The 57,671-nt window shown below is 35.8% G+C and carries 48 protein-coding genes, 2 tRNA genes, 1 pseudogene and 2 other annotated features (1 of these 53 only partly in view); of the genes and pseudogenes, 42 read left to right on the top strand and 9 right to left on the bottom strand.

What is annotated here, in order from left to right; translation table 11 throughout:
* Together NKG37_RS24650 and tnpB are read right to left on the bottom strand one after the other, a co-directional pair.
* Positions 1-795: the 5' portion of an IS66 family transposase gene (locus NKG37_RS24650; RefSeq protein ID WP_254415490.1), read on the bottom strand. It extends 312 nt beyond the left edge of the window; the window shows 795 of its 1,107 coding nt (coding positions 1-795); its start codon is at positions 793-795; its stop codon lies off the left edge, out of view.
* An 81-nt stretch (positions 796-876) separates the two neighbouring features.
* Entirely contained in the window at positions 877-1,230 is a 354-nt protein-coding gene (gene tnpB / locus NKG37_RS24645) for an IS66 family insertion sequence element accessory protein TnpB (protein ID WP_139367959.1), read from the bottom strand.
* Between the two features lie 81 nt (positions 1,231-1,311).
* Between tnpB and NKG37_RS24640 the strand changes: the two genes are divergently transcribed.
* Positions 1,312-1,512, top strand: coding sequence for a hypothetical protein (locus NKG37_RS24640; protein WP_254415489.1), 201 nt, complete (start codon positions 1,312-1,314; stop codon positions 1,510-1,512).
* On the opposite strand, the gene NKG37_RS24635 is transcribed toward NKG37_RS24640, so the two are convergent.
* Positions 1,502-1,855 (bottom strand): hypothetical protein, encoded by a 354-nt coding sequence (locus tag NKG37_RS24635; protein WP_254415488.1) that lies wholly within the window; start codon positions 1,853-1,855, stop codon positions 1,502-1,504. The two genes, NKG37_RS24640 and NKG37_RS24635, sit on opposite strands and share 11 nt — an antisense overlap.
* A gap of 148 nt (positions 1,856-2,003) precedes the next feature.
* On the opposite strand from NKG37_RS24635, the gene NKG37_RS24630 reads away from it, so the two are divergent.
* The 11 genes and pseudogenes from NKG37_RS24630 to NKG37_RS24585 all read left to right on the top strand — a co-directional run bounded on the left by NKG37_RS24630 (position 2,004) and on the right by NKG37_RS24585 (position 9,169).
* On the top strand, positions 2,004-2,312 hold the full coding sequence (locus NKG37_RS24630; RefSeq protein WP_101730697.1) for a hypothetical protein: 309 nt from the start codon (positions 2,004-2,006) through the stop codon (positions 2,310-2,312).
* Positions 2,313-2,342: 30 nt separating this feature from the next.
* The gene (locus tag NKG37_RS26435) at positions 2,343-2,954 is read left to right on the top strand and encodes a recombinase family protein (protein WP_367976246.1); all 612 of its coding nucleotides are present in this window, start codon (positions 2,343-2,345) and stop codon (positions 2,952-2,954) included.
* The gene (locus NKG37_RS26430) at positions 2,924-3,823 is read left to right on the top strand and encodes a recombinase family protein (protein ID WP_318010491.1); all 900 of its coding nucleotides are present in this window, start codon (positions 2,924-2,926) and stop codon (positions 3,821-3,823) included. Before NKG37_RS26435 ends, NKG37_RS26430 begins: the two co-directional genes overlap by 31 nt.
* A gap of 27 nt (positions 3,824-3,850) precedes the next feature.
* Positions 3,851-3,937 (top strand): annotated as a pseudogene (gene gerE, locus NKG37_RS24620) (spore germination transcription factor GerE); the annotation flags it as partial.
* Positions 3,938-4,220: 283 nt separating this feature from the next.
* The gene (locus tag NKG37_RS24615) at positions 4,221-4,679 is read left to right on the top strand and encodes a MarR family winged helix-turn-helix transcriptional regulator (RefSeq protein WP_016201767.1); all 459 of its coding nucleotides are present in this window, start codon (positions 4,221-4,223) and stop codon (positions 4,677-4,679) included.
* A gap of 9 nt (positions 4,680-4,688) precedes the next feature.
* Positions 4,689-5,486 (top strand): glutamate racemase, encoded by a 798-nt coding sequence (gene racE / locus NKG37_RS24610; RefSeq protein WP_101730699.1) that lies wholly within the window; start codon positions 4,689-4,691, stop codon positions 5,484-5,486.
* A 392-nt stretch (positions 5,487-5,878) separates the two neighbouring features.
* Positions 5,879-6,946, top strand: a complete 1,068-nt coding sequence (locus NKG37_RS24605) for a GerMN domain-containing protein (RefSeq protein ID WP_101730700.1) — start codon at positions 5,879-5,881, stop codon at positions 6,944-6,946.
* Positions 6,947-7,602: 656 nt separating this feature from the next.
* The gene (locus tag NKG37_RS24600; RefSeq protein WP_016201764.1) at positions 7,603-8,208 is read left to right on the top strand and encodes an XTP/dITP diphosphatase; all 606 of its coding nucleotides are present in this window, start codon (positions 7,603-7,605) and stop codon (positions 8,206-8,208) included.
* Between the two features lie 6 nt (positions 8,209-8,214).
* Complete coding sequence (locus NKG37_RS24595) at positions 8,215-8,724, top strand: metallophosphoesterase family protein (protein WP_169188934.1); 510 nt, start codon at positions 8,215-8,217, stop codon at positions 8,722-8,724.
* A 131-nt stretch (positions 8,725-8,855) separates the two neighbouring features.
* Positions 8,856-8,929 (top strand) — tRNA-Arg (locus tag NKG37_RS24590).
* Between the two features lie 166 nt (positions 8,930-9,095).
* Positions 9,096-9,169, top strand: a tRNA-Arg gene (locus NKG37_RS24585).
* A gap of 41 nt (positions 9,170-9,210) precedes the next feature.
* Here the strand turns inward: NKG37_RS24585 and NKG37_RS24580 are convergent.
* On the bottom strand, positions 9,211-9,609 hold the full coding sequence (locus NKG37_RS24580; protein ID WP_224427553.1) for a general stress protein: 399 nt from the start codon (positions 9,607-9,609) through the stop codon (positions 9,211-9,213).
* A 504-nt stretch (positions 9,610-10,113) separates the two neighbouring features.
* Between NKG37_RS24580 and NKG37_RS24575 the strand changes: the two genes are divergently transcribed.
* The 14 genes from NKG37_RS24575 to yihA all read left to right on the top strand — a co-directional run bounded on the left by NKG37_RS24575 (position 10,114) and on the right by yihA (position 29,719).
* The gene (locus tag NKG37_RS24575) at positions 10,114-10,305 is read left to right on the top strand and encodes a YolD-like family protein (RefSeq protein WP_016201761.1); all 192 of its coding nucleotides are present in this window, start codon (positions 10,114-10,116) and stop codon (positions 10,303-10,305) included.
* Positions 10,306-10,861: 556 nt separating this feature from the next.
* Positions 10,862-11,113: a binding site (T-box leader), on the top strand.
* A 116-nt stretch (positions 11,114-11,229) separates the two neighbouring features.
* Complete coding sequence (gene ilvB, locus NKG37_RS24570) at positions 11,230-12,945, top strand: acetolactate synthase large subunit (protein WP_016201760.1); 1,716 nt, start codon at positions 11,230-11,232, stop codon at positions 12,943-12,945.
* Complete coding sequence (ilvN, locus tag NKG37_RS24565; RefSeq protein ID WP_016201759.1) at positions 12,942-13,460, top strand: acetolactate synthase small subunit; 519 nt, start codon at positions 12,942-12,944, stop codon at positions 13,458-13,460. The genes ilvB and ilvN overlap by 4 nt, the downstream gene beginning before the upstream one ends.
* Before the next feature lie 230 nt (positions 13,461-13,690).
* The gene (ilvC, locus tag NKG37_RS24560; RefSeq protein WP_016201758.1) at positions 13,691-14,713 is read left to right on the top strand and encodes a ketol-acid reductoisomerase; all 1,023 of its coding nucleotides are present in this window, start codon (positions 13,691-13,693) and stop codon (positions 14,711-14,713) included.
* A complete protein-coding gene (locus tag NKG37_RS24555; protein WP_254415487.1) occupies positions 14,700-16,235 on the top strand; it encodes a 2-isopropylmalate synthase in 1,536 nt (511 codons plus the stop codon). Before ilvC ends, NKG37_RS24555 begins: the two co-directional genes overlap by 14 nt.
* A 44-nt stretch (positions 16,236-16,279) precedes the next feature.
* Positions 16,280-17,377, top strand: coding sequence for a 3-isopropylmalate dehydrogenase (gene leuB, locus NKG37_RS24550; protein ID WP_016201756.1), 1,098 nt, complete (start codon positions 16,280-16,282; stop codon positions 17,375-17,377).
* A gap of 389 nt (positions 17,378-17,766) precedes the next feature.
* Positions 17,767-19,179 carry a 3-isopropylmalate dehydratase large subunit gene (gene leuC / locus NKG37_RS24545; protein WP_254415486.1) on the top strand — a complete coding sequence of 471 codons (1,413 nt, stop codon included), beginning with the start codon at positions 17,767-17,769 and terminating at the stop codon, positions 19,177-19,179.
* Between the two features lie 14 nt (positions 19,180-19,193).
* On the top strand, positions 19,194-19,784 hold the full coding sequence (gene leuD, locus NKG37_RS24540) for a 3-isopropylmalate dehydratase small subunit (RefSeq protein ID WP_016201754.1): 591 nt from the start codon (positions 19,194-19,196) through the stop codon (positions 19,782-19,784).
* Positions 19,785-19,942: 158 nt separating this feature from the next.
* A complete protein-coding gene (locus NKG37_RS24535; protein ID WP_254415485.1) occupies positions 19,943-20,965 on the top strand; it encodes a tetratricopeptide repeat protein in 1,023 nt (340 codons plus the stop codon).
* 215 nt (positions 20,966-21,180) lie between these two features.
* A complete protein-coding gene (gene tig / locus NKG37_RS24530) occupies positions 21,181-22,467 on the top strand; it encodes a trigger factor (protein ID WP_254415484.1) in 1,287 nt (428 codons plus the stop codon).
* Positions 22,468-22,833: 366 nt separating this feature from the next.
* A complete protein-coding gene (gene clpX, locus NKG37_RS24525) occupies positions 22,834-24,099 on the top strand; it encodes an ATP-dependent protease ATP-binding subunit ClpX (protein WP_016201751.1) in 1,266 nt (421 codons plus the stop codon).
* 455 nt (positions 24,100-24,554) lie between these two features.
* Entirely contained in the window at positions 24,555-26,228 is a 1,674-nt protein-coding gene (lonB, locus tag NKG37_RS24520) for an ATP-dependent protease LonB (RefSeq protein ID WP_212119175.1), read from the top strand.
* 579 nt (positions 26,229-26,807) lie between these two features.
* Positions 26,808-29,135 carry an endopeptidase La gene (gene lon / locus NKG37_RS24515; protein WP_254415483.1) on the top strand — a complete coding sequence of 776 codons (2,328 nt, stop codon included), beginning with the start codon at positions 26,808-26,810 and terminating at the stop codon, positions 29,133-29,135.
* Positions 29,132-29,719, top strand: coding sequence for a ribosome biogenesis GTP-binding protein YihA/YsxC (gene yihA / locus NKG37_RS24510; RefSeq protein ID WP_016201748.1), 588 nt, complete (start codon positions 29,132-29,134; stop codon positions 29,717-29,719). The genes lon and yihA overlap by 4 nt, the downstream gene beginning before the upstream one ends.
* 142 nt (positions 29,720-29,861) lie before the next feature.
* Here the strand turns inward: yihA and NKG37_RS24505 are convergent, their stop codons facing one another.
* Positions 29,862-30,350, bottom strand: a complete 489-nt coding sequence (locus NKG37_RS24505) for a LiaI-LiaF-like domain-containing protein (protein ID WP_016201747.1) — start codon at positions 30,348-30,350, stop codon at positions 29,862-29,864.
* A 366-nt stretch (positions 30,351-30,716) separates the two neighbouring features.
* Between NKG37_RS24505 and hemA the strand changes: the two genes are divergently transcribed.
* The 8 genes from hemA (at position 30,717) to NKG37_RS24465 (ending at position 38,842) form a co-directional block, all read left to right on the top strand.
* Positions 30,717-32,066: a glutamyl-tRNA reductase gene (gene hemA / locus NKG37_RS24500; RefSeq protein WP_254415482.1), complete on the top strand. Its 1,350-nt coding sequence runs from the start codon at positions 30,717-30,719 to the stop codon at positions 32,064-32,066.
* 207 nt (positions 32,067-32,273) lie between these two features.
* Positions 32,274-33,098, top strand: a complete 825-nt coding sequence (locus NKG37_RS24495; protein WP_101730710.1) for a cytochrome C assembly family protein — start codon at positions 32,274-32,276, stop codon at positions 33,096-33,098.
* Positions 33,099-33,135: 37 nt separating this feature from the next.
* Complete coding sequence (gene hemC / locus NKG37_RS24490; RefSeq protein WP_254415481.1) at positions 33,136-34,071, top strand: hydroxymethylbilane synthase; 936 nt, start codon at positions 33,136-33,138, stop codon at positions 34,069-34,071.
* Positions 34,064-34,837 (top strand): uroporphyrinogen-III synthase, encoded by a 774-nt coding sequence (locus NKG37_RS24485; protein ID WP_016201742.1) that lies wholly within the window; start codon positions 34,064-34,066, stop codon positions 34,835-34,837. Before hemC ends, NKG37_RS24485 begins: the two co-directional genes overlap by 8 nt.
* Positions 34,838-35,008: 171 nt before the next feature.
* Positions 35,009-35,983, top strand: coding sequence for a porphobilinogen synthase (gene hemB, locus NKG37_RS24480; protein WP_016201741.1), 975 nt, complete (start codon positions 35,009-35,011; stop codon positions 35,981-35,983).
* 14 nt (positions 35,984-35,997) lie between these two features.
* Positions 35,998-37,287: a glutamate-1-semialdehyde 2,1-aminomutase gene (gene hemL / locus NKG37_RS24475; RefSeq protein ID WP_169188927.1), complete on the top strand. Its 1,290-nt coding sequence runs from the start codon at positions 35,998-36,000 to the stop codon at positions 37,285-37,287.
* Positions 37,288-37,559: 272 nt separating this feature from the next.
* Positions 37,560-38,297, top strand: a complete 738-nt coding sequence (locus tag NKG37_RS24470) for an ATP-binding cassette domain-containing protein (RefSeq protein ID WP_254415480.1) — start codon at positions 37,560-37,562, stop codon at positions 38,295-38,297.
* Complete coding sequence (locus NKG37_RS24465) at positions 38,294-38,842, top strand: ABC transporter permease (protein WP_367976236.1); 549 nt, start codon at positions 38,294-38,296, stop codon at positions 38,840-38,842. Before NKG37_RS24470 ends, NKG37_RS24465 begins: the two co-directional genes overlap by 4 nt.
* Positions 38,843-39,666: 824 nt before the next feature.
* On the opposite strand, the gene NKG37_RS24460 is transcribed toward NKG37_RS24465, so the two are convergent.
* The gene (locus tag NKG37_RS24460) at positions 39,667-40,458 is read right to left on the bottom strand and encodes an ABC transporter substrate-binding protein (protein WP_254416438.1); all 792 of its coding nucleotides are present in this window, start codon (positions 40,456-40,458) and stop codon (positions 39,667-39,669) included.
* Positions 40,459-40,802: 344 nt separating this feature from the next.
* Positions 40,803-42,116, bottom strand: a complete 1,314-nt coding sequence (locus NKG37_RS24455) for an IS1380 family transposase (protein WP_254415479.1) — start codon at positions 42,114-42,116, stop codon at positions 40,803-40,805.
* Positions 42,117-42,603: 487 nt separating this feature from the next.
* Here NKG37_RS24455 and NKG37_RS24450 point away from each other — a divergent pair, with 487 nt between their 5' ends.
* On the top strand, positions 42,604-43,845 hold the full coding sequence (locus NKG37_RS24450; RefSeq protein ID WP_016205480.1) for an IS110 family RNA-guided transposase: 1,242 nt from the start codon (positions 42,604-42,606) through the stop codon (positions 43,843-43,845).
* Between the two features lie 101 nt (positions 43,846-43,946).
* Here the strand turns inward: NKG37_RS24450 and NKG37_RS24445 are convergent, their stop codons facing one another.
* Positions 43,947-44,696, bottom strand: coding sequence for a polysaccharide deacetylase family protein (locus NKG37_RS24445; protein ID WP_169188923.1), 750 nt, complete (start codon positions 44,694-44,696; stop codon positions 43,947-43,949).
* A gap of 417 nt (positions 44,697-45,113) precedes the next feature.
* On the opposite strand from NKG37_RS24445, the gene NKG37_RS24440 reads away from it, so the two are divergent.
* The 7 genes from NKG37_RS24440 (at position 45,114) to NKG37_RS24410 (ending at position 56,324) form a co-directional block, all read left to right on the top strand.
* Positions 45,114-46,952, top strand: coding sequence for a LysM peptidoglycan-binding domain-containing protein (locus NKG37_RS24440; protein WP_254415478.1), 1,839 nt, complete (start codon positions 45,114-45,116; stop codon positions 46,950-46,952).
* 203 nt (positions 46,953-47,155) lie between these two features.
* Positions 47,156-48,244 (top strand): spore coat protein YsxE, encoded by a 1,089-nt coding sequence (ysxE, locus tag NKG37_RS24435; RefSeq protein ID WP_224427548.1) that lies wholly within the window; start codon positions 47,156-47,158, stop codon positions 48,242-48,244.
* Between the two features lie 165 nt (positions 48,245-48,409).
* Positions 48,410-48,641, top strand: a binding site (T-box leader).
* Positions 48,642-48,705: 64 nt separating this feature from the next.
* A complete protein-coding gene (locus NKG37_RS24430) occupies positions 48,706-51,351 on the top strand; it encodes a valine--tRNA ligase (RefSeq protein WP_254415477.1) in 2,646 nt (881 codons plus the stop codon).
* A gap of 584 nt (positions 51,352-51,935) precedes the next feature.
* Positions 51,936-53,237, top strand: coding sequence for a bifunctional folylpolyglutamate synthase/dihydrofolate synthase (locus tag NKG37_RS24425; protein WP_169188919.1), 1,302 nt, complete (start codon positions 51,936-51,938; stop codon positions 53,235-53,237).
* A 193-nt stretch (positions 53,238-53,430) separates the two neighbouring features.
* Complete coding sequence (locus NKG37_RS24420) at positions 53,431-55,146, top strand: sensor domain-containing diguanylate cyclase (RefSeq protein WP_101730720.1); 1,716 nt, start codon at positions 53,431-53,433, stop codon at positions 55,144-55,146.
* Positions 55,147-55,596: 450 nt separating this feature from the next.
* Positions 55,597-56,016, top strand: coding sequence for a hypothetical protein (locus tag NKG37_RS24415; protein ID WP_224427545.1), 420 nt, complete (start codon positions 55,597-55,599; stop codon positions 56,014-56,016).
* Between the two features lie 2 nt (positions 56,017-56,018).
* Complete coding sequence (locus NKG37_RS24410; RefSeq protein ID WP_254415476.1) at positions 56,019-56,324, top strand: ATP-binding protein; 306 nt, start codon at positions 56,019-56,021, stop codon at positions 56,322-56,324.
* Positions 56,325-56,453: 129 nt separating this feature from the next.
* Here the strand turns inward: NKG37_RS24410 and NKG37_RS24405 are convergent, their stop codons facing one another.
* The gene (locus NKG37_RS24405; protein ID WP_100346321.1) at positions 56,454-57,578 is read right to left on the bottom strand and encodes an IS4 family transposase; all 1,125 of its coding nucleotides are present in this window, start codon (positions 57,576-57,578) and stop codon (positions 56,454-56,456) included.
* Between the last annotated feature and the right edge of the window lie 93 nt (positions 57,579-57,671).

Here is a 57,671-nt window from a genome sequence, read left to right as displayed (position 1 = left end):
AAACATCATCAACTCTTTCATTCGTTCATAAATAGGTAGTAGCCAATCATGTGCTGCATGTATGACCCAATTAGAAAGATTTTTATCATTCGTATCTAGACCATAACGTGACCATTCCTTGACCTGGCGGTAAAGGGGTAAGTATTGCGCAAATTTATCATAGATGACTTTCGCAAGCACGCTAGGGCTTGCGATGCTACGTTGAATCGGTGGCTGTGGTGCTTTTCCACGCTTAATTTGTGCGGATTGTGATGCATCACTTTTGCAGTTCCTACATTCGTAGGCATGTTCAATATGCTGTACTTTCATCATTTTTGCGGGAATAAATGTAGCTTCTTCACGGACAACCGTTCCGCCGATTTCAACCATTTGATGTTGACAACAGTCACAGATGGTATTGTCTGGATGATGATGGATCGCTTCTATTTCTACATCATCTCGCAATGAATCATTTCTCTTTTTCTTCTGGATGTTTCGAACAACAGTATAAGAAATCGTCTGTTGGCTTTGTTCTTCTGTGTGCTCAGAATCAGTAAAAGACGGGTCATCCTCAAATAAGGACACTTGCCCGTCGGGCGTATTGTATTTGGATTTTTCTGTTTTAGAGCCATATAAGAGTTTTGTTAAATGTTGAAGTTGTTGCGTCAACGATTCAATCTGTTTCAATGATTGATCCAACTTTTTCGATAACTTTTTATTTTGTTGATTCGAATGAGCTAATTGTTCTTCAAGCAGTCGAATTAATTTCTCATCTTTACTTTTGTTATTAGAAGAAGCGTTCGACACAACATTCACTACTTTCCGTTCAGTTTCGTTCCTCCTATTATAATCAGTTTGAATAGTGAAATAAAGATAAAAGTACCAACTTGAACGATTTTAGAACGCGCCTTTTAGTGATGGTTGAATGGCTTTTGGTTGCTGAATGGATAACCCTTCAAGTAACCATCGGAGCTCCTGTTGTGAAAGATTACGTACTTCATTTTCATCTTTTGGCCATTGAAGTTTTCCACTATCTAAACGCTTATAAAGCATGGCGAAGCCATCGCCATCAAAATACAGACATTTGTAGCGATCTTTACTCCATCCTGAAAATAAGAAAATGGAATCGCCATATGGATCAAGTTCGAAAGAATCTTGAATCAGTGTGGCAAGCCCGTCTATGCCTTTTCGCATATCGGTCTTTCCGCAAATGATGTAGATATTTTTCACACTTGTATAATCGTATTTCACAGATGTTTCAACTCCCTCATAACGGTTTGGATAACGTGCTCACCTACGCCGCCATAGAAGGATATTTCCGCGTTTGCCGTTTTGATCGTGCAAATGCTTATTGAAGGATCTTTTGAAGAAGTGGATGATAAAGAATGTTTAGTATCTGGGTGTAGTGTGACGGGGACAATCGTTAATTTTTGTTGTGGCATAAGACATGCACCTCCTTTGATTCATACATGTATCGTACCAGAAGGTGCTGCGTGTTTATATGCGTTGTTTGAATGGGGGCTTACAAAGTAACTACATAATTGGGTTTAAAAGTTGAATCATAATTTGATAAATTAATAAGATCGTTATCCTCAACTTCTTCTAAAGTGTAAGAAGCATTGGAGTCATTACTATACTTAATTAAATTATCTAGATATCCGTTTAGTGATAGGCTTGTGATTTCTTCCCCAATAATCAATTTCGAGGTTTCTTCATCGATTGATGCAATTTTAATTTGCAATTGAGTAGTATTTACAGATATGTTTTCTTGGATGAGGGACTTTTCTTCTGCAAAAGTATTGATTGGAAGTAAACTAAAACATAATAAAATTGTAGATATTATTACTAAAAAGATTTGCTGAATTTTTTTATTCATAATAACCTCCATTAATGTTAATATTATACAGAGAGCTCTCTAGATAATATTAACATTAAATTAGTAGATTAGTAAATGATATTTCTATAAATTTACAATTAATGATAAAATATAGTGAATTAAGTGATTTCTAGTTAGGAGGAATATTATGAGAGTTGGTTATAGTATTTTAAGAGAGATAAATAGAGGGGAATTTTTACCTACAGAAAAAGATTATGGTTTAAGAACCAGAGAATTTGAGAATTTTATAAAATTTTTAGAAAATGAAGGATATTTAGAAAGAGTATTAAGGTTGGACGATTATTTTTCAATTAAGCCAGCACGGTTAACAAATAAAGGACATGAATTACTAAATAATAATAAAAAATACGAAGAATCTTACCCAGAAAGAAAGGATTTAATCAAATGGGTACAAGTAGAGAAAGATTTATATTCTAATGGTGCAGTTGATGAATAATTTTATATTCAATAAAGGATGGTACAACTTATGCAACCCAAATCTAAATACGCAGTCTACGTCCGTGTATCCACCGACCGAGACGAACAAGTCTCATCGGTCGAAAACCAAATCGATATATGCCGTAACTGGCTAGAAAGAAATGGCTACGAATGGAACGAAGAATCTGTTTTTAAAGACGAAGGAATATCTGGAACAGTCTTCTTAGATCGCCCAGCAATCCAATTATTATTAGATAAAACGAAAAAAGGCGAAATAGAAATGATTATCTTTAAATCCATTTCACGTTTAGCCATGGATCTAAAAGATAGCTTAGAAATTAGAGAAACACTGCTAGCACATAATGTTCGTGTAATATCCATTGAAGAAGGTTTTGACAGTTTTAAAGTTGGTAAGAACGACATGGTTTTTGAATTATGGAGCTTGTTTGCTGCTCAATACTCTAGAACTCTATCAAGCTCGATTTCTGCTGCTCTTGCAGCTAAAGTGCGACGTGGCGAACATATCGGTAAGATTCCTTTTGGATATGATCGTCCAAACCAAAAACTTGTTATCAATGAAGAAGAAGCTAAAGTAGTAAGACAAATATTCCATTGGTATAACTTCGATAAATGGGTTTTAAGCGCATTACAAAAGAGTTAAATGATTTAGGCTTAAAACCGAAACAAAAGGATAAATGGCAGGTTACATCCGTTCAGAGAATACTTCAAAATCCTATCTATCATGGAAACTTCATACTTAATCAGTACACAACTGTAAAAGTTGGTGGAAGAAAGAAGCAAATCCGTAATCCTCAAGAAAAATGGTTGATCTTTAAAGATCATCATCCAGCAATCATAACTTCTACTCAATTTGAAAAAGCTAATAACAGAGACTATAAAAGTAAAAAAACAAAAATTACTCCATGGAATGAATTCAGAGATATATTAAAATGCGCTCATTGTGGCTCTAATATGGTGATTATGCAAAGTTATAAACGAAAAAAAGATGGTTCCAGAATTGAATGGAAATACTTAAAATGCAGCAAGTACAGAAGATATGGTGAACATGGCTGCTTAAATCATGAACCGATTCGTTACGAACAATTTAGGGAGTTTATGTTAAGACTTTTAACAGAAAAGGGAGAAAGCATTCGGTTAAACTTTGATACAGAATATAAAAAGAAGCAGCTGGAGGACAGCCGCGGCATTAGAAATAAAATAGACCGGTTAGAAGAACAGAAAAAAGATGTTCTGGATCTTTATTTAAATGATCGACTGATATCTAAAGCGGAATTTAAAGTGAAAAGAGATGAACTGGAAAAGCAGATTGGTAAATTAAATGATAAGCTTTTTCTATTGTCGCAAGAAGATAATACAAGTATTAATATAGAGACCATTAAACAGGCTTTTAAGCAGCTGGAAAATGAAGAAAGTGACTTACATTATGCTTTCCAGCAGTTATTAGATTCAATGGAAGTTAGCCAAGATGGAACACTAGATATTAAATACACTTTTGAACAAATACAGTAGTGTGTTTTTAGCATGCAAAAGGTATGCATTTCAAATGCTATGCAGAAGCTGGGCGTGAAGGGGCGTTCACAGGCTGTTGTAGAACTCCTTAGAATGGGAGAACTAGAGCTATAATAAAGAAGATGATCTCGTATAAGCGGGGAGGAAATTCCACTCCTTTGCCGCTTATATGGGTCATCTTCTTTTAATGAGGATACATGGCTAAATGAGGGATGTGTAAATAATATTGTCAAAACTGCTCTTGTTCATAAATTTTACATCTAAATTAATACTCCATTAACTTTTCGCCTTATACATTTACGAGGGAAGAATTGTAGATTATAATTAAAGGTACTGATTCGTAGAAAATTGTCGGAAATTAATTATATTTGTATATTTATATATGGGAGTTGTAATCATGATGACTGAAGAGAAAAATGCAAAGGAATATTTGGAGAATATAGCTACGATAGAAAAGGATATGCGATACATATCGGGGATCATTAAACAAAAAGGGAGAGAGATATTAAGCGATTATACAATGACTCCTCCTCAATTCGTTGCCTTGCAATGGCTATTTGAAGAGGGCGATATGACAATAGGGGAATTATCAAATAAAATGTTCCTTGCCTTTAGTACAACGACCGACTTAGTTGATCGGATGGAAAAGAATCATTTAGTTCAAAGAGTGAAGGATCCGAATGATCGACGTGTGGTTCGTATTCATATGCTAGAAGAAGGAAAAAGATTAATTGACGAAGTAATTAAAAAACGTCAAAACTATCTTCAAGAAGTATTAAATGAGTATACAACCGGAGATATCGAGGAATTAAAGAAAAATTTCATGCGTTTACATCAAGTAATGCGAGAAAAATGAGGCGGTTTTTTGGAAAGAGCAATAGGGGTTATAGATTCTGGAGTTGGTGGATTAACGGTTGCGAAGGAGATTATGCGCCAGCTTCCTTTTGAAAATATCGTATACTTAGGGGATACGGCAAGATGTCCATATGGACCAAGAACGGGAGAAGAAGTGAAGAAATTCACTTGGGAAATGACTAGATTCTTGTTGAAGAAAAATATTAAAATGCTTGTGATTGCCTGTAATACTGCTACTGCAGTGGCATTAGAGGAAATTCGCGGGCAGCTATCTATTCCTGTAATTGGAGTAATTATTCCGGGGGCACGAACAGCAATTAAGGTAACAAAAAATAATTATATAGGCATGATTGGAACAATTGGTACTGTTCGAAGTCGAGCGTATGAAAAAGCATTAAAAAAGATTAATAATCGAGTAAGAACAGTTAGTTTAGCATGCCCGAAATTTGTTCCTTTAGTGGAGAGCGGCGAATATGATGGACCAGTCGCAAGGAAAATTGTGAAAGAAACGCTTTGGCCATTAAAGAATAAAGAGATAGATACTCTAATACTTGGTTGTACCCATTACCCTTTGTTGGCAAAAGTAATACAAGAAGAGATAGGGGAAAAGGTAAAAGTGATTAGTTCTGGTGCAGAAACGGCAAGAGAAGTTAGTACCATTCTAAACCATCATGACCAACTTGCTTCAGAAGAGAATCAAGTAGAACATCATTTTTATACAACTGGATCGAAAGAAATTTTTGCTAGAATAGCATCAAACTGGCTAAATCAAGAAATACATTCTGTTGAAACAATTAAATTGTCATAAGTAATAAGACTGTCTTATGTTCCATTAACAAAAATATCTAGATCAGTTCTAATCGAGACATTTTTGTGGATGAAATAGTGAGACAGTCTTTTTTGTGGGTTGTTTTCTAAAGGATTGTTGTTTTTCTATCGAAAAAAAGAATTAGTTGGAAAAATGGAGCAGCCGGAATACACGTAGACTCCTGTGGGATTAGCGAGACAGTCTGAGACCCCGGAGGCGAGGTGAGGAGGCTCAGCGCGAGCCCCACGGAAAGCGAAGTGAATTCCGGCTGCGGGTAATCGCAAAAAACTTTACGAAAACAGCCTTTTTGAAAAAAAATCTTCTAAAGACGGTCTAAAAAAAAGATAGGCTCGTATATATATTAGTACAAACTGTCTTAGGAGTGATGAAGAATGTCTAAGAATAACAAATTGACCATAGTTTCTGCGGTTTTAATATCATCTGTGTTGATCTCTGGTTGTAGCTTATTGGGAGATAAAGAAAAAGTAGATCCACCCCAAACTACATCCTATGAAGATGATGCAGTGAAAGAAAATGCGGACAAAGAAACAGCGGGAGAAGTTGCTACAGAGGATGCAATGCCTATTGAATTATATTTAATGGATAAATATGGGTATGTCGTTCCTCAAACATTAAATCTGCCAAAAACAAATTCGATTGCAAAAGAAAGCTTAGAATATTTAGTTAAAGGTGGAAAAGTTTCTGAAATGCTGCCAAATGATTTTCAGGCAGTAATTCCGCAAGATACGAAAATTAGTATTAATGTAGATGAGGATAAAGTGGCTACAGTCGATTTTTCAAATGAATTCAAAGAGTACGAGGCTAAAGATGAAGAGAAAATTTTACAATCTATTACGTGGACATTGACACAATTTGATTCAATTGATGCTGTTAAGCTCTCTTTAAATGGTCATGAGCTGACAGAAATGCCAGTTAATAAAACCCCGATCCAAGGTGCTTTAACAAGAGCAGATGGCATTAACGTTAATACGGATGATGTTACAGATATTACAAACACTAAACCGTTAACCGTTTATTATATTGGCGGAGATTTAGATTCATACTATTATGTACCAGTAACAAAGCGTGTTAGCAATGCAGAAGAAAATAATGTGGCAGCCGCAGTAGGTGAATTAATAGAAGGCCCAGGTATGGGAGGCGCAACAGCATTAACAAGTTTATTACCTAACGATGTGAAGCTGTTAGATAAACCAGTAGTAGAAGATGGTAAAGTTACGTTAAACTTTAACGAAAACATATATTCTAGTGGGCTAAACGGAGAAGAAAAAGTACTAGCCGATGAAGTATTAAATTCATTAGTACTGTCATTGACAGAGCAAGAAGGCATTGAAAGTGTTTCTGTTACTGTTAATGGAGAAGCTGATTTAGTGAATGCAGAAGGAGAAAGTTTAACTAAACCAGTTACTCGTCCGGAAAATGTGAATACAGGTAGTTTCTAATAAGTTAATTGATAAAGAGGATGGGACATAACTAAATAGATACTCTGTAAAGACGAACAATTTCTAATATAGCTAGTAAATAGCGGCTGCTTTCGCATACTTTTTACAAGAGGAAATATAATTAGTTGGAAAAACAGAGCAGCCGGAATACACGAAGACTCCTATGGGATTAGCGAGACAGTCTGAGACCCTGCAGGCCACAGGCCGAAGCGGCTCAGCGCGAGCCCCATGGAAAGCGAAGTGTATTCCGGCTGCGGGGAATAGCACCAAACTTCATGGAAACATCCTTTGAAAAACAAATAAAAGCCCGAACAATTATACGGAACATTCATTAGCATCTTCGTATAATTGTTCGGAATTATCCTTGGCTGGAATACTTATGTCCCAGCCTCTTTATTTTTTTAGTCCAGAGTGTTGATGGTAATAATTTATCCATACCGATATTTATAGTGAATTATATAAGGATTTCCATAAAAACAGAAGAAACCGATGAAATGACGTTATAAACTTCACAAAACTGTCTTTGGAAATAAGGAAGAAAGGGTATATACTTTTATTAGACGCATTTTTTCAATCGTAGTAAACTAAAAGAAAGAATAGCAACTACATATGTTTCAGCGTAAAAAAATATTTTTAGCTAATTAAGGAGATTTATGATGAAAGAGATTATTATTGCAACAAAGAATACAGGCAAGACAAAAGAATTTGTACAAATGTTTTCACCACTTGGCTATGAAGTAAAAACACTATTAGATTTTCCAGATGTACCAGATGTAGAGGAGACAGGGACAACATTTGAAGAAAATGCTCTCCTAAAAGCAGAAACGATTTCTAAGCTACTAAATCGTGTTGTTATCTCAGATGATTCTGGTCTTGTTATAGATGCATTGAACGGTAGACCTGGAGTGTATTCTGCACGTTATGCAGGTGAACAAAAGAATGATCAAGATAATATGGACAAGGTTTTGGATGAATTAAAGGGAGTTCCAACAGAAAAAAGAACAGCTCGCTTTTGTTGTACATTAGCAGTTGCAATTCCTAATGAATCCTCCTTAACATTTACCGGTACTTGTGAAGGGATTATTTTAACGGAAAGAAGAGGAGATTACGGCTTTGGTTATGATCCGATTTTTTATGTAGAGGTAGAACAAAAGGCAATGGCTGAATTGCCGCCAGAGAAGAAAAATAAAATTAGTCACCGTGCAAATGCATTAAAAAAACTAAAAGAACAGTTACCAACTGTTTTTAAGGAAAGGAACTAGACCTGGATGAAAATTTTGATTGTAAGTGACAGTCATGGATTGGTATCCGAGTTAGGTGTTTTAAAAAAAAGGCATGAAGAGGATGTAGATTTGTTTCTGCATTGTGGAGATTCAGAGCTTTCAGCAAGTGAAGAAGTGATGGCGGGATATATTACGGTTCAAGGGAACTGTGATTATGAGGACAGATATCCAACGGAAACAATTCAAGAAATTGCGGGAAAAAAGATTTTTTTAACACATGGGCATTTATATGGGGTGAAATCCTCTCTTAATAATTTATTGTACAAAGCAAAGGAGATAGGGGCTAATATTGCCTGTTTCGGGCATTCTCATTTCTTAGGGATGGAAGTGGTTGATGATGTTCTTTTCATTAATCCGGGTAGTTTACGATTGCCTAGAGGTAGAAAAGAACAAACATATGTCATTTTAACCATTGAAAGTAATCGATTTGTAACAGAAGTTTATGATTTTCATAATGGGTTACTTCCAGAATTAAAAAGTGAATTTCCCTTCTAGTAGGCTTTTTCCTAATGAGGAAGAAAAAAATTCCTCATTAGGAAAAAAAACTTCAATAAACTATTGACTTTATGTCCCTATAATCATATAATAACTATTGTCCTCATAAAGAGTAAAGAAATACATAACATGTCCCAGTAGCTCAGCTGGATAGAGCAACGGCCTTCTAAGCCGTCGGTCGGGAGTTCGAATCTCTCCTGGGACGTATTTTATTTGTTTTTATGATTACTTAGTATTTTTTCAGGTTATATGAATTGCCTATATTATTATAATAAAATAGTCTATTAGTTGGAATAGAAAAACTATGCATATCCTATAGGGTATGATATAATATTTTTTGGTAAACATTTCTGAAATAATTAATACATTATGTCCCAGTAGCTCAGCTGGATAGAGCAACGGCCTTCTAAGCCGTCGGTCGGGAGTTCGAATCTCTCCTGGGACGTCTACAAAAAAGCTTAAACCACAATGGTTTAAGCTTTTTTCTTACTCTACTTTTTTTCGTTCTACTGTTGTATTCATCGTTTGGGATGGTATGACATCTACTTCACTATTATCAAAACTTAATTTGTTCAACTTTTCTTCTTCCGTTTCCGCATCATTATCTAAAAGAACAATGTATTTTCCTGCTTGCAGTTCTTCCTCATATGGTTCTAAGTCCGTACCAGCGAAGAAATTCTTTAATCGATCTAAAAATGATACTGGCTCAACCTCGTTAATTGCTGAGGTTGTATTCACTTCTGTTTCTTGTTCGATTAAAGCAACTTGTTCATTTCTAGTGATGACGGAAATATGATCTGGAGAATACCCTTTAGAGAGTAATTCCTCAATAGCATCTACTGTTGCTTCAGGAGAATCATATATACCTACTACACTGTTTGTCATATACCTATTCCTCCTTTAAACAATTGATTGTTGCATATTGTATATATTCCCATTATTGAAAGGGAATAAACAGGGCAATTTCCTTTTTAGCTATTTGGAATTTTATTCTAATAGCAAGAGGTAATAGTGGCTTCTTATATTGAAATAACGATGGGTAGAAAAGTTTAATGAAATGCACGGTTTGGCACAGGCTTAAAGCGAAAGTAGTTATTTTTTGTTACAAAGAATGTAAGACTAAGAAAAAAATAAAATAGTGTACTGCTACCTTGTCATGAGAGAAACCTATAATTAAAAGTTTCTCTCATATATTTTCCTATAAAGGTATAATAAGGTACGATTTAGGTAATAATTTCATTAAGAAAAAATAATGTTCAGAAAATCACTTACATTACTTGAAAACGCTTACTGTTATTGTGTATAATAGATTTAAGTAAAAAACAAACAAGAAATGAAGTAATGTGAATAGATGAACATAACAAAAATATGTAGAAGGAGATATGCACCATGATTCTCAAAGAATTAGGAAGAAGTAGGCTTATTGTTATTAATTATTATAAGAATGGTTTGTTAGAAACAATTAAGGGGCAGGTTCAGAAGCTCAATCTGATCGATCAAACGATTGATCTAAAAGATGACAACGAAAATACGTATCAAATTCGTTTGTCATGGATACAAGATATATGTGCTGTACATTAATTTAATTTCTAAAAAATGCAATCGCTTTCTTTTGTAGTGATTGTATTTTTTTATAAAATAAAAAAACAATGTTAGATTTTTTGACATTTTAGTTTAATAGAAAGAATTATTTTATTATAATGAAGTCTATAAGAAGATCCACCATGTATTTTTATCACAATCATAACGGGCAGTAAGACCCTCACCTCAAGCTGAGAAAAATCGAGGAAGCTAGAGCTAGGTGTTGGAACTCTCCCGTAAAGGTCCGATAAGCGCAACCTATCAGAAATGGGGATGAGAAAATCTTCACTCCTAGAAGTTTTCTTTATAGATTATTTTCAGTAAAAAAAGAATTTTTTAAATTTTTTGAAGGTTTAAAAAGTACATGCATTCTTTATATGACAATAATGTAAGCGTTTCCTAAAGTTGTCCTCGTTGTTTAAATAATCAAATAATTCTCAAAAATACTGTTGACTCTTGTTTAAATTCAGCGTAAGATAACCTCAACAAATGAAAAACACAACATGTTACTTGCTAAAACTAGTAACATAACAACATGACAAACTGAATAAATATAAGTAATTCGATGATGAGGATAAGTAGTTTTCTATTTGGATTCCAAAGAGAGCTGGTGGTTGGTGTGAACCAGTGAACCAATAGTTAATGAACTCACCTCAGAGTGTTAGCTTGAAAGGTAAGCAAGTAGAGCTAACCGAGTGTTTCCACTCGTTATCAAAAGAGAACGAACCGTTCATAAAGCGCATACACTTATTTACAGTGTATGAATGAGGGTGGTACCGTGGAAAGGAAATGCCTTTTCACCCCTTTGTTTACTAAAAAACATTAGTAACCATTGGAGGTGGAAAGGCTTTTTTTATGGATATAGCCTTTCTTGGTAACATCCAGTGAATAAGTAAAAGGAAAGAATTTAGGGAGGTTATACAAATGTTACAGGAGACTGCCTTTGAAAATACAAAGGCCCAAGTAAAACCGTTAACTGGTGCTGATCTCTTACTGCAAGCTTTGGAAAAAGAAAATGTTGAATTTATTTTCGGATATCCAGGTGGAGCTGTGTTACCAATTTATGATAAGATTTACGATTCGAAAATTTTTCATGTATTGCCAAGACATGAACAAGGCGGTATTCATGCAGCAGAAGGATATGCGAGAATCTCTGGAAAACCAGGTGTAGTTATTGCAACATCAGGTCCCGGTGCTACAAATATTGTAACAGGGCTTGCTGATGCTATGATGGATTCTCTGCCACTAGTTGTTTTTACAGGTCAAGTAGCAACAGGTGTGATTGGAACAGATGCTTTTCAAGAAGCAGACATTTTAGGGATTACTACACCGATAACAAAATATAATTGTCAGGTTCGAAGCCTTGAAGATATTCCTAGAATCATTAAAGAGGCGTTCTATATTGCTACAAGTGGAAGACCAGGACCAGTATTAATTGATTTTCCAAAAGATATTGCTGCAACTATTTCAGATGTTCCAGCTGAGAAGGAAGTAGACCTTCCAGGTTATCAACCGACAACACAACCGAATTATTTGCAGATTCGCAAATTGACAGAAGCTGTAAGTGCTGCAAAAAAACCAGTAATTTTAGCAGGAGCAGGTGTCAATTTTGCAAAAGCGAGTACTGAGTTACTTCAATATGTAGAACAGCAACAAATCCCAGTCGTACATACACTTCTTGGTTTAGGAGGTTTTCCAGCTGATAACAAGTTGTTTGTTGGTATGGGAGGAATGCACGGTTGTTATGCCGCTAATATGGCTTTATATGAAGCAGACTTATTAATTAATGTTGGGGCAAGATTTGATGATCGTTTAACAGGAAACTTAGCCCATTTTGCACCAAATGCCATTAAAGCACATATTGATATCGATCCTGCAGAAATTGGTAAGATTATTCCAACGAAAATACCGATTGTTGCAGATGCTAAAGAAGCACTTACAATGTTGATAAAGCAAAAAGGCTTACAGTCAGACCATAATGCATGGTTAGAAAAGATTGAAAATTGGAAAAATGAATATCCGTATTATTATGAAGAATCCAATCTTCTGAAACCACAGCAAGTATTGGAGATGTTATACGAAAAGACGCAAGGTGAAGCAATTGTAACTACAGATGTTGGACAGCACCAAATGTGGACTGCCCAATACTATCAATTTAAAGAGTCCAATCGCTGGGTAACATCTGGAGGACTAGGTACAATGGGATTTGGACTTCCATCAAGTATTGGAGCTCAATTAGCTGATCCAAAAGCAACGGTACTTGCTATTAGCGGTGATGGGGGCTTTCAAATGTGCAGCCAGGAGCTTGCGCTAATAAGAGAATTGAATTTACCGATTAAGATTATTATTTTTAATAATCAAGCATTAGGGATGGTAAGACAATGGCAAGAGTTTTTCTATGAATCTCGCTTTTCTCATAGTAAGGAATCTTACCAACCATCGTTTGTTGCATTAGCAGAAGCGTATGGAATAAAAGGCTATCAAATATCTTCCGCAGTAGAAGCTGCAAGCATTCTGGACGAAGTGTTAGCGGTAAGAGAACCTGTATTATTGGATTTCCGCATTGATCCTGGTGAGAATGTGTATCCAATGATTGCTCCAGGTAAAGGATTGCATGAAATGGTAGGGATGAAGCCATGAAGAAAATAATTAGCTTAACTGTTATGAATAAATCTGGTGTATTAAATCGGATCACTAATCTCTTTTCAAAACGAAACTACAACATTGAAAGCATATCAGTGGGACATACGGAGCATGAAGGAGTCTCTCGAATTACATGTGTTGTGCATGTAGAAAGTGATGGCGTCATAGAACAAATCACGAAACAGTTAAATAAGCAAATTGATATTTTGAAAGTAGTAGACATCACTGATCAGGCTATAGTTGCAAGAGAGCTTGCCTTAATAAAAGTACTTGCTACACCGCAGACTAGGCACGAGCTATACTCAGTTATTGAACCATTTAGAGCTTCTGTAATCGATGTAAGTAAAGAAAGTCTCGTTATCCAAATTACAGGAGAATCAACAAAAATTGAAGCTTTTATAGAACTGCTAAGACCTTATGGAATTAAAGAATTGGCTAGAACTGGTACAACAGCATTCCCTCGTGGATCTCAAAAAACAGCAGCTCATAAAAGTAACTATTCTATCGTCTAAACATCAATATTAAATAGGCTATTTTCATAGATTTATTGAGCAGTCTGAATACGTGAAGACGTCTATTGGATAAGCGAGAAAGGTGAGACCCCCACAAGGTATTACTAAGAAGAATCCACCGCTCGCCCTATAGAAAGTGAAATGTATTTAGGTTGCGGTTGACTAATAGCAAACCTTATGAAAATAGCCATTAAATAAATCTAATTTTACAAACGAAAGGGAGAAGAATAATGGCAAAAATGTATTATAACGGAGACGCAAATTTAGGATATTTTGAAGGGAAAACAGTTGCAGTAATTGGTTATGGATCTCAAGGACATGCACATGCTTTAAACATGAAAGATAGTGGTGTTCATGTCATTATTGGATTAAGAAAAGGTAATTCATGGAATAAAGCAGTGGAAGATGGATTTAATGTTTATTCAGTTGGCGAAGCAACAGCTCAAGCGGATATTGTAATGATTTTACTTCCAGATGAATTACAAACAAAAGTATATAATGAAGAAATTAAACCAAATTTAACAAATCAAGCATTAATGTTTGCTCATGGATTCAATATTCATTTTAATCAAATTGTCCCTCCAAGTGAGAGTGATGTACTATTAGTTGCTCCAAAAGGACCAGGTCATCTTGTAAGAAGAACATTTGAACAAGAAGCAGGTGTTCCAGCATTGTTTGCAATTTATCAAGATGTAACTGGTGAAGCGAGAGAGCTTGCACTTGCTTATGCAAAAGCGATTGGGGCTTTACGTGCAGGAGCTTTAGAGACAACATTTAAAGAAGAAACAGAAACAGATCTTTTCGGTGAACAAGCGGTTCTGTGTGGTGGTCTAACTGCACTTGTAAAAGCGGGCTTTGAAACATTGGTTGAAGCAGGATATCAACCGGAATTAGCATATTTTGAGTGTTTACATGAGCTGAAATTGATTGTTGACTTGATGTATGAAGATGGAATGGCAGGAATGAGATATTCTATTTCAGATACAGCACAGTGGGGAGATTTTGTAACAGGACCACGTATTGTCACAGATGATGTGAAGAAAGAAATGAAAGCTGTACTTACAGATATTCAAGAAGGAAAATTTGCTAAAGGATGGATTTTAGAAAATCAGGCAAATAGACCAGTGTTTAACGCGATTAATGCGAGAGAAAGCGAACATTTAATTGAAAAGGTTGGAAAAGAATTACGTGCAATGATGCCATTTGTTAAAAGCTCGAGAAAGAAAGAAGTGGTTGGTAGTGGCAAAAATTAAGATATTTGATACAACATTGAGAGATGGGGAGCAATCTCCTGGCGTAAATTTAAATTTGGCAGAGAAGTTGGTCATTGCTGAACAGTTAGAAAAATTGAATGTAGATATTTTAGAGGCAGGCTTTCCTGCTGCCTCTAAAGGTGATTTTGTCTCTGTGCAACAAATAGCGAAAACAATAAAAAATAGCTCTGTTACAGGTTTAGCAAGAGCGGTAACATCTGATATTGATGCAGCTTGGGATGCTTTAAAAGACGGTGCAGAACCGAGAATTCATGTGTTTCTAGCAACGAGTCCAATTCATCGAGAATACAAGTTAAAACTGTCGAAAGAACAAGTTGTGGAAAGAGCTGTAGCGGCCGTTAAATACGCTGCTAAAAGATTTCCAGTTATCCAATGGAGTGCAGAGGATGCATGTCGTACAGAACTTCCATTTTTAGCAGAAATAATAGAAGAAGTTATTCAAGCAGGAGCGCGTATCATTAATATTCCAGATACTGTAGGCTATATAACGCCAAATGAGTATGGTGAAGTTTTTCAATATTTAAAAAATAATGTCCCGTCCATTGATAAAGTTTCCTTATCAACCCATTGTCATGATGATTTAGGGTTGGCAACAGCAAATTCACTAGCCGCTATCGAAAATGGAGCAACTCAAGTAGAGTGCACTATTAATGGCATAGGAGAGAGAGCTGGTAATGCTTCAATGGAAGAAATTGTGGTAGCGCTTCATATTAGAAATGATCATTATCAAGAAAGAACAAGAATTAATCTGAAAGAGATTAGCAGATCAAGCAGCCTTGTTAGTGAATTAACTGGCATGGTGGTCCCAGGGAATAAAGCAATTGTTGGTCGCAATGCCTTTGCTCATGAATCTGGCATTCACCAAGACGGAGTTCTTAAGGAGAAAACTACCTATGAAATTATTTCTCCTGAACTTGTAGGCTATGTAAACAACAATAATATGGTTCTAGGGAAGCATTCAGGTAGTCATGCCTTTAAAACAAAGCTGAAAGATTTAGGGCTTCAAGTGAAAGCTGAGGATGTTAAAGATCTCTTTATTGCATTTAAGGATTTAGCAGACCACAAAAAAGAAATTTCCGATGAAGATATTATTGCCATTTTTCTAGAAAACAAGCTTGCTAAAGAAGAGAAATACTATGAATTAGTTGATGTTAAGGTCCAACATAAAAATGACAACGAAGCTGATGCAATTGTTAAGCTTTCTGGTCCGAAAAATGAATTGATTATTCAAAATGGTACTGGATCAGGAAGTGTTGAAGCATTATATAACACACTAGAAATGTCCATATCTGGTCAAGTGAAACTAGAAGATTATCGAATTCAGTCATTGGGTGCTGGCAGAGATGCGTTAGCTCAAGTATTTGTTAGAGTGCAATATGACGAAAAAGAAAGTACTGGAAGAGGCTTAGATCAAGATGTATTAATAGCATCTGCCAAAGCCTATATAAATGCTATTAATAGAGGGATTCTGGCAAGAGAACAATTTCTTGAAAAAGTGTAAGCTTTAAGATCCACATCAAGCTTTGATATAGGGAGCGAATAGAAATGAAGAAAAGAATCGCCGTATTGCCAGGTGATGGAATTGGACCTGAAATAGTAGCAGGAGCAATGAAGATTTTGCAAACAATTGAAACATTATATAGACATCAGTTCGAAATCACATATGCTGATATTGGCGGTTGTGCAACAGATAAAACAGGGACTCCTTTACCTAATGAAACGATTACGATTTGTAAAAATAGTGATGCGATTCTTTTAGGAGCAGTTGGAGGACCGAAATGGGATTCCCTTCCCGTGGAAAAACGCCCAGAGCAAGGACTATTGAAAATAAGAAAAGAATTGAACCTGTTCGCGAACATCAGGCCAACAACCTGTTATGAAAGTTTAGCAGCCTCGTCTCCACTTAAAGAGGATATTATCGCAGGAGTAGATTTAATTGTGGTCCGTGAATTGACAGGAGGCATCTATTTTGGAAAGCCGAGCGAACGTAGGTTAATAGATGGAAAACCAGGTGCTGTCGATACACTTCAATATGAGAATGAAGAAATAGAACGTGTAGTCGAAAAAGCATTTGAAATCGCAAAAACACGATCGAAAAAGGTTACTTCCGTAGATAAAGCCAATGTTTTAGAGACTAGTAGAGTATGGAGGGAGATTGCAAGTCAAGTAGCAGAAAAATATCCAGATGTTATTCTAGAGCACATGCTTGTTGATAATGCAGCGATGCAGCTGGTTAGAAACCCAAAACAATTTGATGTGATTGTTACAGAAAATATGTTTGGCGATATCTTAAGTGATGAAGCATCAGTGTTAACCGGTTCGTTAGGAATGTTGGCATCAAGCAGTTTATCAGCTGGTGGACCTTACCTTTACGAACCAATCCATGGTTCTGCACCAGATATTGCAGGGGAAAACATCGCCAATCCACTTGCAACCATCTTATCTGTAAGTATGATGCTGCGTTTATCTTTTCAAATGGAGAACGAAGCAACGATTATTGAAGAGGCTGTTAATAATGTCTTGAATAAAGGCTTTCGAACAAGGGATATTCTTGCACCAAACTGCACGATCGTTTCGACGACTGAAATGGTAGAAGAAGTAGAGAAAGAAATTCGACAGCTTGTTAAAGTGGCACATGTTTAATAAAAAAGGACTGCTTCGAAAGCTTGGCTGATATCTGGTCGGGTTTGGCTGAAAAGATGAAAGTTTGGCTGATATCTGGTCTGATTTGGCTGAAAAGATGAAAGTTTGGCTGATATGTGGTCGGGTTTGGCTGAAAAGATGAAAGTTTGGCTGATATCTGGTCTGATTTGGCTGAAAAGTCGAAAGTTTGGCTGATAACCGGTTCAAGTTTATATAAACACTTTACAAAACAGCTTTTAGAATAAAAATAGCTTGTCAAAAGCGGCAGTGATTGGATATAGAGGACTATTAATAGAGAGAAATATACCGTTAAAGGGCTTGTCAAAAGAATACTTTGACAGCCCTTTAACTACAACAGGGAAAAAGAATATGGATTGGAGGGCAAAGTAATGGGGAAATCCATTATCGATAAAATTTGGGAAAAACATGTAGTACATAGAGAAGAGGGGAAGCCGGATTTATTATATATTGATTTACATCTCGTTCATGAAGTTACCTCTCCTCAGGCATTTTCCGGATTGAGAATGAAAAATCGGAAAGTGAGAAGACCAGATCGGACGTTTGCAACGATGGATCATAATGTACCAACTATTAACCGCTTTAAAATAGATGATGAAATTGCCTTAAATCAGATGACTACCTTAGAGAATAACTGCTTAGAGTTTAATATTCCATTGGCTGGTTTACAAAGTCCTGAACAAGGGATTGTTCATGTAATTGGGCCAGAACTTGGTTTAACACAGCCTGGAAAAACAATTGTTTGTGGTGATAGCCATACATCGACTCATGGAGCTTTTGGAGCATTGGCATTTGGGATAGGCACAAGCGAAGTAGAACACGTCCTTGCAACGCAAACACTATGGCAAACTAGACCAAAAACGTTAAAAGTAGAGGTCAATGGGGAATTGGAAAATGGTGTAAATGCAAAAGATGTCATTCTTTATATACTTTCTAAATACGGTGTGAATTTTGGAACTGGTCATGTTATTGAATACACAGGAGATGTGATTCGTAATCTTTCAATGGAAGAAAGAATGACGATTTGTAATATGTCTATTGAAGGCGGAGCACGTGCAGGGTTAATTTGTCCAGATGAAATAACTTTTGCTTATTTAAAAGGAAGAAAATACGCACCGGAAAATTGGGAAAGCGCCGTTCAAGAATGGAGCCAGTTAGCTTCTGATGAGAATGCATATTACGATAAAGTCATTACAATTGATGGATACGATATTGCCCCAATGGTAAGCTGGGGGACCAATCCATCAATGACAGCTAAAGTGGATGAAACAATTCCAACAGCAGATTATTATCAAGAGGAAACAGACCGTCGAGCTTTATATAGTGCTCTTCAGTATATGGATCTTAAAGAGGGAATGGCAATTACTGATATTGCTATTCAGCATGTATTTATCGGTTCTTGTACGAATTCTAGAATAGAAGATTTAAGACAAGCCGCAAATGTTATCAAAGGACAGAAAGTATATCCAGGAGTAAGAGCACTAGTTGTTCCTGGGTCGCAAAAAGTAAAAAAACAGGCAGAGGAAGAAGGATTAGATAAACTTTTTGTAGAAGCGGGCTTTGAATGGCGAGATGCAGGCTGCAGTATGTGTTTAAGTATGAACAATGATGTGGTACCAAGTGGTGAGCATTGTGCATCTACCTCCAATCGTAATTTTGAAGGTAGACAAGGAGCTGGTGCTAGAACGCACTTAGTCAGCCCAGCAATGGCAGCTGCTGCGGCGTTAAATGGACGATTTGTTGATATTCGAAAAATGAATGCAGAATTACAAGCAACAACGTAAAGGAGGAATTTTCAATGAGTGGTTTTAAAAAGCTTTACGAAAAAGCAGTAGCGATGGATCGAGTAAATGTGGATACAGATCAGATTATCCCGAAGCAATTTTTGAAGCGTATTGAAAAGACTGGATTCGGCAGATTTGCTTTTTTCGATTGGCGCTATTTGAAAAATGGAGAACCGAATCCTAAATTTGAACTAAACTTACCTGAAAATCAAGGGGCATCTATTTTGATCGCCAATAAAAACTTTGGCTGCGGATCGTCAAGAGAGCATGCTCCCTGGGCTCTCCAGGACTTTGGATTTTCTGTTGTCATCGCCCCGTCTTTTGCAGATATTTTTTATCAAAATTGTTTAAAAAATGGGATGCTTCCAATTCAATTACAGACAGATGAAGTGGAATACCTTTTGAAAGCTGCACAAAATCAACCCTATTTCCTTCATATTAATCTTGAAGAAGAAAAAGTAGAGGATGACTTAGGCTTTTCCGCAACTTTTTCTATCCATCCTTATTGGAAAAAGATGCTGATAAATGGCTGGGATGAGATCGAAATCACACTTCAATACAGTGATAAAATAGCAGAATACGAAAATATAGCTGTTCCAAAATAGTTTATAAAATGTTAAAAGACCCTTTCTAGTCTTAAGGGTCTTTTCTTTTGTGCTTGGTTCGGTCATTTATATTTAACGTATAAATGAAAGTGCAGGTTGCATCCAATAAGAAAAAAAGCTACACTAGCAACAAAAAGAATGTATAGGCGGTTAATAGGATGAAGAAACGGGAGCAGGAAAAAAAGGATAACGTTATTTTTTTCCCCGATTTAGATAAACGTTTATTGCAAAAAGGATTAGACGCTATTCAAGAAAAGCGCTTTAAAGAGGCTGTTTCATTTTTAGAAGAAGCAAAAGAGAGAAATCCAGTCCATAGTGATATAAACATTGGCCTTATTCTCTCTTACTATGAATTAGGTTTATTGGATCAGGCAAAACAGATAGCGAAAGAAATGCTTAAAGAGGATCAAGGCGACTATATCCAAGTCCTAGATTTGTATATCATGATTCTCGTACAGCTACATGAATATGAAGAGATAGTTACTACTATTGAAGTGCTGCTAGAAGAACATCAAATTCCGGCAAATAAAATCGAACACTTTTCTAAAATGCTTATATTTAGCAGGAAGATAGCTGATTCTTCTTCCCCGGTGGATAAGGACGATTATAGTGAAGAAGAACCATTAGATGCTCATACGAATTTAATGGAATTAGAAAATCCGCAGGAACAGATGCTTCTTATAGCTAAAATGTCCACTCAAAACATTCGAGCATATATAGAAGAAGTAGAACTATACCTTCGAGATGAGGAAAAAAATCCATTTTTAAAAACGATGTTAATCAATATTTTACAAGAGCAAGAATATGAGAAAGAAGTAGTGATTCAGAAGTTTAATCGAACAATTGTGATTAAACCAACTGCACTAAAGGATATGAAAGAACAGGAGCAATACCAAAAAATAACTAGTATTCTTATCGATTATGTGGAAAGCAATGACCCTATTTTGTTCGAAAATATTAAAATGTTAATAGATCGACAAATTTTTTTGCTTTACCCATTCACGCTAGACGATTACAGTGAAGAAACATGGGCAGCGGCTTATCATTCGGTTGTAAATCAGTATTTTGGACAAGAAGAGGGAGAAGAAATCCTTGTATTATATGGAGTCAAAGAGGATGATTTAGAACAAGCAAAAACGTTTATTAATCAACTGGAGCAAATTTCTTATCCTAATATTTAGGCAAGGATGTTGAAACAACTGGAACGTATGATATAATGTAATGGTTGCATTTAGAAAATGCGAAGATGTATATTTCTTACTAGATAACTTTTTTCCCATTAGGAGGTTCTTTCTGTTTCATTAAAAACAGTAGCCAAACAATAATAAAGAAGTTAATCTATACATTAGTAGAAGTAATGAAAAAGTAGAATAGATTGTTGGAGGGAATTTATAGTATGTCAGCTAAATGGGAAGTTTTAGAAGGGAACCGCGGCGTTCTTACAATTGAATTAGATGCAGAAAAACTAAACGAAGGTTTAGATCTTGCATTTAAAAAAGTAGTTAAGCAAGTAAATATTCCAGGATTCCGTAAAGGTAGAATTCCACGTGGAATGTTCGAACAACGTTTTGGTGTTGAATCTTTATACCAAGATGCAATTGATATTCTTTTACCAGAAGCTTATGCAAATGCAATTGAAGAAGCTGGAATTGAGCCAGTTGATCGTCCTGAAATTGATGTAGAACAAATCGAAAAAGGAAAAGCATTAATCTTCAAAGCGACTGTTACAGTTAAGCCTGAAGTAACATTAGGCGAATACAAAGGTTTAGAAGTACCTGCTGTAGAAACAACTGTTACAGATGAAGAAGTAGAAGCTGAAATTAAAGCATTGCAAGAAAAACAAGCTGAATTAGTAGTAAAAGAAGACGGTACTGCTGAATTAGGAGATACAGTTGTTATGGACTTCGAAGGATTCCAAGATGGAGTTGCTTTTGAAGGCGGAACTGCTGAAAACTTCTCATTAGAACTTGGTTCAGGTCAATTTATTCCTGGTTTTGAAGAAAAATTAGTAGGCGTTGCTACTGGCGAATCAAAAGAAGTTGAAGTTACATTCCCAGAAGAATACCATGCTGAAGATTTAGCTGGAAAACCTGCTACATTTAAAGTAACAGTTCATGAAATTAAAGGAAAAGAACTTCCTGAATTAGATGATGAGTTTGCTAAAGATGTAGATGAAGAAGCTGAAACATTGGCTGATTTAAAAGAAAAAATTAAAACTCGTTTAGAAAACGATAAAAAACATCAAGCAGAGCATACAGTTCGTGATACAGTTGTAGAAAAAGCTTCTGAAAATGCAACAATTGATATTCCATCTGCTATGGTTGATACAGAAATTGATCGCATGATGAGCGAATTTGAACAACGTTTACAAATGCAAGGTATGAATCTTGAGTTATACTTCCAGTTCTCAGGACAAGATGAAGCAGCTCTTAAAGATCAAATGAAAGAAGATGCTGAAAAACGTGTTCGTTCTAACTTAACTCTTGAAGCAATTGTTGCTGCAGAAAACATCGAAGTGACAGAAGAAGAAGTTAATGCTGAACTTGTAAACATGTCTCAAATGTACAATATGCCAGTAGATGCTATTAAACAAGCACTTGGTGGCGTAGAAAACTTACAAATGGACATAAAAATGAGAAAAGCAATCGATTTCCTTGTAGAAAACAGCAAAACTGTTGCATAATAGAAGTAAGTAAAAAAACTAAGGCGCGACTATTTCGTGCCTTAGTTTTATATTAGTGTTAAATAACATATAATATGGGTAACTATAATATAAGTTACTCTAACCGTACAGGAATATACAACTAACGAAAGAGATAATATTTCCAGATTTAAAGAAGCAAAATCTGGTTATGCTTAAGGAAGTACATACATTTTACCGTTATTGGATGATAGAGGACTGATTACCCGAGTTGTATTATTTCCTGTACATTACTATTATGTGATACAATTCAATACATAACTGTTGAAAAAAGTAAAATTTGTTTCTGAACAAATAATAATCCGTAACGGTAAAAATATACAAAAAGAAGTTTTAAGGGGTGAAGGCATGTTTAAATTTAATGACGAAAAAGGCCAGTTAAAGTGTTCATTCTGCGGAAAGACACAGGATCAAGTTCGTAAATTAGTTGCTGGTCCTGGGGTATACATTTGTGATGAATGTATAGAACTATGTACAGAAATCGTTGAAGAAGAATTAGGTACAGAAGAAGAAGTAGAATTTAAAGATGTACCGAAACCAGCAGAAATTCGCGATATCCTTAACGAATATGTAATTGGTCAGGATCAAGCGAAGAAAGCACTTTCTGTTGCCGTGTATAACCATTACAAGCGCATTAATTCAAATAGCAAAATTGATGATGTGGAATTATCTAAAAGTAATATTGCGTTAATTGGGCCAACTGGTAGTGGTAAAACACTTCTTGCACAAACACTAGCAAGAATTTTAAATGTACCGTTTGCTATTGCAGATGCAACTAGTTTAACAGAAGCTGGATATGTAGGGGAAGATGTAGAAAATATTCTCTTAAAATTAATCCAATCTGCAGATTATGATGTAGAGAAAGCTGAAAAAGGTATTATTTATATTGATGAAATTGATAAAGTAGCACGTAAATCAGAGAATCCTTCTATTACGAGAGATGTTTCTGGTGAAGGGGTTCAACAAGCATTATTAAAAATTCTAGAGGGTACAGTAGCAAGTGTTCCGCCTCAGGGTGGCAGAAAACATCCTCATCAAGAATTTATTCAAATTGACACAACGAATATTCTATTTATTTGTGGTGGTGCATTTGATGGTATTGAACCAATCATTAAAAGACGTCTAGGCCAAAAAGTAATTGGGTTTGGTTCTGATGGTAAAAAGGCTGAAGTAGAAGATAAAGATCTATTAGCTAAAGTACTTCCAGAAGATTTATTACGCTTCGGGTTAATTCCTGAATTTATTGGTCGTCTTCCTGTTATTGCTAGTCTGGGTCAATTAGACGAAGAAGCATTGATGGAAATTTTAACAAAACCAAAAAATGCGTTAGTTAAACAATTTAAGAAAATGCTTGAATTGGACAATGTCGAATTAGAATTTGAACAAGAGGCACTTAATGAAATTGCGAAAAAAGCAATTGAAAGAAAAACAGGTGCACGTGGATTACGTTCTATTATTGAGGGAATTATGTTAGACGTGATGTTTGAACTGCCTTCAAGAGATGATATTGTTAAATGTATCATTACAAAAGAAACAGTAACAGATAATGCTTCTCCTAAGCTTGTTCTAGAAGACGGAACAGTAGTGGATAAAGAAACAAAAACTTCTGCTTAACAACAGTTATGTGAAAGAATCAATCGATATATCATTTATCGTTGGTTCTTTTTTTTGTGACAAAGTAGGATGAAAAACGATATTAGATGATTCTCCGCTTCATTTCTTTCCACCTCCATTACTTCTCCTTATTTTTTTCCATGAAATCTTGTTTATTCCAACAAAGGGAAGGAGATACTATTTTTTAAAGACAAGGCACCATTATGTATAGAGTCTTTAGTTAAAGGGCTATTTGTGTATTTTCTCAAATAGTCACCTAGCTTCTCTATCTTCAAGCTGGACGTGGGTGGGATTGAGAATGATTCCTTCTTGTTCAAAGCAATAGAGATAGATACATAATCGCTAACCATTGAAGGAAACGCTCCAAGTTATTAGCAAGCTTTCTAAGTGGATTGTGAAGGAAGCTAATACTTGTAAGCTGTTTTAAACAACATGATTTCAGGAGGTAAATTTTTATGAGTTGGGCGGAGATCGCTTTATTTGTACAATTATTCTTTGGGATTATTATCGGACTTTATTTCTGGAACTTATTAAAGAGTCAGAGAACACAGAAGGTTTCGATAGACAGGGAATCAAAAAAAGAAATGGATCAATTAAGAAAAATGCGTGCGATTTCATTAACAGAACCACTTTCTGAAAAAGTACGTCCAACAAGCTTTTCGGATATTGTGGGACAAGAGGATGGAATTAAATCATTAAGAGCCGCGTTATGTGGTCCAAATCCACAGCATGTTATTATTTACGGACCGCCAGGGGTGGGGAAAACAGCAGCAGCTAGACTTGTATTAGAAGAAGCGAAGAAGAATCAGAAATCCCCATTTAAGCCGAATTCTGTGTTTGTGGAATTAGATGCGACGACAGCTAGGTTTGATGAAAGAGGTATAGCAGATCCATTAATCGGCTCGGTTCACGATCCAATTTATCAAGGAGCTGGAGCAATGGGACAAGCTGGTATTCCACAACCAAAACAAGGAGCAGTTACAAATGCACATGGTGGGGTACTGTTTATTGATGAAATTGGAGAATTACATCCAACTCAAATGAATAAGTTATTAAAAGTATTAGAAGACCGAAAAGTTTTTCTAGAAAGTGCCTACTATAATGAAGAGAATACGCAGATTCCATCCCATATCCATGATATTTTTAAAAATGGATTACCAGCCGATTTCCGATTAATAGGGGCGACGACTCGTACACCAAATGAAATACCTCCAGCCATTCGTTCTAGATGTATGGAAGTGTTTTTCCGAGAATTAACAAAAGAAGAAGTTATCCAAATTGGCAAAAAAGCTGCTGATAAAGTGAAGATGAAAATAAGTGAGAAAGCCCTTGATACACTTTCTGAATATGCCAGAAACGGGAGAGAAGCAGTTAATATGGTACAGATTTCTGCTGGACTTGCAATTGGAGAAGATCGTGACTTTATTAAAGATGATGAAGTAGAATGGGTCATTCACTCCAGTCAGCTCTCACCAAGGATGGAAAGAAAAATTAACGATCATTCCGCAATTGGATTCGTTAATGGCTTAGCTGTGTACGGTGCGAATATAGGGGCTTTACTGGAAATCGAAGTGACGGTTATTCCCGCAAAGGATGGAAAAGGAAGCATTAATATAACCGGAATTGTAGAAGAAGAAAGCATTGGTGGACAAGGGAAATCCATTAGAAGAAAAAGCATGGCGAAGGGCTCCATCGAAAATGTTATCACTGTTTTACGATCAATGGATGTTCCTGCCGACCAATTTGATATTCATGTTAATTTTCCAGGTGGTATTCCAATTGACGGACCTTCTGCAGGCATTTCAATGGCTACAGGTATTTATTCTGCCATCTACAAGCAACCTGTGGATCGGAAAGTGGCGATGACAGGAGAAATAAGTATTCATGGCAAAGTAAAGCCTATCGGAGGGGTAATCGCGAAAGTGAAAGCCGCAAAGGCTGCTGGTGTGCAAAAAGTTATCATTCCACAAGAGAATATGCAAGCTATTTTAGAGGAAATAAAGGATATTACAATTATTCCTGTCGAATCTTTAACTGAAGTGCTAGAGCATGCATTGCTTAAGGAAGAATGGGGAGAAGAAGCAATTCCAGCTTCCACGATTGCATTAACAAAGAAAGAGAGCATTTAATTTCATAAAAGAAAACTTCCTTCAGAGGGGTTTTCCTCAACTCTAGCCCGTAAAGAGTGGGATAAATTTTAAACAATGCTGTCATTAAAGCATTGTCACTGTCGACTAATTCTGTTAAGTGAAAGCTAGTCGGCAGTTTTTTTGTGAATATAATTTGAATAAGAGGCATGATTCTGGAATACAATTTACCCTTAAAAGAATGCTACATTTTATTAAATACAAATATTATTATATAATTGAGTAAATAAGAATAGGCATTGATCTTTTTCTTTTTTGAATGGAAATCGCCTAAATAAGCCATTTTATTAAGGAAGGTTTGTTTTTGAGTGTAACCTTTCATTTTTCTCTTCTCGTGTTTTTCTTTAAGTAGACATGATGCATTAGAATGAGTAAAAAATGGAAGTTAGGAAGTAGTTCTATTTTTACTGCTTGTCTAATAACTCTAGTTAATAGACACATTTTCATAAATAAGATAGAATTGTACAAAGCATTAGAATGCAAAGGTTGCCTATATCGCAAAAACTATTTTAAATAGGCGATAAATGGAAAGGGATTTTTTAAAGCTGGAGGTGCAACGTCATGGAGGAAAATAAAAAAACAATAGTCCCCCTCCTGCCGCTTCGAGGTTTACTGGTTTACCCGACGATGGTGCTTCATTTAGATGTTGGTCGTGATAAGTCAGTGCAGGCTCTCGAAAAAGCAATGGTAGAAGACCATTTAATTTTTCTTACAATGCAAAAGGATATGGATATAGACGAACCTGAAGAAGAAGATCTATACAAAATGGGAACTTTGACAAAAGTGAAACAAATGCTAAAGTTACCAAATGGAACAATTAGAGTCCTGGTTGAAGGAATACAAAGAGCAGAGCTGGAAGAATTGATTGAGGAAGAAAGTTATTTTGCGGCAAGACTACGTATATATGAAGAAGAGAATACTAAAGATGTAGAAGATGAGGCATTAATGAGAACAATGCTTCAGTATTTTGAGCAATACATAAAAATTTCTAAAAAAATATCGCAAGAAACATATGCAACAGTTTCCGATATGGAAGAGCCAGGCAGAATGGCTGATATTATTGCTTCCCATCTGCCTATAAAATTAAAAGAAAAACAGCAGATTTTAGAAACATTAAATAATAAACAAAGAATGAACTATGTTATTGATATCATTCAAAATGAAAAACAGGTTTTAAACCTCGAGAAAAAAATTGGTCAGCGCGTAAAAAAATCAATGGAAAGAACACAAAAGGAATACTATTTACGCGAACAAATGAAAGCCATCCAAAAAGAATTAGGCGACAAAGATGGCAAAACTGGTGAAGTAAGTACACTGCTTGAAAAGATTGAAGAGTCCGGTATGCCTGACCATGTAAAAGTAACCGCATTAAAGGAATTAGATCGTTACGAAAAAATTCCCTCTACTTCAGCAGAAAGCTCCGTCATTCGTAATTATATTGATTGGCTCTTAGCTTTACCATGGACAAATGCAACAGAAGATGATTTGGATCTTATTAAAGCGGAAAAAATCTTAAATGACGACCATCATGGCTTAGAAAAGGTTAAAGAAAGAGTATTAGAGTATCTTGCTGTACAAAAGCTTACAAACTCTTTAAAAGGTCCTATTCTTTGTCTGGCTGGCCCTCCTGGAGTAGGAAAAACAAGTCTGGCACGTTCGATAGCTCGCTCCTTGAACCGGAATTTTGTCCGCATCTCATTAGGGGGAGTGCGCGATGAATCAGAAATTAGAGGACATAGACGAACATATGTAGGAGCAATGCCAGGTAGAATTATTCAAGGAATGAAAAAAGCAGAGACGATAAATCCTGTATTTTTGTTAGATGAAATCGATAAAATGTCCAATGATTTTCGTGGGGATCCATCTTCTGCAATGCTAGAGGTATTGGATCCAGAACAAAACCATAATTTTAGCGATCATTATATTGAAGAAACTTATGATTTATCGAAGGTTATGTTTATTGCAACAGCCAATAATTTGTCGACCATTCCTGGACCATTACGTGATAGAATGGAAATTATCTCAATTGCTGGATACACAGAAATCGAGAAAATTCATATTGCGAAAGATCATCTATTGCCTAAACAAATTAAAGAGCATGGATTATCTAAATCTCAGCTGCAGATTAGAGAAGATGGTATCCAAAGAATTGTCCGATTATATACAAGAGAAGCAGGAGTACGTACTTTAGAAAGACAATTAGCAACCATTTGCCGCAAAACAGCTAGAATGATTGTAACTGCTGAAAAGAAAAAAGTCGTTATAACTGCTAAAAATGTAGAGGACTTCCTTGGTAAACCAATTTTTCATTACGGTCAGGCCGAAGAAGAGGATCAAGTTGGCGTTGCAACTGGTCTTGCCTACACTACAGTTGGCGGCGATACTTTACAAATTGAAGTATCCTTGGCTCCTGGGAAAGGCAAGTTAGTCTTAACAGGAAAATTAGGTGACGTGATGAAGGAATCTGCTCAAGCAGCATTCAGCTATATACGTTCCAAATCAGAAGAGTTAGGCATCGATGCGAATTTCCATGAGAAATATGACATTCACATTCATGTCCCAGAAGGTGCAGTACCGAAGGATGGTCCATCTGCAGGGATTACAATGGTAACCGCGCTTGTGTCTGCTCTTTCTGGAAAACCAATTAAGAAAGAGGTTGGAATGACAGGAGAGGTAACATTGAGAGGGAGAGTTCTCCCAATTGGAGGATTAAAGGAAAAATCTCTTGGTGCTCACCGTGCCGGTTTAAAAACCATCATCATTCCAAAAGATAATGCAAAGGATATCGATGATGTTCCTGAAAGTGTAAGAGAAGAGCTAGACTTTATTTTAGTTTCACATGTAGATGAAGTATTAAAACACGCGTTGAACGGAAGTGTAAATCTTTGAAAGTTAATCAAGCAGAAATAGTAATTAGTGCCGTAAAGCCAAGTCAATATCCAGAAGGGAATCTACCGGAATTTGCTTTAGCAGGTAGATCGAATGTTGGTAAATCCTCCTTCATTAATCGGATGCTCGGACGAAAAGCGTTAGCTCGCATTTCGTCCAAACCAGGGAAAACACAAACATTAAATTTTTATTTAATTAATGAAATTATGCATTTTGTAGATGTACCTGGCTATGGATATGCAAAAGTTTCTAAGAAGGAACGAGAAGCATGGGGGAAAATGCTTGAAACGTATTTTACCTCAAGAGAACAATTAAAAGCAGTTGTATTGATAACAGATCTGCGTCATCCGCCAACTACAGATGATATTTTAATGTATGACTTTTTGAAGCATTATGGAATACCTTGTGTAGTAATTGCTACAAAAGCAGATAAAATATCAAAATCTCAATGGCAAAAACACTTAAAAGTAACAAAAGAGACATTAGGATTAAGCCAAGAAGATTACCTAATCCTATTCTCATCCGAAACAGGAGAAGGAAAAGACAAAGTCTGGTCCTTGCTAGAACATTTAGCAAATAAATAAAAAAAAGACTCACTGCCTCTAACTAACGTTAAAGGAAAGTGAGTCTTTTTTGTTGGAGTTTAATAAGGTGAGGAATCCTTATTGTTTCAAATATTCCCACTGAAGGTTATGTTCCAAAACCCCATATACTATGTATAAACTTTCATTTCCTCTTCTTCGAAACTAAATAATACCCGCCAACAATAATAAATAGAATAGGGATCAAGTTATTTAAAGTATGGGGACTAATTTTTAAGAATGTTAGTGAGCCAAGAATTTCTTGATAGAAAAGCAATAAAACTGCTAGCAATAAAAATAAAAGCCCATTTAACAAGCCTTGTCCCGTTTTCTGATTTTGAAGAATAAAGCCAAGTGCAATAATTAAGATAAAAGTTCCCGTGTGATCCGGCCAAATAGCAAGCTTATTCACTAAATGAAAATGTAAACCAAATCCAGTTAAAATTACGCCTGGCAAAATTACACCATAATCCTTTCCACCATAGCCCTGAAAAAGAAAAGCAATCCCAATGATGATTAATAGGGTTGGCCAAGTATATAGATTGGGTAGAATGGTAATATTAAATTCCTTTAAGATGAAATAAAATCCAAAACCAATTAATACGATACCAGAGAACCATTTTTGTGTTTTCATTATTTCCTCCACTTCCAAAAAACTTAGCTTGAATACATAGAAGATTTTTGTTACTGTACAATGAGTAAAGTACATTTTTTGTACAAAAACTAGCATTTAAAAATAATTTTGCAAAAGAAGTATAAACTATTACTAGTAAATAACGTAAGTATAATTCTTTTACTGTTATTAATACTATATCTTACCATATGAATTCACAATTTGTTCACATTTATAGGGCAAATTGTTTCCCATTTTTGAAATGAATTTGTTATAATAACTACATGTTAATAATTATTATAATTTAATCTATTTATATAAATGGTTTATAAATGATCTTTATGAATATATAGGTAAGAACTTACTTTGGGGGTGTCATTAGGTAAAATGCATATTATAGTTGTCGGATTAAACTTTAAAACGGCCCCAGTTGAAATTCGTGAACGTTTAACATTTGATTCAAAGCAAATAGGGGAAGCTATGAATCAATTACAAACTAAAAAAAGTATATTAGAAAATGTTATTATCTCAACGTGCAATCGTACGGAAATATATGCAGTCGTAGATCAGCTTCATACTGGTCGCTATTATATTAAACAATTTTTAGCAGAATGGTTTCAGTTGGAACAAGATGAATTTGTTCCTTATTTATTTGTGTATGAACAAGATGGAGCTTTGAATCATTTATTCCAAGTTACTTGTGGTTTAAATTCTATGGTTGTTGGGGAAACACAAATTCTCGGACAGATACGTTCGAGCTTTTTAACGGCACAAGCGATTAAATCTACCGGTTCGGTATTTAATCAGTTATTTAAGCAAGCTATTACGCTGGCAAAAAAAGCACACACAGAAACAGATATTGGTGCAAACGCTGTGTCTGTAAGCTACGCAGCCGTAGAATTGGCAAAAAAAATATTTGGTACTTTGCAAAATAAAAATGTACTAATATTAGGTGCAGGGAAAATGGGCGAGCTTGCCATTCAGAATTTGTATAGCAATGGTGCGAAAAACGTAACTGTGATAAATCGCACATTTGAGAAAGCTAAAACACTTGCTCATCGTTTTGAAGGCCAAGCAAAACCGATGAATGAGTTGCAGTGTGCATTACTTGATGCGGATATTGTTATTAGCTCCACTGGTTCTAATACATTTGTTATAACAAAGGCAATGATGAAAGCAGTCGATAAAATCCGCAAAGGTAATCCACTATTTATGGTTGATATTGCGGTACCACGAGATTTAGAACCTGAAATTGCTGAACTAGATAGTGTGTTTCTTTACGATATCGACGATTTGGAAGGGATTGTGGAAGCAAATCTTCAGGAGCGTCAAAAAGAAGCCGAAAAAATCATGATTATGATCGAGGCAGAAATTAGTGAGTTCAATCAATGGCTTCATTTATTAGGCGTCGTGCCAGTCATTTCTGCCCTTCGTGAAAAGGCACTTGCTATTCAAAGTGAAACAATGAAAAGTCTAGAAAGAAAACTTCCTAATCTAAGTGAAAGAGAAAGAAAGATTTTAAATAAACATACGAAAAGCATTGTAAATCAAATGTTGAAAGATCCAATACTTCAAGCGAAGGAATTAGCTGCACTTCCTGATGCAGACCAATCGATGCAATTATTTATGAAAATCTTCAATTTAGAATCCGATGCAAAAAAAGAATCCAATGATGGGGCAAAGGAAGAAGAAAAAGAAGCGTTTTCTCCAATTGTACGGCCATCCATTCAAGTGTGATTAGTCTAACTACTTAAATGCTTTTGTTTCTTTTGACAGGAAAGTATGATTCGTTATGAACTGTTTGAGAATAAAAACTCTTCAAATGGTAGTTTCACTTTCTTTTTCATAGGTTAAAATATAGTTGGGGATTACGAATTAAAAGCTATGTTAAGTTTTGTAAAAGACTTCATATTAGGATCTTTTTTGTTCGAAGGGGACCCGTTGATGCAGGATATATTTATGACTAGACTTCATGAATTCACGATTATTCTTTATGCGTTATCTGTGCTATTTTATTTTTTTGATTTTATGCATAATAACCAGAGAGCAAATCGAGTAGCTTTCTGGTTACTTTTATTTGTCTGGGTTTTGCAATCATCTTTTTTATTTATCTATATTGTAGAGATGAAACGGTTCCCAATTCTCACAATCATGGAAGGGCTTTACTTTTACTCATGGGTATTGGTTACCTTTTCTCTGATAATAAATAAGTGGTTGAAAATTGATTTTATTGTATTTTTTACCAATGTTTTTGGCTTTGTTATTATGGCAATACATACATTTGCACCTGCACGTGATTCTGCCCAAGTTCATGCAGCGCAGGTTGTATCTGAGTTATTGTTTATTCACGTGACAGCAGCTCTTTTGGCCTATGGAATGTTTACTATTTCTTTTATTTTTTCTGTCCTCTATTGCCTACAGTATGATTTATTAAAACAGAAAAAATGGGGAAAGCGAGTTATGAGGATTGCGGATTTAGCCAAATTAGAACATATATCTTATCTATTATGCGTGATTGGTGTACCATTGTTATTGATTGGGTTAATTCTTGGTGTTCAATGGGCAGTTATTCAAAGACAAGACTTTCTTTGGTATGATCCGAAAATTATTAGCTCCTTTATTGTACTGTTTGTATACAGCAGTTTTTTGTATTTACGAGTTTTAAAAAAATTAAGAGGGAAAAATGGTGCCCTCTTAAATATTGCTAGTTTTTTAATTATGCTAATTAATTTCTTTTTAGTAGGTAATTTTTCAAACTTTCATTATTGAATGAAGACTTACCGGAATTAGGTTGGAGGTACTTTTTATGCGTAAAATAATTGTTGGTTCAAGGAAAAGTAAGCTAGCAATTACTCAAACGAACTGGGTAATTAATCAGCTCAAGAAATTAGATTCTTCTTTTGAATTTGAAGTAAAAGAAGTTGTTACAAAGGGAGATGTTGTCTTAGATGTCACTTTATCCAAGGTTGGAGGAAAGGGGCTATTTGTTAAAGAGATAGAACAAAGCATGCTTGATAAGGAGATAGATATTGCTGTCCACAGTATGAAGGACATGCCAGCCGAGCTTCCAAAAGGGTTAACAATTGGCTGTATTCCTGAGCGTGAAGATTATCGAGATGCCTTAATTAGTAAAAATCATATTTCTTTAAAAGATTTACGAGAAGGTGCAATAATTGGGACAAGTAGTTTGCGTCGAGGGGCGCAATTACTGGCGGTTAGACCTGATCTTGAAATCAAATGGATTCGCGGAAATATTGATACCCGTCTTAATAAGTTAGAAACAGAAGAATATGATGCTATTATCTTAGCTGCTGCTGGATTAGCAAGAATGGGATGGACAAGCGACGTTGTTACAGAATTTTTAGATCCAGAAATATGCTTGCCGGCAGTTGGCCAAGGCGCCCTTGCTATTGAGTGTCGAGAAGATGATAAAGAAGTATTAGAACTTTTAAGTAAGTTGTCTAATCAAGATACTACTCGTACCGTTTATGCGGAAAGAGCATTTTTGCAGCGCATGGAAGGCGGTTGCCAAGTGCCAATCGCAGGTTTTGCACAAGTAAAAGATGATGAAGTAGCACTAACTGCCTTAGTCATTTCTCCAGATGGGAAACTTATTTATAAAGAAGAAGTAACAGGCAAAAACCCTGTAGAAGTAGGGGAACAAGCAGCAACAATTTTAACGGAAAAGGGTGCGAAAGCATTAATTGATCAGTTAAAAGAGGAGAACATTATTGATGGCTAATTTGCTTCTCGGAAAGAAAATTCTCGTTCCCCGCGCAAAGAAACAAGCGAGTGTCTTATCAAAGCGAATTTTTGATTTAGGCGGATTTCCTGTTGAAGTGCCTTTAATCGCGTTTCGAGAAAAACAACTTCCAGATGAAGTAATGACTTCTTTAAAAGAAAAAGCATATGATTGGCTTGTCTTTACGAGCCGTAATGGAGTAGAGGCTTTTTTTAAAGAAATAGAAAAAATGCATGTCCCAATTACTGCTAAAATTGCAGTAATTGGTGAAAAAACGACAGCTGCTGTTTCCCATTATGGGTTCCAGGCTAATTTTATTCCAAGTGAATTTGTTGCCGAGCAGTTTATCGAAGAATTTATTCCAGAGCTTGAAAGAGGTCAGCAAATTCTGCTTATAAAAGGAAATAGATCAAGGGACTATATAGCGGAGGAATTAAAAGAAGCTGGCCTTCTAGTTGATGAAGCGGTATTATATGAAACATACTTTCCGACAGAAAGTGAAGAACTGCTTGTAAAAGAAGTAAGGAAGAAAGATTTAGATGTATTGATCTTTACAAGTTCTTCCACAGCTCATCATTTCATGAAGGTAATGAAAAAACATCACTTAATAGAGAAACTGGAAAGCTGTATTGTTGTTAGTATTGGACCAGTTACGACTGATACATTGCATAGCTACGGCTTACATGTAACAATTACGGCAAAACCGTATACAACTGACAGCATCCTGAAACATTTAGTGCACTATTTAACAAAGACTGTTTTCTAAAAGACTGTTGTTTTTTCAATAGGAAAAATGGAGCAGCCGGAATACGCGAATACTTCTGTGATAATAGCGAGACAGTCTTGAGACCTTGCAAGCGATAGCAGACCGAAGCTACGGGTAATAACACCAACGATACGAAAACAGTCGTAACAAATAAAGATGGAGGTAAAGAAGATGGCTGAATTTAAGCGTCACCGCAGATTAAGACAATCTGCAAATATGAGAGCATTAGTAAGAGAGACATATGTACATATTGATGATTTAATCTACCCATTGTTTATTACAGAAGAGGAAAATGTCAAAACGGAGATTTCCTCTATGCCGGGAATTTATCAATTTTCCATTGATCGTTTGCAAGAGGAACTGGATGAGGTTCAAGCATTAGGAATTAAATCAGTGTTATTATTCGGAATTCCAAAAGAAAAAGATGAATGTGGGACACAAGCATTTCATGACCATGGGATTGTCCAAGAAGGAATTAAGTATATCAAAGCAAACTATCCAGAAATGGTTGTTATTGCTGATACATGTTTATGTGAGTATACAAGCCATGGACATTGTGGGGTAATTGAAGCAGGAAGAGTATTAAATGACGAATCACTAGAATTGCTTGTAAAAGCAGCTGTAAGTCAAGCTGCTGCAGGAGCAGATATTATTGCCCCCTCTAATATGATGGATGGATTTGTTGCTGCAATTAGAAAAGGATTAGATGAAGCAGGTTTTCTTGATGTTCCAATCATGAGCTATGGCGTGAAATACGCATCTGCTTTTTACGGTCCATTCCGAGAAGCGGCTGATAGTACACCGCAATTTGGGGATCGTAAAGCTTATCAAATGGATCCTGCAAATCGCCTGGAGGCATTCCGAGAAGCAGAAAGTGATGTAGTAGAAGGAGCAGATTTCCTAATTGTTAAGCCGGGTCTCCCTTATTTAGATATTGTTCGAGACATGAAGAATGAATGGAATTTGCCGATTGTTACTTATAATGTTAGTGGAGAATACAGCATGGTCAAAGCGGCAGCAAAAAATGGCTGGATTGATGAAGATAGAATTATTATGGAAACAATGATTAGTATGAAACGTGCAGGAGCAGATTTAATCATAACTTATTTTGCTAAAGATGTTGCACGTATGTTAAAAGAACAATAAGGGAGGAAACTCATATGCGTTCCTATCAAAAATCTGAAGCTGCATATAAAGAAGCAGTAGAATTAATGCCAGGAGGGGTAAATAGCCCTGTACGTGCATTTAAATCAGTTAAAAGAAACCCTGTCTTTATGGATGCGGGTAAAGGATCTAAAATTTATGATATTGATGGCAATGAATATATTGATTATGTCTTATCATGGGGTCCACTTATTTTAGGACATGCGGATGATCAAGTAGTCGAAGCTATCAAAAAAGTTGCAGAAAAAGGGACTAGCTTTGGTGCTCCTACCCTAATTGAAAATCAACTTGCTGCTCTTGTACAAGAGAGGGTACCAAGCATTGAAATTATTCGCATGGTTTCATCTGGTACAGAGGCTACAATGAGTGCGATCCGTTTAGCTCGTGGCTATACAGGTAGAAATAAAATTATTAAATTTGAAGGTTGTTACCATGGTCATGGCGATTCCTTGCTTATTAAGGCTGGTTCTGGTGTAGCAACACTTGGTTTACCAGATAGCCCTGGAGTTCCCGAAAGCGTGGCTGCAAATACAATTACGGTTGCTTATAATGATTTAGAAAGTGTTAAATATGCATTCTCTATGTATGGAGAAGACATTGCGGCAATTATTGCTGAGCCAGTTGCAGGAAATATGGGGGTAGTTCCTCCGAAGCCAGGATTTTTGCAAGGTCTGCGTGATGTTACGACAGAATATGGGGCTTTGCTTATTTTTGATGAAGTAATGACCGGTTTCCGTGTGGACTACGGTTGTGCCCAAGGCTATTTTGGTATTAGCCCTGATATTACTTGTTTAGGTAAAGTAATTGGTGGAGGCTTACCTGTTGGTGCATATGGAGGAAAAGCAGAAATTATGAATCAAATTGCACCAAGTGGACCAATTTATCAAGCAGGTACATTATCAGGTAATCCACTTGCCATGACAGCTGGATTTGAGACATTATCTCAATTAACACCAGATACGTATAAAATATTTATTGAAAAAGCAGATCGTTTGGAAGAAGGCTTGAAAGAATCTGCTGGAAAATATGATATTCCGTTCACAGTAAATCGCGCTGGTTCTATGATTGGTTTCTTCTTTACCAATGAAGATGTAAAAGATTATGAAAGTGCTAAAACGTCTAATCTTGATTACTTTTCTGCCTTTTATAATAGCATGTTAGAACAAGGAGTATTTCTGCCTCCTTCTCAATTTGAAGGAATGTTCTTGTCCACAGCATTAACAGATGAGGATATTGAACACACAATTCGTGCTGCAGAACAAGCTTTTTCTACGTTGAAAGCTTAAATAATAGGCAATTTTCTAGGAGATTATTGTTTTCAATAGAAAATTCATTATTTAGAAATACTGAGCAGCCTAAATCCTGGGACGTCTACTTGGATTTAGGCTGCTTTCATTTATTACACTGATGGAAGTTTTCTTTAGGTTGAGCAATTTTAACTAAAGATATTTTCTTATTTCCAATGAATCATTCAGAACTGTCGATTTTTTGCCACTTTATGAAAATATGGTTATTATGATATGATGCAACTAGTAATAAGGACAAGAAGGGATATTTCATGGATTCATTTGTAAAGCAAGTTACTTTTACTTATGATAATAATACAATTTTAAATAAGATAAATCTGACGCTAAAAAAGAGTAAATCATATGCATTAATCGGTAAGTCTGGAGTTGGTAAAAGTACACTCCTCCACCTTCTCGCTGGTTTACTGATACCAACTGAAGGAGAAGTGCTAATCGAAGGGAACCGAATTCAGCATCCAAGCAAGGATATTGGATTCATGTTTCAAGACTTAGGTCTTTTTCCTTGGCTAAAAGTTTGTGATGCTATTTCGATGCCAATAAAATTAGATAAACGGAAGTCGAAACAGGAAATAAAGGAAAAAGTAACAGCGTTAATAAGAGAAGTTGGATTAAGTGGAATGGAGCATAAATATCCGGCAGAGTTAAGTGGAGGACAAAAGCAAAGGGTGGCATTAGCAAGAACATTAATTACTGAACCTGATTTGTTGTTAATGGATGAGCCGACTTCTACATTAGATGAGATGACAAAAGAACAAATTCAACAGTTAATATCCGAGCAGGTTGAAAAAAGGCAAACGACGTTACTTTTTGTTACTCATAATATAGAAAAAGCAGTACTTCTTGGGGAGTATATTTTATTGCTACGGGATAATGGAGACATCGAGACTATCGCTAATCCGCTATTTGGAGTCGATAGAGCGAAAGAAAATTTGTCCTTTTATAAAGCATGTATTGATGTTCGAAAAAGATTAGCGGTGGTACAGGAATGAAGAGAATCATTAGAAATCAATTGATCATAGGTTTTATAAGTGTCAGTTTATTTTGGTATATTGTCTATTTTTTGTTACAGTCCCATACCATCCCATCACCATTTTTAACAGTTATTTATATGTGGAACGAAAAATATATGTTGCTTCTGCATGCAGGAGCTAGTTTATTGAGAATTATCATTGCCCTTTTTATTTCTTTGTTAATAGGAGTCCCATTGGGAATTATTTTAGGGAAAAACAAGAGGATCAATACCTTGTTATCACCTTTTTTATATTATATATATCCAATACCCAAAGTAGCGTTTCTACCGATATTTATGATTTTATATGGGCTGGGAAACCAGTCTAAAATAACGCTAATAATTTGGATTATTGTTTTCCAGATCATTTTATCGGTTAGAGATGGGGTATTACAAATACCATCAAGTTATTACAAGGTGATGCAAGGTTTTCAGGCCCCCATATATCAGCAACTAATCTATTTAATTTTCCCAAGTGTGCTTCCAGCGATATTTACGGGAATAAGAATTAGTACTAGGGATTAGTTTAGCGACATTATTTTTTGCAGAAAACTATGCAACAACTTATGGGATTGGCTACTATATAATCAGTGCATGGACGAAAATGAATTATGAAGAAATGTTTGCAGGGATTGTGACCTTAGGATGTATTGGTTTATTATTATTTATCTTATTAGATAAATTAGAATTAAAAGTTACACCTTGGAATCATAAATAAAGAGGCTGGGACAAAACTAGATAGCCAATCTGTAAAGACGAACAATCTCTAATTTATCTCTTAAATAAAGGTTCCTTTTATACAATGGTTATTTATGTTTTTAAATATAGTCAAGTGTAAAAACTAATTCGTTCCATTGCGCTACAGAAACACGATTCGCCGGGGAGCAACCTAAGCCTCCTCGGCTAAAGCCTGTGGGGTCTAAAGATTGCTCTACTTCCCGCAGGAGTCGAGTGTCTTCCGCTCCATTCCACTCTGTTTTTAAAGGCAATTCCCTAAAAAATAATGTTTTTTTAGAAAAAATGAATTAGTAGGAAATATGGAGCAGCCTGAATACACGTAGACTCCTATGGGAGCTGCGAGAAAGTCCGAGACCCTGCAGGCCAGAGGCCGAAGCGGCTCGGCGCTCGCCCCATGGAAAGCGAAGTGTATTCAGGCTGCGGATATTAACACTAACTGTACTGAAACAGCCTTTTATAAAACTAATAAAACCCGAACAATCATTTAGGATTATTTGATAGTTGTTCGGGTTTATCTATGACTGGAATACTTATGTCCCAGCCTCTTTTTTGATTTAAACGGTAAAGGCTGTTTTTCGAAATGTTGTCGCCTGTCTCGCTAGTTCCTGAGTCTATGGTAACAAAGTGAAGTCTGTTAATTCTTCATAAGAATAGTTTTTCTTAATTTGCCCTTTAGCTTTTGTCCATTGAACAATCGAATCAAAGGAGTCCTTTAGAACTGCACCTGCATATGGAAAGTTTTCCTTTGTAGATAAATAGTTGCTCATAGGATCAGGGAATTGATATTTAGTTAGTATATCGCCGTATTCTTCAGCCTTCCTATTATTCATATAGTCAATGGCTTTATTATAAGCTTTATAGAAAGCTTTGATATCTGCTGACTTGGAAGAAACCATTTCTTCTGAAAAAAGAATCGTTCCTCCTTTAATTCCTGCATCTGCTGAGCTTCCTAAAAGGTGGGCTCCTTGGCTAACTAGCATACTAGCCTGTGGTTCTGTAAAGACAACTCCATCTACTTTATCTGCAATCAGTGCCTCTGCACGACCAGAAAAAGAAGGAATTTCAACGATATTATAAGTGAAGTCTTCTTTAGCTGCGAAATCATCCATAATATATTCCAAGATAAAGTTCGGCACTAATGAAACATTTTTTCCATTTAAATCTTTCATCTCTGTAATTCCTGAATTGGGAGAGGAGAGAATTTTGAAATCTTCACTTATATCGGAAGTAATCTTCATCTTAATACCATTTTCCATAAATGCTGCTGCTGTCATTACATCAGCGATTGTACCATCTAATTCACTCGCTTGGATTGCAACATTACGATCTGTTGGAGCGGAGAAGGACTTTATTGATACGTTTATTCCTTCTTTGGCAAAGTATCCATTTTCCTTTGCTAAAATAATAGGTATCGCAGATTCTGCCGGTAATATTCCGATGGTTAGCTCTTCACCAGATGGTTTTTCTGTGTTATTGCTTTCTTTATTATCTGTTTTGGTTGTAGTGGTATTTCCACAAGCAGCAGTAAATAAAACAAATACTAATACCTGAAATATTCATAGCACTTTAAAAGATGCACGTTTTTCTAAAATGCAGGTGAGAGTTTTCTATCTTTTTATAAGATTGAACATTTTCTAACCTTTAAAATCTAATTAATTTATTTCCCATTGGAAATGTCCTATTTTTAGGCAGACTTCTCCCCTTAACTGAAATTTAAATTTTTTTCAGTTGGTAAAACCAAGTTAAGCTACTCAATCTGGAGTTTTTGTATTTGACCCAATACGTTCCAAAAGAATTTCTGATAGACAAAACTTGATGACAATTTAAAGTAATAAGATCTACCTGATTTCACTAGTTTACTGGCAACTTTAATAAGCCTTGTACGTATGGTATCAATTTGCATCATCTTTTGACCTTGTGGAAAGCAAATGGTTCGTAACCAATTCGTTAAATTATAAGCAAGCAGGCTTAGCATCATTTTTACCGTGTTGACTTGAAAAGAATGACTATTCATGTGATCCAAATAAAAGCCATTCTTTGATTCCTTGATATAGTTTTCCATCGTTCCTCTTTTTTGATAAGCTCGTACGATGTCTTTTGGAGAAGCTATTTCAAAATTTGTAACAAAAAAGGAATGGGCAAAAAGTAATTCACCAGCTGGTCGTACCGATTGGATAATCACTTTTCTTGGTTTCGACCATGACTTGGCTTGATAAGTGGCTTCTTCAAAATAGTGCTCTGTTTCTGAAACATCTCGTGGTGCAGAAGAAGGATGGTATTCTTTAGCAAGACTTTGTAATTGTAGGTTAGATTTTAATCGGATCACATATAAAACGGATTCCTTTTCACACAATTCGTACAAGTCGGGGACGGCAAACCCACTGTCTCCACGAAGGAATAAATTCGTTTCAGGGAACTTTTGGTTGTAGTGTTCAATTAATGGCTGAATAAACTCAACAATACCATTTGAAGTATATACATTTCCGGGACGAAGCTTCGCTTTAAGAAAGTCACCTGTAGCACCATCAAAAGCAACCAATGGATGAAAACCCATTGTTCCATAATGCGTATTGTAGGAAGAATCCTCTTGATTTCCATAAGTATCAGAATGGGTTGAATCCAAATCGATAAATAAAGCTTCGGACCCCCGAAATGAATGGATTTTATCAAGTAATTCTTGGTTTGCTTGATTTAAATGATCAATAGACTCTTTATCAAAACGTGTGTAAAAACGAGATAAACTCGGTTGTGAAGCGAGCGCTGGCGTTCCTATGATTTGGGTGAAAACTGGATCTTTCGTTAAATGATCAGCTGCATCATCCTCGGAATAGCCCGCAATCATTTGATAAATCTTTTGACGTAATAAGTTCTCGTTTGAATGGAGGTAATAGGCCCTAGAATCGTTTAACCTCAAATGGTTTTCTAGTGTTTTTGAAAATCCAATTTTCTCATCGAATTCCCTAAAAAGAAATTCACCAGTATCGGAGGACAGATCCCCTCCATCATTTGACAATTTAATTTTGCGATTGAAATCAAGGGTAATTTGCGGTAAAGTAGCCATTATAAGAATCCTTTCTGTGGTTATTTCGTCGTTGTTTTAACCTTATCAGAAATGGATTCTTTTTTCATTTATCAAGTGAATTAACATTTAACAAAAAAGCTTATTGGAATAACGATTGTAACCAATTAATGATTTTCTATGAATAATTCAGGTAATAATAAGGTTAGCGTCATTATTTTTTCATCTTTATATCCATTCCTTTCGCTTCGCTCAAGGCACAAAACGTAATGAAACAAGTTTGCACTGAGCGTTATTTTGGCAAATCTATAGCCATAGGGATACCAATCAACTACAAATCACGCGGAGGTGAGTGGGCTGCTCCAGTTGTGGAGTGACCGCATTTTTATATGTGTAGATTGCCTTTCCAAGCACAAATAAGTGTGACTTCGAGCACGCAGACTTATCTTTGTATAAACATTACTCGTTTATCGCTGGGCAATCAGTCAATGTTGTCTATCCCTATAAATCTTATAAAGGAGTTTTCCCTATGGCTTTAAAAATTGTTTATCCCATTTGTTGTGGAATTGATGTCCACAAATCCTTTGTTGTGGCTTGTATTGCCTCCACTTCCAAAGGAGTAACCACTTACAAACGCCATCGCTTTTCAACCTATACAAAAGGATTGCTTGAGCTGTCACAATGGCTTTGTGAAAATGATTGTCAGGATGTTTGTATGGAATCTACCGGGAAATACTGGATTCCTGTGTTCAATGTACTAGAAGATTCCTGTAACATCACCTTGGCGCATCCTAAGTATGTCAAGGCAATCCGCGGTAAAAAAACCGATAAAAAAGATGCTAAATGGATTGCTGATTTATTTAAACATGATCTTGTAGCCGGAAGCTTTATGCCTCCACTTGAGATTAGGCAGCTTCGTGACCTTATGCGTTATCGCTTCAAGCTGACTAACTTTATGTCGAGTGAGAAAAACCGTCTTCAAAACAGTTTAACTGTGTCTAATATTCAGCTTGGAAATATTGTTTCGGATACCTTCGGCAAAAGCTCCATGAACATTATTGAGAAGCTACTAAAGGATCCATTAGACACCTCATTTGATTTAGAACCTTTAATTCATGGCTCCATGAAGCATAAACTTCCTGAACTCGAGCTCGCTATTGATGGATACATTACATCTGAACAGGCTGAAAAATTAAAGGTTATTAAACAACATTATGAAGACCTTGGAGCCCGTAAAGCAGATCTTGAAAAAATTATTCTTTCACTTGCCGCGTCCTACCATGATGAAATCAACTTAATCTTAACTGTTCCGTCTTTTAAAAACATTTTTTCCGCCATTGCCGTGGTTTCCGAAATAGGTGTTGATATGGACGTGTTTCCGACAGCTAAGCATTTATGCTCCTGGGCAGGACTTACACCCACAAATAACGAGAGTGCCGGCAAGAAAAAGTCAGTAAGAATTTCAAGAGCTGGATGTTACATAAAACCACTTTTGGTGCAATGTGCAACCGCAGTGGTTAAAAGTGAAAAACATCCCGAAATTCGAAACCGTTACCTACGGCTAAGAAAACGCCGTGGTCACAAACGAGCAATTATTGCGATTGCACGAATGCTTTTAACAGCTATCTACAATATTCTCAAAAAGAAAGAAGCCTATAACGCTGAATTATATTTAAAATCGGATGTTCTTCCAGTAAACCGTGAAATCACGGTAGAACAAGCGATTTTATTAGCTAAAAACCATGGTTATCATGTGTTAGAAGCATCTTGATTTTGTCGTATAAATTTTAAAAAAATCATCCAATGATGGTTTATTTGTCATGCATTCTTTTTGAGATAGTGATTTCAATAATTATTTCAGACTTTTTTCTCCTAGTTTGTTACAATTTTTTTGAATGTCTCTATGTCCATTAAATAGGGAATAGCATTTCTTTTTAATAAAAGTGGATCAGTTTGCTTATTATTGTGACCATTTTCACAAGTGAAGGCAAGTTTAAACTCTTTTTCTTTTAAAGTAGAAACATTGGATTCGTTAAATAAACCAAATGGATAGGCGAATACATTTTTATGTTTGATTAGCGAATGGTTATTACATACATCTAGGTCTTTAGCAAAGTCTTCTTTTCTGGATGTCATTAATAGACTTTCTGACTCGCTTGTTCGGACATGCATATAATGAGTGTGGTTGGCATATTCAAAAACATCCGTCATTTCACTTAGATCGTTTATAGATAAACAGACAGATTTTTCTTTTTCAAACTTGCTTTTACTATCATGCAACCAGCCTGTTACAACAAATGCTGTTGCATGAAATTGATATTTTTTTAGAATCGGATACGCATATTCTTTTATAGATTGAAAGCAGTCATCAAAAGTAAGTAATACTGATTTTTTTGGTAAAGGACCTCCTTCGTAATATGCCTTTACTTCATCTAAAGTTAAAGGGTGAAAATCATTGTTAAATAAATACTCCATTTGCTGTTCAAATTTTTCTAATGTAATGAAAAGGGGGGAAGGCAAGAAATCATTATAATCTTGCTTTACATCGATTGGATGCTGCTCGGATGCTTGAAAATCTTCCTCTTTTCTTATTTCGTGATACATTAGCACGGAAAAAGCCATTTTAGAACCTCCTTTTTAGATAAAGGCTGTTTTGTAAAGTTTGTTGCTATGATCTACAGCCAGAATAAACTTCGCTTAATTTATTTTTCCTATTGAAAAAGCAACAATCTTGTAGAAAACAGCCTAGATAAAAATTATAAATTGGTCTACATTTCCAATTTATTTAATTTTGTTAACTTGGAAATCTGCTTTTATTATATAAGACATTTATTAAAAAAAGCGGTAGAAAATGCAATTAGTTTTAACAATTTGGTGTATGAATTCAGAAAAATAAGTTTATTTGAATGGTGATTCTTTAAATTCCTTTCTTGTTGAGACAAACAAATGAAAGAAATATTCATAAAGTGTTACAGACAATCATAAGTTTTTAAAGACAATAGTGATATATACGTGAAAGGAATGAGAGGAGGAGTCGCTTTGTCTCAAGAAAATTCGTCTATCTTACGGTTTTCGTTGGAAGAGTCAGTCTGGTTTCAAAAAGGACAGGAAGTAGCAGATCTGCTTTCCATTTCACTTGATCCCAATATAACAATCCAAGAGAACGATCAGTATATTATCATTCAGGGCTCTTTAGAGCTAAGTGGTGAATACAAGCGCTATAATGAGGGAGAACAAGAAGAAGAGGAGGCCTTTAAGGCACCTAAATTAATTCATTCTGTAATGGAGAGAGAGGAAGGGGTATGTGAATTTTTACATCATTTCCCTGTAGATATTACGATTCCCCTTACAAGAGTCACAAGTATCAATGATGTAGAAATAGAGATTGATACGTTTGATTATGTCTTTCCAGAAAGAAGTTGTTTAAATTTAACAGCCGATTTAACTATTTCAGGTCTCGCTTCTGAAGAGGAGGAAGTAGAAGAAGATGTAGCAGCAGAGGAAGTAGAAGAGGAATTGGAACTAGTTTGGCGCAGTCCAGTGGCAGAGGAGGCTGAAGCAGATTCACTAGAAGAACCTGTTGAAATTGCTGTTAGTCCATTCCAAAATGTTAGCCCGTTATTGGAAGAACAGCGTGCAGAAAAGGAAGCGGAGGATGATTTATATACTCCATTTGAATTGGAAGTTAGAAAGACACCAGAAGAAGACGACGAATGGAGCACAAACGAAAATGCAAATGTGCCTTATTTTTCTGAGATTTCTAGAGAAGAGGAGCTTACTTCTATAGAGCCAGCACTAAAAGAAGAATCAACTTCAACAGCTCCAGAGATGAAAATTTCTTTATGCAGAAGTGAGGAAAGTGTATATTCTGCAGAAGAAGTTTTTCAAAAGCCGCAACAAGAATCTTCCTCTTTAGCCAAGCAAGAGAAGGTAGCTCTGGAAGAAGAACTAGAATTATCATCTTCTCCTGAGATTTCTAGAGAAGAGGAGCTTACTTCTATAGAGCCAGCACTAAAAGAAGAATCAACTTCAACAGCTCCAGAGATGAAAATTTCTTTATGCAGAAGTGAGGAAAGTGTATATTCTGCAGAAGAAGTTTTTCAAAAGCCGCAACAAGAATCTTCCTCTTTAGCCAAGCAAGAGAAGGTAGCTCTGGAAGAAGAACTAGAATTATCATCTTCTCCTGAGATTTCTAGAGAAGAGGAGCTTACTTCTATAGAGCCAGCACTAAAAGAAGAATCTACTTCAACAGCTCCAGAGATGAAAATTTCTTTATGCAGAAGTGAGGAAAGTGTATATTCTGCAGAAGAAGTTTTTCAAAAGCCGCAACAAGAATCTTCCTCTTTAGCCAAGCAAGAGAAGGTAGCTCTGGAAGAAGAACTAGAATTATCATCTTCTCCTGAGATTTCTAGAGAAGAGGAGCTTACTTCTATAGAGCCAGCACTAAAAGAAGAATCTACTTCAACAGCTCCAGAGATGAAAATTTCTTTATGCAGAAGTGAGGAAAGTGTATATTCTGCAGAAGAAGTTTTTCAAAAGCCGCAACAAGAATCTTCCTCTTTAGCCAAGCAAGAGGAGGTAGCTCTGGAAGAAGAACTAGAATCATCATCTTCTCCTAATGAAGAGCCTAAAAAGAAAAAAGGACTATTTAGCAAAAAGAAATCACTCACCTTTACAGAATTCTTTGCTAGAAAAGAAGAAGAGAAGCATACGAAAGTGAAGGTTTGCATTGTTCAGCAAGGTGATACATTAGAAAAATTAAGCAATCGCTATAATGTAAATATTCATGCATTGTTGAAGGAAAATAGAATGGAAGCCAATCAAGATGTGTATGAGGGGCAAGTTTTATATATTCCAGGAGACTTTGTAGAGAAATAAAAAACAAACAGCAGGCAGGGGCTTTCCTGCTTGACTGTTTTCTTTTGGCTTTTTTCAACTGTTTTAGAGGGGGAAAAACGAGTGTTTTACAGAGCAAATTGAAAATTGAATAGGAACTATTCCAGAGCTTATCAAATAAGCTATTTTCATGTTGTAAGTAAAGGCCCAATTTGTTCACCTAACCATCTATAGAAAGGGATAAGATGGCTGTTTCACTTTATAAGAAAGTGTGGGCGGATATGAATGAAAAAAACATATTAAAGAAATATACACCTATTTTAAAACCATATGCAGTAGAGCCAAATTTCGTAGAAGAGTTTGGCAAAGTAGCCAAGATATACAGCAATAAAGGCACTTTTGCATTAAAACGGATTGATCCTCATAATGGTGCTGATTTCACACGTCATATACGAACACTTTATCAAAAAGGCTATAACAGGATTGTTCCGATTTATCCAGCTGTGGATGGCAGATATGCTATTCTTTATGACAACAAACTGTATTATTTAATGCCTTGGCTGCCAAATGAGGAAAGAGAAACATATTTCAAAAAACATCAACAAATGTTTCGTGAGCTTGCAAGACTTCATATTTTAACTTCTAAAGAAGTGAAAATTGATAAGGAAGATCGACAAGAGCATTTCGAAAATACGCAATTAGATATTGAAAAAGAACAAGAGTTTTTAGATGGTTTTATTGAGCAATGTGAAAATAAGGAATATTTGTCTCCATTTGAATTGATGTTTTGCATGTATTATCATGACATTCGTCAGGCGTTGATATATTCGGAGACTAAATTAAAAGAATGGTATGAAGAAACAAAGGAAGATGAAAAAGCAAGAGTTTCCATCATTCATGGCAAACTATCCCCAGAGCATTTTCTATATGATGATAGAGGCTATGGCTACTTTACTAATTTTGAAAATGCCAAATATGGATCAGCGAGCCATGATTTACTACCATTTCTCTCCCGTTCATTAAAAACTGCTCCAAAGCAAAATGAGGAATGTATTGAGTGGCTTTATACGTATTTTAATCATAATCCATTAAAGTATGATGAAATGCTATTGTTCTTAAGTTATTTAGCCCATCCCGGACCTGCCATTCGGATTTGCGAGAAATATATGAAAGCAGATAAGAAAGACATTAATGAACGGAAATATGCTCAAAAGCTACTTAAACAGTATTGGCTATTAAAAAATACAGAATATGTCGTCATGCGAGTCGATGAAATAGAACGACAAAAAAAGGCGCAGCAAGAAGCTGCCGAACAAGCAGAGACCCAGGATTAAAAACTTGGGTCTATTATTTTGTGTCTAAATAGGCACGATTGTTTTTTCCTATACATATTGTAATGACAAACATAAAAATAGAAATGAATAAAATAAAAAAAATTAGGCAATCCTTATTGACGAGAATAAGATATTTTCGGTAGTATAGCATATATAAAATAAATTATTAAGGCAATGACAGGGAGTAGTACAATGTCCGTTGTTTCAAAGAGAGGAAATCAGTTGCTGAGAGATTTCCATTCAACCCATTGGAATGTAGCCCTCGAGCTTCTTTTGCGAACGGTTTGCTTATTAGTAAAAGACGGACAGTATCCGATATCATCTTTTAAAGAGCCAATACATTTTATTGTGTTTGGAAAAAAGGTGGTACCGCGAAAAAACTCCATTCGTCCTTTTAAGACGAGTGGAGTTTTTTTATTTGCTTTAAAAAGTACAAAGGACAGGATTAGGAGGAAATGAGGATGGATATGAAAGAAATCTCCATGCCGACAAAGTATGATCCAGCAAGTATTGAAAAGGGTCGCTATGATTGGTGGTTAGAAGGCAAGTTTTTTGAGGCTAATCAGGACGAAGGAAAACAACCATATACAATTGTAATCCCACCACCAAACGTAACAGGTAAATTGCATTTAGGTCATGCATGGGATACTACGTTACAAGATATTTTAACAAGAATGAAAAGAATGCAAGGCTATGATGTATTATGGCTGCCTGGTATGGACCATGCTGGTATTGCAACGCAAGCTAAGGTAGAAGAAAAACTTCGTGCCCAAAATATTAGTAGATATGATCTTGGTCGTGAAAAGTTTGTAGAAGAAACATGGAAATGGAAAGAGGAATATGCAAGCCATATTCGTGCCCAATGGTCGAAATTAGGTCTTGGCCTAGATTATTCTAGAGAAAGATTTACATTGGATGAAGGTCTTTCAAAAGCAGTTCGTGAAGTTTTCGTTTCTTTATATAATAAAGGGCTTATCTATCGCGGGGAATACATTATTAACTGGGATCCGGCAACAAAAACAGCACTTTCTGATATTGAGGTAATCTACAAAGATGTACAAGGTGCATTTTATCATATGAAATATCCTTTAGCAGATGGATCTGGTTATATTGAAGTAGCAACAACTCGTCCAGAAACGATGCTTGGTGATTCAGGTGTTGCTGTTCATCCGAAAGATGAAAGATATCAGCATTTAATTGGCAAGAAAGTCGTTCTGCCAATCATAGGAAGAGAAATCCCGATTGTTGCTGATGATTATGTAGAAATGGACTTTGGTTCGGGTGCTGTTAAAATGACTCCTGCACATGATCCAAATGATTTCGAAGTAGGTAACCGTCATAATTTAGAAAGAATTCTTGTAATGAACGAAGACGGAACAATGAATGAGCGTGCTGGTAAATATGAGGGAATGGATCGCTTTGAGTGTCGTAAGCAAATCGTCAAAGATTTACAGGAATTGGGCGTTCTATTCAAAATGGAAGAGCATATGCATTCTGTTGGTCACTCTGAACGAAGCGGTGCAGTAGTGGAACCATATTTATCAACGCAATGGTTTGTTAAAATGCAACCATTAGCTGATGCAGCAATCGCGTTGCAAGATAAAGAAGCAGAAAAAGTTAACTTTGTACCAAATCGTTTTGAAAATACGTATATGCGTTGGATGGAAAATATTCGTGATTGGTGTATTTCTCGTCAGCTTTGGTGGGGACATCGAATTCCTGCTTGGTATCACAAGGAAACAGGCGAAATCTATGTGAACGATGAAGCGCCGACAGATATTGAAAATTGGACACAAGATACAGATGTATTAGATACATGGTTTAGTTCCGCACTATGGCCATTCTCTACATTAAATTGGCCAGACACAGAGGCGGAAGACTATAAGCGCTATTATCCTACTGCTGCGTTAGTAACTGGTTATGATATCATTTTCTTCTGGGTATCCCGTATGATTTTCCAAGGAATTGAGTTCACTGGAGAAAGACCGTTTAAAGATGTATTAATCCATGGGCTTGTTCGGGATGAGCAAGGTCGCAAAATGAGTAAATCTTTAGGAAATGGCGTAGATCCAATGGATGTTATTGCTAAATATGGAGCAGACTCCTTACGTTATTTCTTATCAACAGGAAGCTCACCAGGTCAAGATTTACGTTTCAGCATTGAAAAGGTAGAATCGACTTGGAACTTTGCTAATAAAATTTGGAATGCTTCCCGCTTTGCGTTAATGAATATGGATGGTTTAACATATGATCAAATTGATTTAACAGGCGAAAAATCAGTTGCAGATAAGTGGATTTTAACGAGATTAAATGAAACAATTGAAACAGTTACACGTCTTTCAGATCGTTATGAGTTTGGAGAAGTTGGAAGAGTTCTTTATAACTTTATCTGGGATGATTTTTGTGACTGGTATATTGAAATGGCGAAGCTTCCATTATATGGGGATGACGAAGCAGCAAAGCTAACAACTCGGTCTATTTTAGCTTATGTACTTGATAATACAATGCGCTTATTACATCCATTTATGCCATTCATCACAGAAGAAATCTGGCAAAACCTTCCGCATGCTGGGGAATCAATTACAGTTGCGAAGTGGCCAGAAGTTAATCCAGCCTTCTCAGATGATAAGGCTGCAAATGATATGAAATTGCTTGTTGAGATCATCCGCTCTGTTCGTAATAGCCGTGCGGAAGTAAACACACCAATGAGTAAAAAAATCAGCATTTTATTAAAAGCTAAAGATGAAGAAATCAAAACAACTCTTATAGAGAATAAATCTTTTATTGAACGCTTCTGTAACCCAGAAACATTAAGCATTGATATAGATATTGCTGTACCGGATAAAGCAATGACTGCTGTTGTAACGGGTGTTGAAATTATTCTTCCATTAGAAGGATTAATTAATATGGAAGAAGAAATTGCTCGCTTAACAAAAGAGCTAGAGAAATGGAATAAAGAAGTAGAACGTGTTCAAAAGAAACTAAGCAATGAAGGCTTTGTGAAGAAAGCACCAGAAAAGGTAATTAACGAAGAAAGAGCAAAAGAGCAAGACTATTTAGAAAAGCGTGCAGCAGTAGAAGCACGTATTAACGAACTAAAAGGTTAATTTCATAGTAGAACGAAGGGTGTCTCCACTATCAAAACCTTTGAGGCACCCTTCTTCTGTTGATGGAATCTTTACTTTTAAAATGATACTAGATAAAGTTTATTAGAGAATACACTATCTAGCAGATTGAATACATGTAGACTCCTGCGAGAAAAGCGAGACAGACGAGACCCCGCAGGAATGAAATGAGACCACTGAGGCCACTGAAAAAGTCTTTTTTTCGAACGAAATTAAGACCAAGCATGTTTGAAAGTAAAAATAAGGTTGGTTTGGAGAGGCGTCCGCTCGACTCCTATGGGAGCTGCGAGAAAGTCCGAAACCCCGCAGGAACGTAGTGACGAGGAGGCTTGGCGCTCGCCCCATGGAAAGCGAGCGGACGCCTCGGAAAACAAATCCATTATCTTATGTTTGAAACATGACGATTGTCCACCATCATTAGTTAGCCAGTTTTTCAGTGTCCTCAATGAAATAATGAGGAGGCTTGGCGCGACCCCGCGGAAAGCAAAGTGTATTCAGTCTGCGGTTTTTAGAAAGTAATTATAGATGTACAATAACAATCATTAATCTTATAAGAGGGTGTAGCAATGTTTCATAGTTATGAAGAAGCATTAAATTGGATTCATTCTCGTTTGCGTTTTGGAATAAAGCCTGGGTTAACAAGAATGGAAATGATGATGGAGAAGTTAAACCATCCAGAAAAACAGATAAAAACAGTTCATATAGGTGGAACAAATGGAAAGGGATCTACTGTTACCTACTTAAGAAATATTCTTCAACAGGCAGGATTAACAGTTGGAACTTTTACATCTCCCTACATAGAACAATTCAATGAAAGAATCAGTGTGAACGGGAAACCAATTAGCGATGAAGAAATTTTATCATTAGCAAATAAATTGTTTCCGATCGTAGAAGAAATGGACAAAATGGAAATTGGCGGACCAACAGAATTTGAAATTATTACCGCAATGTCTTTCTATTATTTTGCTTACATGAATAAAATGGATATCGTTATTTATGAGGTAGGATTGGGAGGTCGATTTGATTCAACCAATATTATCTCGCCATTACTTTCTATTATTACAAGTATCGGTTTAGACCATACAGCAATTTTGGGAGACACTTATGCCCAAATTGCATTTGAGAAAGCTGGAATTATTAAAAAGAAAACACCGATTATTGCAGCAGTTAAACAAATAGATGCCCAAAATGTAATTGTAAAACAGGCAAATGAAATGGAAGCTCCTATCTATTTATTAGATAAGGATTTTACTATTGATGAATACTATTCAAAACCATCCTGTGAGTCTTTTGTGTTAAAGTCACCGCTCTTCCGATGGACAGATTTGCAAATAACTATGTTTGGTAAGCACCAAGTAGAAAATGCATCGTTGGCAGTTATCGGTGCACAATTATTGCGTGATATGTTCGAATCTATTAATGAAGATAGTATTCGAAAAGGATTATTTCAGTCTAAGTGGCCTGGTCGCTTTGAAATTATTTCAAAAAGTCCTTTTGTCGTAGTAGATGGTGCTCATAATGAAGAGGGAGTAGAAGCGTTAGTAGATGTCCTAGTCAAGCGCTATCCTGAAAAGAACATAAACATTATATTTGCTGCGCTTTCTGATAAAAAAACAGATAAAATGATTGCGAAATTGGATCAAGTTGCAACAACTATTACATTTGTGACATTTGATTATCCAAGAGCTTCTCCAAGCACTCTATTATATGAAGAAAGCAACCATCTATTGAAGGAGCAGAACGATAACTGGAAAGAAGCAATACTCAAGCAATTAGAAAGATTAGAAGAAGAAAATATGTTACTTATAACCGGTTCTTTATACTTTATTTCAGAAGTGAAGGCATTTTGGAAGAATTTCAAGAAATAATTATACCGCAAAAAAATATATGGATTATTAGAATAGAAAAGAGTAGTATATATTTATCAGGTTTGAAATTTGGGAATTTTAAGAATATGGTAAAATATTCTCTTTAAAGAAATAATAGAAGGATAGAATTTGTTATTAGTCGACTAAAATATAAAATAATAAGCCAATTTGTATAAATGAAAGGGGAGAGAGAATGGTTAAACCAAGCGATAAAAAATTAATATGGATAGTTTGGACACTTGTTCTCTCTTTCGGTTTGTGGTTCTCTTATCATATGTATTCACCGCAAATTCGCGGAAATGAATGGGAAATTCTTGCCTTTTTATTATTTATGACAGTTGTTGCAAGTATGCCAATGATGATAAATGGTACCCCCGTATTTTTCTTACAATGGGCTACCCTATCTGTTTTTTTAATATTTGGATTATTTATCGAAATCATCCTCGTACAAATCGCGTTATTAGCAGTCCTATATCAAGCGAAATTAGATAAAAAGACACTCTTTCGCATGCCAATGAATTCGACCATGTTTTTCCTTGTTTCCTTTTTTAGTGGCGTTATTTACTATACGCTTGGTGGTCAAAATGGATTTAATTTAGCCTTCGATCTAAAATCTTTTGGATTAATAAGTATTTATCTCATATCTTATTTATTACTTAACACTTTATGTATCTTTTTTATTGATCGGTTCATCTATAAAAGAAAGCAACCTTTTCTTACAAAAGATTTGGTCTGGGAAATATTCACCACAATTATCACCTATCCAGTTGGGATAGCGTTATATATTATGTATCAATATATTGGACCTGCTGCTCTGATTTTAATTGGTGTGCCATTTATCTCCCTCTCTCTAATTTTAAAACTTTACCATTCCAGCCAGACGGCTAACGATTATTTAAAGAAAACGGCAGAAATTGGTCATCAACTTTCGCAAAATTTATATGTAAATGAAACGGTCGATTTTTTCATTGCTAAACTATATGAATTATTTAAAGTTGATTTTGTGTTTATTCATCAAGTAAATGCAAATAATCAATTAGAAATGATTTCTAGAGTAGAGCAACAAGAGAAGCTACCTGTGTTTACAGAGACGTTGCAAGAAAATGAAGGAATTAGCGGAACCGTTTTAGCCACAAAGAAAATATGCACCTACCATTCGGAGAAGGATTGGCAGAAAATAAATAAGGGGTATATGCCTGAAGGAATTCAAAGTGTATTATGTATGCCGCTTATTAAAAATAATAAAGTAATTGGTGTCCTATTACTTGGGAGCAAACAAAGGAAGGCATTTGCCGACATAAAATTAATGGTATTAGATTTATTATGTACCCAGTTTGCGATTGCTTTAGAAAATGCCAAATACTTTGAGCAGACGAAGGAAAATAGTGAAAGATGTGCTTTAACAAAGCTGTATAATTACCGCTATTTTGAAAAAATATTAAGTGAACAGTTTGTTGAATTGAATGAAAAGAAATTGGACAATCTTGCTCTAATCATGTTAGATATTGACCATTTTAAATCGGTAAATGATCAATATGGTCATCAGGCAGGAAATGAGATTTTAAAAGCTTTTGCCAAAAGGATTGAAAATCTCATTGGTGACCATGGAGTAGTTGCAAGATATGGCGGTGAAGAGTTTGTTATCTTATTAAGCAATATAGCGAAGAAAGAAGCGCTTGATTTTGCCGAATTTATCCGCAAGATGATTGCTTCTAGACCATTTGTTATTAAACAAACTATAGAAGATCGTAATCAAATAAAAAAGATAAGTATTACCGCATCGCTCGGATTAGCCTGTGCTCCTGAAGATGCCGATGAACCGTTAGCTTTAATTAGACATGCAGATAGAGCGTTATATGTAGGGGCGAAAAGAGCTGGGCGAAACCGAGTTGCTAGTTATGTGAAGTAAATGTTTTGAACTTCCTTAGGAAGTTCTTTTTTTATGGTTAAATTTAATCTTGACGCCTATAAGTTTTTTCCAATTCTTTTAATGATGGCATTTTTATGTTACATTGATTCATGAGAGCCTCTCCTTTTCGTAGTTTTCTAGTCAAACTCTACTTTACAAAAGGAAGCTCTCTTTTTTAATACTTAATTTTTTCCAGCTACCGCGCTTTCGCTTGGTGGCCTTTTTGTCTAGTTGGGGGACGAGTCCCCCAACTAGACAAAAAGGATATTTATTCTCCCACAAACATTTTACTCATACCGTTACCAATCTAATCGGTACTCTCTTCCACTTGGAACTTATAACAAATATGAAAAAGTATGTATCAAGGAAACGGAGACTAAAGAATTAGTTATTTATATACCTGATACTGGCGAAATTATTGCAAAACATTCAATTCCCGAAGGGAAAGGGATGTTAATAAAAGATAAAAAACATAGTAGGGATCGTACAAAAGGTGTTGGAGCATTCATTAATACAGTGGCTGAGAGATTTGAAGATAAGGAACTAGCCTTTAAATATTTAGAGAAGGTTAGGGAAAAAAATCCTCGTTACATTAAAGACCAGTTGCAAATCATCTTGCGCGAAACAAAAGGTATCGATAACGAAGTACTGACTAAAGCGTTAGCAGAGTGTTTAAAAAGGAAATTATACAGTGCAACTGATTTTGGCGATATCATTGCATATGTGAAACGTCAGCGCCAGGTACATGAAACAGTTATTGATAAAAAGAAAGAAGTTAAGACTTTGAACAGGCTATCAGAATGGGTTTTAGAAACAGAAGCATACAAAAGAAAAGTAGATACTTACACGGTTTTAATGGAGGTTGAATAGCGATGAGCCAAATCCAACAATTACAAGACATAATGAAAGGGTTAAGACTCGTTGAAACTGCCAAGCATCTCCCTCATTTGATCAGAGAAGCTGAGCAAAAAGACCTTTCATTTACTCAATTCCTGTTAGATGTCACTTCTTATGAGCAAACTCGAAGAGAAGAAAAGCAACTAAACAACCGATTAAAGTGGGCAACTTTTCCTTTCAGCAAAACACTTGAGGAGTTTAATTTAAAAGAACAAAAGTCTTTAAGCAACAAACAACTAAATAGATTAAAAGATTTAACTTGGATCACTAGTGTTGCATAAATTTTGACTGAATTTTCTGCTTTCTTGTTTTTACTCATGAGAAGAAAAACAAAGACATTTGAATAGAGGTAGTTAACATCCATTTTTTTACTATAACCTTTGACGAGTGCAACAGACCTGTGAAATTCTTTAGGGCACGGTTTTCCCTACGATTTTTCGTAGCCATAAATGAGCGGATTTCCATGGTGCCGCTTTGAGTAAGCGACTAATTTGTAAGTACGTTCTTGAACTGTTCGTGTTCAGCTGTGCCAGTACATTTAGGCAATATACAATCATTGCGATATACACTTGATTATGTACGCCTTGTTCGCTCTGCGCGTAGAACTTTTTGATGTTCAGGTGCTGCTTCAACCATTTGAAAAATAGCTCGATTGCCCAGCGCGATTTGTACAATTCAGCGATATCATCGGCGCTTAAATCAAATCGATTCGTAATTAGATGCAGTTCGTTACCTTTTGAATCGAGCACTTTGATGAGGCGAAAGATATTTTCTGCACGATTTTGTGTGGTGCCGATCAGAATCATTTCATCCGACAATACAGTTGAATCGATTGGCAGTTTAAATGGCTCTACGACACGAATGACCGCATTTTTTCGCAAGCGTGAGACGAAGAAATAGCCATCATCGGTCATGCGGTCAAATCGCTCATAATCTAAGTAACCACGATCAAAAACGTACATGCATTCTTTGTCGTCAACGAGTACCTCTAGCTGGCCACGATCGTGTTCTTTCGCATTTGTCAGCACCGCATTATCAGGATAGGAACAGCCTTTTTCTGCGTAAACAAGGCGCAAATGAAGCTTGATACCTGATTTTGTTTTGCGAAACTCCGCCCATTTGTGATTATTCAAATTGAGTGGCAACGTACTCGAATCAATGATTTTCAGCGGTGTTGTCGTTTTCCGGCGCTGCTCATATTGAGATTTCGCATGAATCTGAGCGACTAAATCCAGAAAAACGTGCTGGAACACGTCTGTTGGAATTTGATTTAATCGGCGGCCTAATTGCGAAAAGCTAATCGATTCTAAATCCGTTGCTTTTTGAAGGTCGTCTGAAAACAATGTCTCACTGACAGCACGTAAACTTTCGATTTCGTTGAGTTGTGCAAATACGAGTAATTTCAAGAATGAAGTGATGTGTAGCTTCTTTGTATAGTAATTTAAATGATGGGTTTCCACTAATTCTTCTAATTTCGTTGAAGAAATCGGTGTAAACCATTGTTCAAATGATGTTTTTCGTGTAAACTTATCCATGCTTATGGTCCTTTGTATTGGATTTGGATGGTTTACTACCGCTCAACCAGTATAAAGGATTTTTTTATGCTTGGGTTATATTACAGAAAATTC

Source organism: Niallia sp. RD1, assembly GCF_024219955.1.
In the GTDB taxonomy this organism is placed as follows: domain Bacteria; phylum Bacillota; class Bacilli; order Bacillales; family Cytobacillaceae; genus Niallia; species Niallia alba.
This window is presented reverse-complemented; position numbering and strand designations above follow the sequence as displayed.

Coding starts and splice junctions, on each gene's coding strand:
- NKG37_RS24635 (WP_254415488.1), bottom strand. CDS start 1,855: ATGAATAAAAAAATTCAGCAAATCTTTTTAGTAATAATATCTACAATT.
- NKG37_RS24630 (WP_101730697.1), top strand. CDS start 2,004: ATGAGAGTTGGTTATAGTATTTTAAGAGAGATAAATAGAGGGGAATTT.
- NKG37_RS26435 (WP_367976246.1), top strand. CDS start 2,343: ATGCAACCCAAATCTAAATACGCAGTCTACGTCCGTGTATCCACCGAC.
- NKG37_RS26430 (WP_318010491.1), top strand. CDS start 2,924: ATGGGTTTTAAGCGCATTACAAAAGAGTTAAATGATTTAGGCTTAAAA.
- NKG37_RS24615 (WP_016201767.1), top strand. CDS start 4,221: ATGATGACTGAAGAGAAAAATGCAAAGGAATATTTGGAGAATATAGCT.
- NKG37_RS24605 (WP_101730700.1), top strand. CDS start 5,879: ATGTCTAAGAATAACAAATTGACCATAGTTTCTGCGGTTTTAATATCA.
- NKG37_RS24600 (WP_016201764.1), top strand. CDS start 7,603: ATGAAAGAGATTATTATTGCAACAAAGAATACAGGCAAGACAAAAGAA.
- NKG37_RS24595 (WP_169188934.1), top strand. CDS start 8,215: ATGAAAATTTTGATTGTAAGTGACAGTCATGGATTGGTATCCGAGTTA.
- NKG37_RS24580 (WP_224427553.1), bottom strand. CDS start 9,609: ATGACAAACAGTGTAGTAGGTATATATGATTCTCCTGAAGCAACAGTA.
- NKG37_RS24575 (WP_016201761.1), top strand. CDS start 10,114: ATGATTCTCAAAGAATTAGGAAGAAGTAGGCTTATTGTTATTAATTAT.
- ilvB (WP_016201760.1), top strand. CDS start 11,230: ATGTTACAGGAGACTGCCTTTGAAAATACAAAGGCCCAAGTAAAACCG.
- ilvN (WP_016201759.1), top strand. CDS start 12,942: ATGAAGAAAATAATTAGCTTAACTGTTATGAATAAATCTGGTGTATTA.
- ilvC (WP_016201758.1), top strand. CDS start 13,691: ATGGCAAAAATGTATTATAACGGAGACGCAAATTTAGGATATTTTGAA.
- leuB (WP_016201756.1), top strand. CDS start 16,280: ATGAAGAAAAGAATCGCCGTATTGCCAGGTGATGGAATTGGACCTGAA.
- leuC (WP_254415486.1), top strand. CDS start 17,767: ATGGGGAAATCCATTATCGATAAAATTTGGGAAAAACATGTAGTACAT.
- leuD (WP_016201754.1), top strand. CDS start 19,194: ATGAGTGGTTTTAAAAAGCTTTACGAAAAAGCAGTAGCGATGGATCGA.
- NKG37_RS24535 (WP_254415485.1), top strand. CDS start 19,943: ATGAAGAAACGGGAGCAGGAAAAAAAGGATAACGTTATTTTTTTCCCC.
- tig (WP_254415484.1), top strand. CDS start 21,181: ATGTCAGCTAAATGGGAAGTTTTAGAAGGGAACCGCGGCGTTCTTACA.
- clpX (WP_016201751.1), top strand. CDS start 22,834: ATGTTTAAATTTAATGACGAAAAAGGCCAGTTAAAGTGTTCATTCTGC.
- lonB (WP_212119175.1), top strand. CDS start 24,555: ATGAGTTGGGCGGAGATCGCTTTATTTGTACAATTATTCTTTGGGATT.
- lon (WP_254415483.1), top strand. CDS start 26,808: ATGGAGGAAAATAAAAAAACAATAGTCCCCCTCCTGCCGCTTCGAGGT.
- NKG37_RS24505 (WP_016201747.1), bottom strand. CDS start 30,350: ATGAAAACACAAAAATGGTTCTCTGGTATCGTATTAATTGGTTTTGGA.
- hemA (WP_254415482.1), top strand. CDS start 30,717: ATGCATATTATAGTTGTCGGATTAAACTTTAAAACGGCCCCAGTTGAA.
- NKG37_RS24495 (WP_101730710.1), top strand. CDS start 32,274: ATGCAGGATATATTTATGACTAGACTTCATGAATTCACGATTATTCTT.
- hemC (WP_254415481.1), top strand. CDS start 33,136: ATGCGTAAAATAATTGTTGGTTCAAGGAAAAGTAAGCTAGCAATTACT.
- NKG37_RS24485 (WP_016201742.1), top strand. CDS start 34,064: ATGGCTAATTTGCTTCTCGGAAAGAAAATTCTCGTTCCCCGCGCAAAG.
- hemB (WP_016201741.1), top strand. CDS start 35,009: ATGGCTGAATTTAAGCGTCACCGCAGATTAAGACAATCTGCAAATATG.
- hemL (WP_169188927.1), top strand. CDS start 35,998: ATGCGTTCCTATCAAAAATCTGAAGCTGCATATAAAGAAGCAGTAGAA.
- NKG37_RS24470 (WP_254415480.1), top strand. CDS start 37,560: ATGGATTCATTTGTAAAGCAAGTTACTTTTACTTATGATAATAATACA.
- NKG37_RS24465 (WP_367976236.1), top strand. CDS start 38,294: ATGAAGAGAATCATTAGAAATCAATTGATCATAGGTTTTATAAGTGTC.
- NKG37_RS24455 (WP_254415479.1), bottom strand. CDS start 42,116: ATGGCTACTTTACCGCAAATTACCCTTGATTTCAATCGCAAAATTAAA.
- NKG37_RS24450 (WP_016205480.1), top strand. CDS start 42,604: ATGGCTTTAAAAATTGTTTATCCCATTTGTTGTGGAATTGATGTCCAC.
- NKG37_RS24445 (WP_169188923.1), bottom strand. CDS start 44,696: ATGGCTTTTTCCGTGCTAATGTATCACGAAATAAGAAAAGAGGAAGAT.
- ysxE (WP_224427548.1), top strand. CDS start 47,156: ATGGCTGTTTCACTTTATAAGAAAGTGTGGGCGGATATGAATGAAAAA.
- NKG37_RS24430 (WP_254415477.1), top strand. CDS start 48,706: ATGGATATGAAAGAAATCTCCATGCCGACAAAGTATGATCCAGCAAGT.
- NKG37_RS24425 (WP_169188919.1), top strand. CDS start 51,936: ATGTTTCATAGTTATGAAGAAGCATTAAATTGGATTCATTCTCGTTTG.
- NKG37_RS24420 (WP_101730720.1), top strand. CDS start 53,431: ATGGTTAAACCAAGCGATAAAAAATTAATATGGATAGTTTGGACACTT.
- NKG37_RS24415 (WP_224427545.1), top strand. CDS start 55,597: ATGTTAATAAAAGATAAAAAACATAGTAGGGATCGTACAAAAGGTGTT.
- NKG37_RS24410 (WP_254415476.1), top strand. CDS start 56,019: ATGAGCCAAATCCAACAATTACAAGACATAATGAAAGGGTTAAGACTC.
- NKG37_RS24405 (WP_100346321.1), bottom strand. CDS start 57,578: ATGGATAAGTTTACACGAAAAACATCATTTGAACAATGGTTTACACCG.